The organism is Cryobacterium flavum (genome assembly GCF_900103805.1).
Classification (GTDB): Bacteria; Actinomycetota; Actinomycetes; order Actinomycetales; family Microbacteriaceae; genus Cryobacterium; species Cryobacterium flavum.
In genome coordinates this window covers 226,019-283,689 of the sequence record NZ_FNIB01000004.1, presented here as the reverse complement: position 1 = coordinate 283,689, position 57,671 = coordinate 226,019, and the positions used below count along the sequence as shown (strand labels likewise).

Annotated in this window: 41 protein-coding genes and 1 tRNA gene (1 of these 42 cut by a window edge); 13 read left to right on the top strand and 29 right to left on the bottom strand. The window is 64.3% G+C overall.

The window, feature by feature from the left end; translation table 11 throughout:
* Window positions 1-222: 222 nt before the first annotated feature.
* Together BLS91_RS07540 and BLS91_RS07535 are read left to right on the top strand one after the other, a co-directional pair.
* On the top strand, window positions 223-1,161 hold the full coding sequence (locus BLS91_RS07540; protein WP_241983132.1) for a COX15/CtaA family protein: 939 nt from the start codon (window positions 223-225) through the stop codon (window positions 1,159-1,161).
* 217 nt (window positions 1,162-1,378) lie between these two features.
* Complete coding sequence (locus tag BLS91_RS07535; protein ID WP_092340109.1) at window positions 1,379-1,966, top strand: hypothetical protein; 588 nt, start codon at window positions 1,379-1,381, stop codon at window positions 1,964-1,966.
* A gap of 6 nt (window positions 1,967-1,972) precedes the next feature.
* Here BLS91_RS07535 and BLS91_RS07530 read toward each other — a convergent pair whose 3' ends face one another.
* The gene (locus BLS91_RS07530) at window positions 1,973-2,893 is read right to left on the bottom strand and encodes a heme o synthase (RefSeq protein WP_092340108.1); all 921 of its coding nucleotides are present in this window, start codon (window positions 2,891-2,893) and stop codon (window positions 1,973-1,975) included.
* Between the two features lie 340 nt (window positions 2,894-3,233).
* Between BLS91_RS07530 and tkt the strand changes: the two genes are divergently transcribed.
* From tkt to pgl, 6 genes are all read left to right on the top strand, one after another.
* Window positions 3,234-5,327 (top strand): transketolase, encoded by a 2,094-nt coding sequence (gene tkt / locus BLS91_RS07525; RefSeq protein ID WP_092340107.1) that lies wholly within the window; start codon window positions 3,234-3,236, stop codon window positions 5,325-5,327.
* Between the two features lie 74 nt (window positions 5,328-5,401).
* A complete protein-coding gene (tal, locus tag BLS91_RS07520; RefSeq protein ID WP_092340106.1) occupies window positions 5,402-6,532 on the top strand; it encodes a transaldolase in 1,131 nt (376 codons plus the stop codon).
* Entirely contained in the window at window positions 6,532-8,133 is a 1,602-nt protein-coding gene (locus tag BLS91_RS07515; protein WP_092340105.1) for a glucose-6-phosphate isomerase, read from the top strand. The genes tal and BLS91_RS07515 overlap by 1 nt, the downstream gene beginning before the upstream one ends.
* 109 nt (window positions 8,134-8,242) lie before the next feature.
* Complete coding sequence (zwf, locus tag BLS91_RS07510) at window positions 8,243-9,784, top strand: glucose-6-phosphate dehydrogenase (RefSeq protein WP_092340104.1); 1,542 nt, start codon at window positions 8,243-8,245, stop codon at window positions 9,782-9,784.
* A complete protein-coding gene (locus tag BLS91_RS07505) occupies window positions 9,781-10,743 on the top strand; it encodes a glucose-6-phosphate dehydrogenase assembly protein OpcA (protein WP_092340103.1) in 963 nt (320 codons plus the stop codon). The genes zwf and BLS91_RS07505 overlap by 4 nt, the downstream gene beginning before the upstream one ends.
* A gap of 2 nt (window positions 10,744-10,745) precedes the next feature.
* Window positions 10,746-11,537, top strand: coding sequence for a 6-phosphogluconolactonase (pgl, locus tag BLS91_RS07500; protein ID WP_092340213.1), 792 nt, complete (start codon window positions 10,746-10,748; stop codon window positions 11,535-11,537).
* A 63-nt stretch (window positions 11,538-11,600) separates the two neighbouring features.
* Here pgl and BLS91_RS07495 read toward each other — a convergent pair whose 3' ends face one another.
* The 10 genes from BLS91_RS07495 to uvrA form a co-directional block, all read right to left on the bottom strand.
* A complete protein-coding gene (locus tag BLS91_RS07495) occupies window positions 11,601-11,969 on the bottom strand; it encodes an RNA polymerase-binding protein RbpA (RefSeq protein ID WP_092107849.1) in 369 nt (122 codons plus the stop codon).
* A gap of 142 nt (window positions 11,970-12,111) precedes the next feature.
* Window positions 12,112-12,363, bottom strand: coding sequence for a preprotein translocase subunit SecG (secG, locus tag BLS91_RS07490; protein ID WP_092340102.1), 252 nt, complete (start codon window positions 12,361-12,363; stop codon window positions 12,112-12,114).
* Between the two features lie 127 nt (window positions 12,364-12,490).
* Window positions 12,491-13,291, bottom strand: a complete 801-nt coding sequence (gene tpiA / locus BLS91_RS07485; protein WP_174774984.1) for a triose-phosphate isomerase — start codon at window positions 13,289-13,291, stop codon at window positions 12,491-12,493.
* Complete coding sequence (locus BLS91_RS07480; RefSeq protein ID WP_092340101.1) at window positions 13,282-14,496, bottom strand: phosphoglycerate kinase; 1,215 nt, start codon at window positions 14,494-14,496, stop codon at window positions 13,282-13,284. Before BLS91_RS07480 ends, tpiA begins: the two co-directional genes overlap by 10 nt.
* 10 nt (window positions 14,497-14,506) lie before the next feature.
* Window positions 14,507-15,514, bottom strand: coding sequence for a type I glyceraldehyde-3-phosphate dehydrogenase (gap, locus tag BLS91_RS07475; protein WP_092340100.1), 1,008 nt, complete (start codon window positions 15,512-15,514; stop codon window positions 14,507-14,509).
* Between the two features lie 111 nt (window positions 15,515-15,625).
* Window positions 15,626-16,252, bottom strand: a complete 627-nt coding sequence (locus BLS91_RS07470; protein ID WP_092340099.1) for a superoxide dismutase — start codon at window positions 16,250-16,252, stop codon at window positions 15,626-15,628.
* Between the two features lie 124 nt (window positions 16,253-16,376).
* Complete coding sequence (whiA, locus tag BLS91_RS07465) at window positions 16,377-17,366, bottom strand: DNA-binding protein WhiA (RefSeq protein WP_092340211.1); 990 nt, start codon at window positions 17,364-17,366, stop codon at window positions 16,377-16,379.
* Window positions 17,367-17,447: 81 nt separating this feature from the next.
* On the bottom strand, window positions 17,448-18,323 hold the full coding sequence (gene rapZ / locus BLS91_RS07460; RefSeq protein WP_092340098.1) for an RNase adapter RapZ: 876 nt from the start codon (window positions 18,321-18,323) through the stop codon (window positions 17,448-17,450).
* Between the two features lie 88 nt (window positions 18,324-18,411).
* Window positions 18,412-20,304 carry an excinuclease ABC subunit UvrC gene (gene uvrC, locus BLS91_RS07455; protein ID WP_092340097.1) on the bottom strand — a complete coding sequence of 631 codons (1,893 nt, stop codon included), beginning with the start codon at window positions 20,302-20,304 and terminating at the stop codon, window positions 18,412-18,414.
* A gap of 14 nt (window positions 20,305-20,318) precedes the next feature.
* Entirely contained in the window at window positions 20,319-23,186 is a 2,868-nt protein-coding gene (gene uvrA / locus BLS91_RS07450) for an excinuclease ABC subunit UvrA (RefSeq protein ID WP_092340096.1), read from the bottom strand.
* 205 nt (window positions 23,187-23,391) lie between these two features.
* Between uvrA and BLS91_RS07445 the strand changes: the two genes are divergently transcribed.
* From BLS91_RS07445 to BLS91_RS07435, 3 genes are read left to right on the top strand one after another with little or no spacing between them, the layout of a single operon-like run.
* Complete coding sequence (locus BLS91_RS07445; protein WP_092340095.1) at window positions 23,392-24,000, top strand: PadR family transcriptional regulator; 609 nt, start codon at window positions 23,392-23,394, stop codon at window positions 23,998-24,000.
* Complete coding sequence (locus BLS91_RS07440) at window positions 23,997-24,743, top strand: ABC transporter ATP-binding protein (protein WP_092340094.1); 747 nt, start codon at window positions 23,997-23,999, stop codon at window positions 24,741-24,743. The genes BLS91_RS07445 and BLS91_RS07440 overlap by 4 nt, the downstream gene beginning before the upstream one ends.
* Window positions 24,740-27,583, top strand: coding sequence for an FtsX-like permease family protein (locus BLS91_RS07435; RefSeq protein ID WP_092340093.1), 2,844 nt, complete (start codon window positions 24,740-24,742; stop codon window positions 27,581-27,583). Before BLS91_RS07440 ends, BLS91_RS07435 begins: the two co-directional genes overlap by 4 nt.
* Before the next feature lie 107 nt (window positions 27,584-27,690).
* On the opposite strand, the gene uvrB is transcribed toward BLS91_RS07435, so the two are convergent.
* The 6 genes from uvrB to polA all read right to left on the bottom strand — a co-directional run bounded on the left by uvrB (window position 27,691) and on the right by polA (window position 39,189).
* The gene (uvrB, locus tag BLS91_RS07430; protein WP_092340092.1) at window positions 27,691-29,754 is read right to left on the bottom strand and encodes an excinuclease ABC subunit UvrB; all 2,064 of its coding nucleotides are present in this window, start codon (window positions 29,752-29,754) and stop codon (window positions 27,691-27,693) included.
* A gap of 29 nt (window positions 29,755-29,783) precedes the next feature.
* A complete protein-coding gene (gene coaE, locus BLS91_RS07425; protein WP_092340091.1) occupies window positions 29,784-30,449 on the bottom strand; it encodes a dephospho-CoA kinase in 666 nt (221 codons plus the stop codon).
* A gap of 48 nt (window positions 30,450-30,497) precedes the next feature.
* Window positions 30,498-32,795: a response regulator gene (locus BLS91_RS07420; protein WP_092340090.1), complete on the bottom strand. Its 2,298-nt coding sequence runs from the start codon at window positions 32,793-32,795 to the stop codon at window positions 30,498-30,500.
* A 309-nt stretch (window positions 32,796-33,104) separates the two neighbouring features.
* Entirely contained in the window at window positions 33,105-34,559 is a 1,455-nt protein-coding gene (rpsA, locus tag BLS91_RS07415) for a 30S ribosomal protein S1 (protein ID WP_092107815.1), read from the bottom strand.
* Between the two features lie 206 nt (window positions 34,560-34,765).
* On the bottom strand, window positions 34,766-36,442 hold the full coding sequence (locus tag BLS91_RS07410) for a DUF885 domain-containing protein (RefSeq protein ID WP_092340089.1): 1,677 nt from the start codon (window positions 36,440-36,442) through the stop codon (window positions 34,766-34,768).
* 74 nt (window positions 36,443-36,516) lie between these two features.
* On the bottom strand, window positions 36,517-39,189 hold the full coding sequence (gene polA / locus BLS91_RS07405; protein ID WP_092340088.1) for a DNA polymerase I: 2,673 nt from the start codon (window positions 39,187-39,189) through the stop codon (window positions 36,517-36,519).
* A 53-nt stretch (window positions 39,190-39,242) separates the two neighbouring features.
* On the opposite strand from polA, the gene BLS91_RS07400 reads away from it, so the two are divergent.
* A complete protein-coding gene (locus BLS91_RS07400) occupies window positions 39,243-39,668 on the top strand; it encodes a hotdog fold thioesterase (RefSeq protein WP_092340210.1) in 426 nt (141 codons plus the stop codon).
* Here the strand turns inward: BLS91_RS07400 and BLS91_RS07395 are convergent.
* Window positions 39,665-43,171 carry a TM0106 family RecB-like putative nuclease gene (locus BLS91_RS07395; RefSeq protein ID WP_092340087.1) on the bottom strand — a complete coding sequence of 1,169 codons (3,507 nt, stop codon included), beginning with the start codon at window positions 43,169-43,171 and terminating at the stop codon, window positions 39,665-39,667. The genes BLS91_RS07400 and BLS91_RS07395 overlap by 4 nt on opposite strands.
* A 116-nt stretch (window positions 43,172-43,287) precedes the next feature.
* Window positions 43,288-43,893 (bottom strand): ANTAR domain-containing response regulator, encoded by a 606-nt coding sequence (locus tag BLS91_RS07390; RefSeq protein WP_092340209.1) that lies wholly within the window; start codon window positions 43,891-43,893, stop codon window positions 43,288-43,290.
* Window positions 43,894-43,931: 38 nt separating this feature from the next.
* Between BLS91_RS07390 and BLS91_RS07385 the strand changes: the two genes are divergently transcribed.
* A tRNA-Leu gene (locus BLS91_RS07385) sits at window positions 43,932-44,017 on the top strand.
* Between the two features lie 169 nt (window positions 44,018-44,186).
* Here the strand turns inward: BLS91_RS07385 and pyk are convergent.
* The 10 genes from pyk to BLS91_RS07335 all read right to left on the bottom strand — a co-directional run.
* Window positions 44,187-45,632: a pyruvate kinase gene (pyk, locus tag BLS91_RS07380; RefSeq protein ID WP_092340086.1), complete on the bottom strand. Its 1,446-nt coding sequence runs from the start codon at window positions 45,630-45,632 to the stop codon at window positions 44,187-44,189.
* A gap of 66 nt (window positions 45,633-45,698) precedes the next feature.
* Complete coding sequence (locus tag BLS91_RS07375; RefSeq protein WP_092340085.1) at window positions 45,699-47,156, bottom strand: glutamate synthase subunit beta; 1,458 nt, start codon at window positions 47,154-47,156, stop codon at window positions 45,699-45,701.
* A complete protein-coding gene (gene gltB, locus BLS91_RS07370; protein WP_092340084.1) occupies window positions 47,149-51,726 on the bottom strand; it encodes a glutamate synthase large subunit in 4,578 nt (1,525 codons plus the stop codon). Before gltB ends, BLS91_RS07375 begins: the two co-directional genes overlap by 8 nt.
* A gap of 147 nt (window positions 51,727-51,873) precedes the next feature.
* The gene (gene lgt / locus BLS91_RS07365) at window positions 51,874-52,863 is read right to left on the bottom strand and encodes a prolipoprotein diacylglyceryl transferase (RefSeq protein ID WP_233197321.1); all 990 of its coding nucleotides are present in this window, start codon (window positions 52,861-52,863) and stop codon (window positions 51,874-51,876) included.
* Window positions 52,864-52,968: 105 nt separating this feature from the next.
* A complete protein-coding gene (gene trpA, locus BLS91_RS07360; protein WP_167552423.1) occupies window positions 52,969-53,778 on the bottom strand; it encodes a tryptophan synthase subunit alpha in 810 nt (269 codons plus the stop codon).
* Between the two features lie 35 nt (window positions 53,779-53,813).
* Window positions 53,814-55,040 carry a tryptophan synthase subunit beta gene (trpB, locus tag BLS91_RS07355; protein ID WP_092340081.1) on the bottom strand — a complete coding sequence of 409 codons (1,227 nt, stop codon included), beginning with the start codon at window positions 55,038-55,040 and terminating at the stop codon, window positions 53,814-53,816.
* A complete protein-coding gene (gene trpC / locus BLS91_RS07350) occupies window positions 55,041-55,811 on the bottom strand; it encodes an indole-3-glycerol phosphate synthase TrpC (protein ID WP_092340080.1) in 771 nt (256 codons plus the stop codon).
* A gap of 19 nt (window positions 55,812-55,830) precedes the next feature.
* Window positions 55,831-56,052 carry a DUF6704 family protein gene (locus BLS91_RS07345; RefSeq protein WP_092340079.1) on the bottom strand — a complete coding sequence of 74 codons (222 nt, stop codon included), beginning with the start codon at window positions 56,050-56,052 and terminating at the stop codon, window positions 55,831-55,833.
* Between the two features lie 74 nt (window positions 56,053-56,126).
* A complete protein-coding gene (locus BLS91_RS07340) occupies window positions 56,127-56,813 on the bottom strand; it encodes a Trp biosynthesis-associated membrane protein (protein WP_092340078.1) in 687 nt (228 codons plus the stop codon).
* Window positions 56,813-57,671 carry the 3' portion of an anthranilate synthase component I gene (locus BLS91_RS07335; protein WP_092340077.1) on the bottom strand. It continues 698 nt past the right edge of the window, so 859 of the gene's 1,557 nt are visible here — the last part of the coding sequence; its start codon lies off the right edge, out of view — the gene reads right to left on this strand; it ends in the stop codon at window positions 56,813-56,815. The genes BLS91_RS07340 and BLS91_RS07335 overlap by 1 nt, the downstream gene beginning before the upstream one ends.

Sequence of the window (57,671 nt, the reverse complement as noted above, 5' to 3'; positions counted from 1 at the left end):
TCAACTCGATGGAGCTGAATTCAGTGGAGACCACGAGGAACGGGTTGTGTGGACAGCTACGTTGCGTACCTAGAATATTCATGGAACTAAAGATGGATCTCCATGGAGTTCCCAATTCTACAGGTTGATCAGCAACATACGAGTTCTTGCGGTCGATTCACATTTGTACAGGGCACGATCAGAGGGTGCGCGTTCATAAGTTTGACAGAGAGAGCAGAACCGGTGAATCCGAAGTACCTACGGCTACCCAGTGTTATCGACGGACGGATTCGGGTGGTCGCCTGGCTGTCGCTCGTGACGGAGATTTTGATTGTGGGAACCGGCGGGGCCGTTCGTCTCACCGGCTCCGGGCTCGGCTGCCCCACCTGGCCGACCTGCGTAGCCCGCTCGATCGTGCCGACAGAGGAAATGGGGATACACGGGGTCATCGAGTTCGCTAACCGTTTGATGACCGGTCTGATCGGCATTATCGCCATCGCGGCCGTTATTCTGCTCTGGCGCTTGCGCACCCAGCGCAAGGATCTGTTCGCTCTCGCAGTGATTCTCGCCGCCGGCGTTCTCGCCCAGGCACTCGTCGGCGGGGTCACCGTGCTGACCGGGCTGAACCCGTTCATCGTCGGTTTCCACTTCACGGTGTCGCTGATCATGGTGTGTATTGCCACCGTTCTCGTGCACCGGGTCTACCTTGCTCCGGGGCCGCGTGCCCGTGTTGTTCCCGCTGGTTTTGCCAGGCTCGCCCACGCTACGAGTTTCGTCGTCGCACTCACCGTGCTGATGGGGGTACTGACCACAGCCTCCGGACCGCATTCCGGCGATGCGGACGCCGGACGTACCGGCTTCAACGCCGAGTTGCTCGAACACCTGCACGCCTGGCCGGGCTACGCGACGCTGGTTTTGACGGTCGTGCTGCTCGTGGCGTCCGTTCGCGGCAAGCTGCCGGTGCGCTCATTCGTCGTCACGCTCCTGATGATCGAGCTCGTGCAGATTGTGGTCGGGCTCCTGCAGGCCAACCTGGGACTACCGCCGCTGTTGGTCGGCCTGCACATGGTTCTGGCCTGCGTGCTCGCGGCCGCCATGACCCTGGTTGTGCTGAACCTCAAGGCTCCCAGAGAAGTCACGGCCGAGGTTCCGGAAACGGCACACGAGCAGGTTCGTAGCTAACAGATCATGACCCCGAAACGACAACTTCAGCCCCATGAATATGACTCTGCAGGGGTGAGAAGACAGCTTCGGCCCCTTCAACTGCTTTGATGGGGGCGAGCGTGTCGTCTCGCGCGGCTGATGGGGCCGAAGGTGGCAACTCGTAGGGCCTAGACCTCCAATTAGCAATTGCCGCGCGGCACTCCCCGGACGAGGGCCGCCGGTGTACTCTCCAGACATGCATGTCGCACCGGGAGCCAAATCGAAGCCGCCAGACGACGCGGCGCACCTTGCCCTGTACGGCCCTCCGGTATTCGGTTTTGTGCGTCAGCCGCGCCTGCAGGAACGCGGCTGGAGCTGGTACGGCAACCACGGCCGCACCCTCGAAGCGCAGGCACACTACTGGCTCGCTGACCCCTCTGGCAATTTCTGGTTCGAGGATTCCCCGGCCGGTCCGGTTGGCATCGCCGAACTGCGCGGCTTCGTCTTCACCGATGTGCCGGGCTCCACCAATCGCGGCGGCGACCCCATCCGAGACGCACTCAACCAGCACCTGCAGTACATTGTGATGAACTACGCCAAGAACCCGTACGAATTCGGGTCGCAGTTGTGGGCCGAACGGCACACGCATCAGCAGTCGGAGATTGAACTCGCGCTGGCACACCGGTCGAACCTGGTCATCGACGACACGGCGCTGGCAGCTATCACCGTGACGGCTTTCGACTTCACGGCAACGGCGATGGCCCTCACCGGACGGGTGGTCACGGTTGTGATCCATTCGGCCGACGTCGGCAAGATCGATACCCGACTCACCCGCAGGGTCTAGCGCCACCTAGAACGGAAGCAGCGGATCCACTCCGACGGCCACGAACAGCAGCGTCAGGTAGGCGATGGATCCGTGGAAGACACGCATCGGTGACACATGCTCGTGCCGAATCGCGAGGCTGTACAGGCGATGCGTCTCGTAGATGAACCAGCCACCCGTGACCAGGGCCGTAAAGCTGTAGAGCAGGCCCATGTCGCCGATCGGAATCAGCAGAAGCGAGCAGGCGACCGTGGCCCACGCGTACAGGATGACCTGCAGGCCCACCTGAGCCCGACCACGCACGACGGAGAGCATCGGAACGCCAGCGGCCTGGTAGTCGGCTCGGTATTTCATAGATAGCGGCCAGTAGTGCGGCGGTGTCCACAGGAAGATGATCATGAACAGAATGACCGGGGGCCAGGACAGTTCGCCGGTCACCGCCGCCCAGCCGATGAGCACGGGCATACAACCGGCCACACCGCCCCAGACGATGTTCTGCGGGGTACGACGCTTGAGAATGATCGTGTAGAACACGACATAGAGCAGAATCGCGCCGAACGACAGCGAAGCGGCCAGCCAGTTGGTCAGCAGACCCAGCCACAAAATGGATGCCGCGCCCAACGCCCACGCAAAGATCAACGCCTCGCGGTCGCTGAGTTCTCCAGTGACCAGGGGGCGATTCTTGGTGCGCTTCATGAGACGGTCGATATCGCGATCGAGGTAACAGTTGAAGGCACCAGCGGACCCAGCGCTGAGCGACCCACCGACGAGCGTCGCGAGAATCAGCCAGAGACTGGGGATACCGCGCTCGGCGAGCAGCATCGTGGGCGCCGTCACCACCAGAAGCAACTCGACCACTCGCGGTTTGGTGAGAGAGATGTAGGCCTTGAGGGTGCGGTTCAGTGTGCGCGGTCCGCTCCGGACCGGGGTCTTCAGGGCGACGTCCATTAATCCTCTAACGCTAGGCAAGTCTTCTTATTCTAGGACACGCCCTGAGCAACGCTCCACCGAGGACCAATCCGGAATGTGTCGTCATGTCACGTCATTTCGAGCGTCCCCTGACATTCGTCCGTATACTTGTAGTGCTCCCCACAGTGAATCAGTAGTTCGGCGAGCCCCCGGGTGGGAGATGGCTGCACCAGTAGGCCAACTCGCTGGGGGTGATGTTTCGCCTGCAGTCCGCTTCAGATGGCGCGACCGGCCGGTGACACGACTGCCGACACTTGCACAACTATCAAAGGATGGGTTGAGCTCAACCCGCCTTCGCTTCAATGAAGGGTTACGTGACGTGGCAGCTTTCCAATGGGATTCCGTTGACGATCAGGCGGTTAACACCGCACGCATTCTGGCGGCCGACGCCGTGGAGAAGGTTGGGAATGGGCATCCGGGCACCGCGATGAGTCTCGCTCCCGCTGCCTACCTTTTGTTTCAGAAGATCATGCGCCGCGACCCGGCCGACAACGAGTGGATCGGTCGTGACCGGTTCATTCTCTCGGTCGGCCACAGCTCGCTGACGCAGTACGTGCAGTTATACCTCGGCGGCTACGGCCTCGAGTTGGAGGACCTCAAAGCCCTGCGCACCTGGGGTTCGAAAACCCCCGGCCACCCGGAATACGGCCACACCGACGGTGTCGAGATCACGACCGGCCCGCTCGGCCAGGGGCTGGCATCCGCTGTCGGTTTCGCCTACGCGTCGCGATTCGAACGCGGTCTGTTCGACCCGGATGCCGCCACCGGCGCCAGCCCGTTCGACCACTTCGTCTACGTCATCGCCGGTGATGGCGACCTGCAGGAAGGCATCACGAGCGAGGCATCCTCTCTCGCCGGCCACCAGCAGCTCGGCAACCTGATTGCCATCTACGACAGCAACCAGATCTCGATCGAGGACGACACGAACATCGCTTTCACCGAGGATGTCGCCGCTCGTTACGCCGCCTACGACTGGCACGTGCAGACGGTGGACTGGAAGAAGACCGGCTCCTACGTCGAAGACGTTGCCGAGTTGAATGCGGCCATTGAAGCCGCCCAGAACGAAACGGGCAAGCCCAGCCTGATTATCCTCAAGACCATCATCGGCTGGCCGAGCCCGAAGAAGCAGAACACCGGCAAGATCCACGGTTCAGCCCTCGGCGCCGAAGAACTCGCCGGCGTCAAGGCCGTTCTCGGCTTCGACCCGGAAAAGACCTTCGACGTGGCCCCCGAGGTCATCGCCCACACTCGCCTGGCCCTGGAGCGCGGTATTGCTGCACACGCGGAGTGGACCGTGCAGTTCGACGCCTGGGCCGCCGCCAACCCGGAGCGCAAGGTTCTGCTCGACCGAGTACTCTCCGGCGACCTGCCCGATGGCGTCGACGACGCCCTCCCGGTCTTCCCCGGTGGCACCGCGGTCTCCACCCGCGCGGCGTCGGGCAAGGTGCTCACCGCCCTCGGCGGCGTCATCCCCGAGCTGTGGGGCGGCTCGGCCGACCTCGCCGAATCGAACAACACCACCATCGGCGGCGCAGCCTCGTTCATTCCGAGCGAGCACTCCACCGGTGAATGGACCGGAAACTCCTACGGTCGGGTGCTGCACTTCGGCATTCGCGAGCACGCCATGGCCGCGATTCTCAACGGCATCGTGCTGCACGGAAACACCCGCCCGTTCGGCGGCACGTTCCTCATCTTCAGCGACTATATGCGCCCGGCCGTTCGTCTGGCCGCTCTCATGAAGGCGCCGTCGATCTTCGTCTGGACCCACGACTCCGTCGCGCTCGGCGAGGACGGCCCCACCCACCAGCCGATCGAACAGCTCGCGACCCTGCGTGCTATTCCGGGACTCGACGTGGTGCGCCCCGGCGACGCCAACGAGACCGCCTGGGCCTGGAAGACCATCCTGGAACGCCGGGGCGGCCCGGCCGGCATCGCCCTGACCCGCCAGAACATTCCCGTCTACGAGCGTGGTGAGGGCGATGCATCCGCTGAAATCTTCGCCTCCGCGAAGAACGTCGCCCGGGGCGCGTACGTGCTGGCCGAAGCGGCCGGCGGCAGCCCCGACGTGATCCTGATCGGTACCGGGTCCGAGGTGCAGCTCGCGGTGGACGCCCGGGCCCAGCTCGCCGCCGAGGGCATCAACGCCCGCGTCGTCAGCGCCCCGTGCCTGGAATGGTTCGAAGAGCAGAGCAGCGAATACCGCGAATCGGTACTGCCCGCCGCGATCACCGCCCGCGTGTCGGTCGAAGCCGGCCTCGCGCTGACCTGGCGTGGCTATGTCGGCGACGCCGGTCGCAGCATCTCGATCGAGCACTTTGGGGCATCCGCTGACTACCAGACGCTGTTCCGCGAATTCGGCATCACTACCGAAGCCGTCGTCGCCGCCGCCAAGGAATCAATCAGCGCGGCCTGATGTTGCCCCTTACGTCTCCACTAAACCGCTACAGCATCGCTGCCTAAAAGCAGCAGTATTAGGAGAATTTGACAATGACTAACCCCTCCCCCCTCGCCCAGTTGTCCGCCGCCGGCGTCAGCATCTGGCTCGACGACCTCTCCCGTGAGCGCATCAACTCCGGCGGGCTGCAGGACCTGATCAAGAACAGCAACGTCGTCGGTGTCACCACGAACCCGACTATCTTTGCCGGCGCCCTCGCCAAGGGTGAGGCGTACACGGAGCAGGTTGCGACCCTGGCCGCTGCCGGGACGAACGTGACCGACGCGGTCTTCGCCATCACCACGGACGACGTTGCCGCCGCGTGCGACATCTTCCGCCCGGTCTACGACTCGACCAACGGCCAGGATGGCCGCGTCTCGATCGAGGTCGAGCCAAGCCTCGCCCGGGACGCTACCGGCACGGTTGCTGAAGCCCAACAGCTTTGGAAGAAGGTCAACCGCCCCAACGCGATGATCAAGATCCCCGCGACGGTTGAAGGACTGGAAGCCATCACGGCGACCATCGCTCTCGGCATCAGCGTCAACGTCACCCTGATCTTCAGCCTGGAGCGTCACCGCCAGGTCATCAACGCCTATCTGGCCGGACTCGAGCAGGCCAAGGCGGCCGGCATCGACCTCTCCACGATTCACTCGGTTGCGTCGTTCTTCGTGTCGCGCGTCGACTCCGAGATCAACGCCCGCCTGGAGGCGATCGGCACCCCCGAAGCCCTCGCCCTGAAGAGCAAGGCCGGCGTCGCCAACGCCCAGCTCGCCTACCAGGTCTACGAGCAGGCATTCTGCAGCGAGCGTGCGCTGGGCCTGATCAAGGCCGGCGCCACCAAGCAGCGCCCGCTCTGGGCGTCGACCGGCGTCAAGGATGCCAGCCTGCCCGACACCCTCTACGTGACCGAGCTGGTCGCCCCCGAGGTTGTCAACACCATGCCGGAGAAGACCATGCAGGCCGCCGCCGACCACGGCGTCATCCCGGCCGACTCGGTCACCGGCTCCTACGCCGCCGCGAACGCCGTCCTCGACGCGCTGGCGGCCCAGGGCGTCTCCTACGACGACGTCACCCGTCTGCTCGAAGAAGAAGGCCTGTCCAAGTTCGAGGTGTCCTGGAACGAACTGCTGGACACCGTGCAGACCGCCCTCACCGCCGCGGTCCCGACCAGCTCGGCAGTCTAATGAGCTTTCGCATCTCGGTGAGTGGCGCTGCAGCTGACGCCGTTCGCGTCACCGTGCCCACCCTGGTCACAGACCTGGTTGCCTCCGGCATCACCGCACTCGACCCCGCCCTCTGGGGACCGGAAGCCGAAGCTGAGGCCGCGTTGCGTCTCGGCTGGACGGAGTCCGTCGCGGTGTCCCGCCCCCTCGTGGCCGAGATCGTGGAGCTGCGGGCAACTCTGCAGGCTCGCGGCGTCACCCAGATTGCCCTCGCCGGCATGGGGGGCTCGTCGCTCGCGCCCGAGGTCATCACCCGCACGGCCGGCGTGAACCTCACCGTGCTCGACGCGACTGACCCCGGTCAGGTGTTGTCCGCGCTGAACGACAACCTGGCCGAAACGGCCCTGGTCGTCTCGTCCAAGAGTGGTTCGACCGTCGAGACCGACAGCCAGCGCCGCGTGTTCGAGCGTGCGTTCCGCGCCATCGGCATCGACCCGGCTGAACGCATCATCGTGGTGACCGATCCGGGGTCGCCGCTCGAGGCATCCGCTCGTGAAGCCGGCTACCGCGTCTTCAACGCCGACCCCACCGTCGGCGGACGTTACTCCGCGCTGACCGCCTTCGGCCTGGTGCCATCGGGCCTGGCCGGTGTTGACGTCGGTGCGCTTCTCGACGAGGCCGAGTCCGTCGCGCTGGCTCTGGCCGTTGACTCGCCGGAGAACCCGGGACTCGTGCTCGGGGCGGCGATCGCCGCCACCATTCCGCGCCGCGACAAGCTCGCGATCGTCTCGGACGGCACGCACATTGTGGGCTTCGCTGATTGGGTCGAACAGCTGATCGCGGAATCCACCGGCAAGCTCGGCACCGGCATCCTGCCGGTGGTGCTGGAGCTGGGTGCTCCGGAACTGACCGAAGCGCTGCCCGACCTGCAGCTCGTGCGGGTTGTGGCTGACGCCGGCACCGAGCTGTTTAGCGAAACGGGCGACGAGATTCGCGTCAGCGGAACCCTCGGCGCGCAATTTCTGGTCTGGGAATACGCCACGGTCGTTGCCGGCCGTCTGCTGGGGATCAACCCGTTCGACCAGCCCGACGTGGAGTCGGCGAAGATCGCCACGCGTGGTCTGCTCAACGCTCGCCCCGCACCGGAGCCGGCCGCGTTCATCGCGGACGGCATCGAAGTGCGCGGCACGCCGCACGTCATCGGAGCGGCAAGCGACCTCGCCTCGGCGATAGACGCCCTGCTCGAAGAGCTCGGCCCCGACGGCTACGTCGCCGTCCAGGCTTACGTCGACCGTCTCGCGCTGCCGGAACTGGCCGAGATTCGCACCAAGCTCGCCACCCTGTCGAAGCGTCCGGTCACCTTCGGTTGGGGACCGCGCTTTCTGCACTCCACCGGGCAGTTCCACAAGGGCGGACCGGCAACGGCCGTCTACCTGCAAATTCTGGCCACGCCGGCCGAGGATCTCGACATTCCCGAGCGCCCGTTCACCTTCGGCGAACTCATCCAGGCGCAGGCCAGTGGCGACGCGAGCGTGCTCGCCGAGCACGGGCGTCCGGTGCTGGCGTTGACCCTGACCCAGCCCAAGCAGAACATCAGCACGCTGTTCGACGCCCTAGGCTAACCAACCGGGGTTCCTCTCGGCCACCGGCCGCGAGGAACCCCACCCGCTTCTGCACCACCTGCGTTTTTCGTGTCCTCAATTTTCTGCACTGTCCCGTCAAAGGAGCTGCATGTCCCCGGTGGAAATTACCCCGGAGTTTAATCCGCTCAGGTCGCCGTCCGATTATCGTCTGAATCGAATCGCCGGGCCGTCCAGCCTCGTGATCTTCGGCGTCACCGGTGACCTGGCGCGCAAGAAACTCATGCCCGCGGTTTACGACCTCGCTAACCGAGGGCTGCTGCCCCCCGGTTTCGCCCTCGTCGGCTTCGCTCGCCGAGACTGGGACAACGAGGACTTCATGCAGGTTGTGCATGACGCCGTCAAGGAACACGCCCGCACCGAGTTCAACGAGGACGTTTGGGCGCAGCTGGCTGAGGGCATCCGCTTCGTGTCGGGCACCTTTGACGACGATGAGGCGTTCACCCGCCTCACCCAGACGATCGACGAGCTTGACCGGGAACGCGGAACGATGGGCAACCATGCGTTCTACCTGGCGATTCCGCCGAAGGCCTTCCCCCAGGTCACCGAGCAGCTGCGCCGATCCGGCTTGGCCGAGCAAAAAAACGGTCAATGGCGTCGCGTGGTCATCGAGAAGCCGTTCGGCAGCGACCTGAAGACAGCGCGGCAGCTCAACGACGTCGTCGAGTCGGTCTTTCCGCCCGACTCCGTCTTTCGGATCGACCACTACCTCGGCAAAGAGACGGTGCAGAATATTCTGGCGCTGCGCTTCGCCAACGAAATGTTCGAACCGCTGTGGAACGCCAACCACGTCGAGCACGTGCAGATCACCATGGCCGAGGACATCGGTGTTGGCGGCCGCGCCGGCTACTACGACGGCATCGGTGCCGCGCGCGACGTTATTCAGAACCACCTTCTGCAGCTTCTAGCCCTGACGGCAATGGAAGAACCGATCTCGTTCGACGCCGCCGACCTGCGCGCCGAGAAGGAAAAGGTGCTCGCTTCGGTTCGGCTGCCCGCCGACCTCGGTCTGGGAACCGCGCGCGGCCAGTACGCCGGCGGTTGGCAGGGCGGTGAAAAGGTTGCCGGTTTTCTCGAAGAAGACGGCATGAACCCGGAATCGGTCACCGAGACCTACGCCGCGATGCGCCTGACCATCGACACGCGCCGCTGGGCGGGCGTGCCGTTCTACCTGCGCGCCGGCAAGCGTCTCGGCCGTCGCGTCACCGAAATCGCCGTGGTGTTCAAACGCGCCCCGCAGTACCTCTTTGCCCCCGGCCAGACGGCCGAACTGGGCCACAATGCCCTGGTGATTCGGGTGCAGCCCGACGAGGGTGTTACGATCCGGTTCGGATCGAAAGTGCCCGGCGTGGTTATGCAAGTACGGGATGTGACCATGGACTTCGGTTACGGCCACGCATTCACCGAGGCCAGCCCTGAGGCATATGAGCGGCTCATCCTCGACGTGCTGCTCGGCGACCCGCCGCTGTTCCCCCGTCACGAAGAAGTCGAACTGTCCTGGAAGATTCTCGACCCGATCGAGGAGTACTGGGCCACGCAGGGGCAGCCGGAGCAATACCGCCCTGGAACGTGGGGCCCCACATCCGCTGATGATCTACTGGCCCGCGATGGCCGCACCTGGAGGCGTCCATGATCGTCGATCTGCCCAACACCACGACCGCGAAGATCTCGAAGGCGCTCGTGCGTATTCGGGAAGAGGGTGGCGCTGTCGCCCTCGGCCGTGTGCTCACCCTGATCATTGCCTCGACTCTCGGGCACGAGGAGGAGGCCATCGAGGCCGCCAACGATGCCTCCCGCGAGCATCCGATGCGCGTCATCGTCGTGTCGACCCAGGAGCCCGGCTCCACCGCGGCCACACCCGACGCACGCGTGGACGCAGAAATTCGCGTGGGCGGTGATGCCGGTGCGAGCGAGGTCATCGTTCTGCGTGTGTACGGCGCTGCTGCCAACGACCCGGAGAGCCTGGTCACCGGCCTGCTGCTCTCCGATGCTCCCGTCGTCGCCTGGTGGCCGGGTACCGCTCCGGCCGTTCCCGGCGACTCACCGCTCGGACGCATCGCCTACCGCAGAATAACGGATGCGTCGGCGCAGCCGGATCCGCAGGCAGCCCTGCATCACCTGTGCGGAAGCTACCGCCCCGGCGACACCGACTTCGCCTGGACCCGTCTGACCCTTTGGCGCGCCCAGCTGGCGGCCGTGCTGGACCAGCCCCCCTTTGAACCGATCGTCGGGATTCGGGTCGCCGGTGCTGCCGCTTCGCCGTCGACCACGCTGTTGGCTGCCTGGCTGCAGATGCAGCTCCAGGTGCCCGTGGACTGCGAGCTGACCACCGGACCTCTCGCCCATGGTGTGCACGGGGTTCATCTCACCCGCGCATCGGGAACGATCTCGCTCGAGCGTGAAGTGCCCGACATCGCCACGCTCAGCCAGCCGGGGCAACCGGTGCAGGATCTGACGCTCAAGCGTCGCAGCCTGCGCGACTGTCTGGCCGACGAACTGCGCCGGCTGGATCCCGACGACCTGTATGGTGAGGTCATCACGCGCGGACTGCCGCAACTCGATGACGTGGTGTCCCAAGGAACCGGAGTGTGACCGTGACAAATGATCGACGCGTGCTGGTGCACCAGAACAAGCAGGCGCTGGCCGGGTCGGTCGCTGCACGTTTCCTGACGAACATGGTCGATGTTCTGCAGGAGCAGGACGAGGCCAATGTTGTTCTGACCGGTGGTTCCGTTGGTATTGCCGTGTTGGCCGCCATCAATGAGTCGGCCGCACGCGACACCATTGACTGGTCCCGGGTTAATTTTTGGTGGGGAGATGAACGGTGGGTGCCCCGCGCCGATCCCGAGCGTAACGAATTGCAGGCCCGGGATGCTCTCCTTGACCATATCGACGTTCCGAAGGAAAACATCCACGCGTTCGGTGCTTCGGACGACCCGATCGATGTCGGTGCCGGTAACGACGCCCTGGAAGCAGCGGCGGCCCGGTACACGGCAGAATTACTCTCCCACGCACCGGAGGGTGCCCATTATCCGCGTTTCGACGTGACGTTTCTCGGGGTTGGCCCGGATGGCCACATTGCGTCGCTGTTCCCCCACCGCTCAGGTATTCGGGAGCGTGAGGCGAGTGTCATCACCGTGCACGACTCCCCCAAGCCGCCCGCTGACCGCTTGTCGCTCACGAGACCGGTACTCAACTCCTCTGACCGGGTTTGGCTTGTTCTGGCCGGCTCAGACAAAGCCTCAGCGCTCGGGCTGGCGCTGGCGGGCGCGAGCCGTGACGAGGTCCCCGCTGCCGGCATCAAGGGTCGGTACCGAACGATGTTCTTCGTCGACAGTGACGCTGCCGCCCAGGTTCCTGAAAACCTCATCGCGCCCACGTACTAGGCGACCCGACGAAAAAGGACCGGCCCTCGATCTCTCGAGGGCTGGTCCTTGCTGTGTTACACGTCAGTTCGTGGGTGACAACTTGCCACGACGAACGCGCAGCTGGTTGAGGGCCTCTTCGAGGAGCGACTCTGCTTCCTCCTCGGTTCGACGTTCCTTGACATAGGCCAAGTGCGTCTTGTAGGGCTCAAGCTTCACCACGGACGGAGGATTCTCCTTATCGCGGCCGGCGGGAAGCCCGGACGATGGGCAATCGATGGTGACCGGGATTTCCTCGTCGGGAAGGCTCGCGGCAAAGTACCGTACGGTCTCATTGCCGAGTGCGTCCCAGTAGGAAACCTTGATGCGATCCGCGTGAAAACCGCGGTCCTGCTCGCCCATGGGGCCTGCGCCGACACGCGAGCCACGAATTGCGCTTCCGCCTGATGCCATCTTGTTCCTCCGTATATCCGTGCAGTTGTGTGCTGCAGTCGAGCTCTTATTGCTGCTGCTGGTGCTGAGATGTGCTGGTGAATAACTGTGCCCAGAATTCTGGTTGGCTTCGCTTCAGGGTAACTCCGCACAGGGCGGAAAGTTAAGCCCCTGTATCAAACTTGGTGATCAATCCAAGAACGACAATGCAGGAGATCCACAGCAGTCCCAGAATGACAGTGATGCGGTTGAGGTTGCGCTCGGCAACTCCCGATGCGCCGAGGTTGGAGGTTACGCCGCCACCGAACATGTCCGACAACCCACCGCCCCGCCCCTTGTGCAGCAAAATGAGCATGGTGAGCAGGAGGCTCGTTATACCGACGAGCACCTGCATGACGACCTGGAGAATCTCCACACGAAACCTTTCAAAACACGGTGGGCGCAACTCTGGCGCCTAGACAACGTAATTATACCTTCACGCCGGAGCGAGGCGGTTGCCAGCGGCAACCACCTCGCTCCGGCGATGTCAGGAACGCGTCGGTTTAGACGCCGACGTGCTTGTGATACCGAATGATGCTGGAGAACTCCGGAATATCCAAACTGGCACCGCCAACCAGGGCACCGTCCACGTTGGGTTCCCGCATGAACGCGGCAATGTTACCGCTCTTGACCGAACCGCCATAGAGGATGCGGGTCTTGTCGGCTACGTCCTGGCCGAGAGTCTCGGTGAGAACGCCACGCAGCGCCGCGGCGACCTGTTCGGCCTGCTCCGGCGTGGCGGCCTGCCCAGACCCGATGGCCCACACCGGCTCATACGCGACGACGATGTCCGCCGCGTTGGTGACACCCGCGAGGGCGGCCCGCAGCTGGGCGACCGGAACGGCGCTCGGACCGTGCGTCGCGAGGTCTTCGGCACTCTCGCCAACGCAGATCAGCGGCACAAGGTTGTGCTTGAGCGCGGCGGTCACCTTTGCGGCGACCTGCTCATCGGTCTCATTGTGCAGGGTACGGCGTTCGGAATGCCCGATGATGACGTACTGGCATTCCAGCTGGGCCAGGAAAGCACCCGAGATCTCGCCGGTATACGCACCGGAATCCTGGGCGGACACGTCCTGCGCGCCAAAGGCCAGCGGAAGTTTGTCGGCCGATACCAGAGTCTGCACGCTGCGCAGATCGGTGAACGGGGGAAAAACTGCCACCTCGACCGCGGCAAAGTCGTGGTTGGCGTCTTTGAGGTTCCAGGCGAGTTTCTGCACGAAAGCGATGGCCTGAAGGTGGTCCAGATTCATCTTCCAGTTGCCCGCAATCAGCGGAGTACGCCGAGGGTTAATGTTCACTGCCATCCGAGGACCTCCAGTCCTGGTAGACGCTTGCCCTCGAGGAACTCGAGGCTCGCGCCACCGCCGGTAGAAATATGACCGAATTGGTCGTCGTTGAAACCGAGGATACGCACGGCAGCAGCCGAGTCGCCGCCACCAACCACGCTGAGGCCGGTGACCTCGGTGAGAGCGGCGGCTACCGTGCGGGTGCCCTCCGCGAACGGTGCGAGTTCAAATACGCCCATTGGGCCGTTCCAGAACACGGTGTGGGACGCACGAATGATTTCAGCAAAAGCCGCCGCCGTGTCTGGCCCGATATCCAGGCCGAGACCGGAAGCACCGAACGGGGTGTTCTCGATGCCGTCGGCCGGGGTGATCACGTGTTCGGCATCTGCACCGAACTTCGAGGCCACGACGACGTCCGTGGGGAGCACGATCTTGACGCCGAGGCGATCGGCCTCGGCCAGATATCCGCGCACCGTCTCGATCTGATCGCTTTCCAGCAGGCTTGCGCCAACCTTGTGGCCCTGGGCGGCGAGGAAGGTGAAAAGCATGCCGCCGCCGACCAGCAGAGAATTCACGCGCGGAAGCAGGTGTCCGATGACGCCGAGCTTGTCGCTGACCTTGGAACCGCCGAGGATGACGGTGTACGGCGCTTCCGGCTTCTCGGTAAGACGATCAAGCACGTCGAGCTCGGCCGCCATGAGGAGGCCAGCCGCGCTCGGCAGCAGCGAGGCCAGATCGAAGACGCTGGCCTGCTTGCGGTGGACTACGCCGAAGCCATCCGAAACAAGGGCGTCACCGAGCAGCGCGAGCTGCTGGGCGAACGCGACGCGGTCGGCATCCACTTTGCTGGTTTCACCGGCGTTGAAGCGCAGGTTTTCCAGCACGACGATTTCGCCGTTTTCCAGTGCTGCGACAGCCGCGGTGGCTGAGGCGCCAACGGTGTCGGTGGCGAAGGCAACCGGGAGGTTGACCAGTTCGCTCAGCCGGGAGGCCACCGGCCCGAGGCTGTACTGAGGATCAACGGTCCCGTCGGGGCGCCCGAGGTGAGAGACAATCACCACGCGGGCGCCCTGAGCGACGAGGGCGTTGAGGGTGGGCAGTGACGCCCGCACTCGTCCGTCGTCGGTGATCTGCCCGCTTTTTAGCGGGACATTCAGGTCGAAGCGGACAATAACCCGCTTGCCGGTAAGCGAACCTAGCGAGTCAATCGTGCGTAACGTCACCGCGCGGCCGTTAGAGTCGCTCGGCGACGAACTCGGTGAGGTCGACGAGGCGGTTGGAGTAACCCCACTCGTTGTCGTACCAGGAAGCGACCTTGACCTGGTCGCCGATCACCTTGGTGAGGCCGGCGTCGAAGATCGAGGAGTGTGGGTCGCCGACGATGTCGCTCGACACGATCGGGTCCTCGGTGTAGCTGAGGATGCCCTTGAGGGGGCCCTCTGCTGCAGCCTTGTAGGCAGCGTTCACTTCTTCGACCGTGACCGGGCGTGATGCGGTGAGCGTGAGGTCGGTGATCGAGCCGGTCGGAACCGGAACGCGCAGCGCGTAACCGTCAAGCTTGCCGATACTCTCCGGGATGACCAGGCCGAGGGCCTTGGCGGCACCGGTCGAGGTCGGGATGATGTTCAGCGCAGCTGCACGGGCACGGCGGAGGTCGCTGTGCGGGCCATCCTGCAGGTTCTGGTCCGCGGTATAGGCGTGGATCGTGGTCATGAGGCCACGCTCGATGCCAAAGTTGTCGAGGAAGACCTTGACGAGCGGCGCGAGGCAGTTCGTCGTGCAGGACGCGTTCGAGATGATGTTGTGGATCGCGGCGTCGTAGGTGTTTTCGTTCACACCGAGCACGAGCGTTGCAACGTCGGCACCGGTCGCCGGGGCGGACACGATGACCTTCTTGGCGCCGGCCTCGATGTGCTTCTGAGCATCGACGGCCTTGGTGAAGCGTCCGGTGGACTCGATGACGATCTCTACGCCCAGGGCGGCCCAAGGCAGGTTGGCCGGGTCGCGCTCGGCGAGAACCTTGATGGGCTTGCCGTTGACGACGATGTTGTCACCGTCGACCTCGACAGTCGCGTTCAAGCGGCCGGCGACGGAGTCGTACTTAAGCAGGTGAGCGAGCGACGCGGGGTCGCTGAGGTCGTTGACGGCGACGATTTCGATGTCGCTGCCCTTGGCGAGGGCTGCGCGGAAGTAATTACGGCCAATACGGCCGAATCCGTTGATGCCGATCTTTACGGACACAAATAACTCCTGTTAGAAAAGGGCGCCGAGTGGCGCGATGAAAAATAGTACTGGAGGAAAACAGCAGTGCCCCGCCCGCGCACCGAAATGCGGGGGTGGGGCACCGGCAGGCTATGAGAGTAGCAGCAGGCCGTTGGTCTTCTCGCGTGCCACGGTGAAACGCTCCTGAACGTTCGCCCAGTTGGCGATGTTCCAGAATGCCTTGACGTAGTCCGCCCGCACATTGCGGTAGTCGAGGTAGTAGGCGTGCTCCCAGACATCGAGCATGAGTACCGGAACGGTACCAGCAGCGAAGTTGGACTGCTGGTCGAAGAACTGCTGGATGATGAGGCGCTGGCCGATGGAGTCCCAGGCCAGAACTGCCCAGCCGGAACCCTGCACGCCCAGGGCGGCAGCGGTGAAGTGCGCCTGGAACTTGTCGAAGGAACCGAAGTTGTCATCGATAGCTGCGGCGAGCTCGCCAACCGGCTTGTCTCCGCCGTTCGGGGAGAGGTTGGTCCAGAAGATGGAGTGGTTGACGTGGCCGCCGAGGTTGAAGGCGAGGTCCTTCTCCAGCTTGTTCACGTTGGCGAGGCTGCCGCTGTCGCGGGCCTCGGCGAGCTGGGTCAGCGCGGTGTTTGCGCCGGTGACATACGCCTGGTGGTGCTTGCCGTGGTGAAGTTCCATGATGATGCCGCTGATGCTGGGCTCGAGAGCCGCATAGTCATAGTCAAGGGTGGGCAGGGTGTATTCGGCCATTACTTATCTCCTTGTGAGTTGTGCCACCGCACCGGGTGCGGCAGCGTTGTAAGCGACGATTCAGTCTACCCGCGAGGCCTGCGCGGCACAGAATTCGTCACCTCGCGCGTCGGGATCGCACGATTTACCGGGGCGAAACGTCATCGGGGTGAACCGGGTAGTCAACGTCGGTTCCTTCGACGCCGAGCTCGACCGCTTTCTTGTCGGCCATGGCCAGCAGGCGACGAATTCGACCGGCGACGGCATCTTTGGTCATGGGCGGGTCGGCGTGATGGCCGAGCTCGTCGAGGCTGGAGTCGCGAAAGTTGAGGCGCAGGTCTCCGGCGTAGCGCAGGTGCTTGGGAATATCTTCGCCGAGAATGTCCATGGCACGCTGCACCCGAGCGCAGGCGGCGACGGCCGCCTCGGCGGAACGACGCAGGTTGGCGTCGTCGAAGTTGACCAGGCGGTTGGCGGTGGCGCGCACTTCGCGACGCTGACGCAGGGTTTCCCAGTTGAGTACCGTGTTGGTGGCGCCCATGTGCACGAGCATGGCGCCAATGGCGTCACCGTCGCGGATCACGACGCGGTGCACTCCGCGCACTTCCCGTGCCTTGGCCGCGACACCCAGCCGGCCGGCCGCTCCAACCAGTGCCATGGCCGCCTCGTTGCCAGGGCAGATCACCTCGAGGGCCGCAGAGCGCCCCGGGTCGGTCAAGGTGCCGTGGGCGAGAAAGGCTCCGCGCCAGACGGCTGCGATCTCTTCTCGCGAGCCCGTGGTCAGCCGGTTCGGCAGACCGCGAATCGGTCGGCGACGGGCATCCAGCAGGCCGGTCTGGCGTGCGAGCGTCTCCCCGCCCTCGATCACCTGCACGAGGTAGTGGCTGGAATGACGGATGCCGGTGGCGGCAATGACCTGCAGGGCGCTGCGCACCCCGTACAACTCGGCAAGATCTTTGCGAACCCGGCGAGCCAGAATGGCGGTATCGAGTTCGGACTCGATCGCGATGCGGCTGCTGATCATGTGCAATCCGCCGGAGAATCGGAGAATCGTGGCCAATTCGGCCGCGCGCACGGTGGTCTTGGAGACCTCCACGCGCGAAAGTTCTTCTTTAACGTCGGCGGTGAGTGCCAATCGCTTTTCCATTCTGTTGATCAGTTGCGTTACGTCTGAGTGATAAAAGCCCGGGGAGCCGGATGCTGCGCCCGGGCTCGCTTATTCGCGTCCGAGGTCGCGGTGCTTGATATTGACCGCGACTCCGGGAAGTTGTTCGAGTCGAGAAGCCAGTTCTCTAGCCATGGCAACGGAGCGGTGCTTGCCCCCTGTGCAGCCGATGCCGATAGTGGCGTGACGTTTATTTTCCCGCTGGTATCCCGCCAGCACCGGCGCCATGGCGGCGGCGTAGTGGTCGATGAAATCGAGGGCACCAATTTGGGCAAGTACAAAGTCTCTCACCTCCGGGTCAATGCCGGTGTGCGCGCGCAACTCGGGGATCCAGAAGGGGTTCGGCAGGAATCGGGCATCCGCCACCAGATCGACGTCGGTCGGCAGCCCGTACTTGAAGCCGAAGCTCAAAATGGTCAGCTGCACACCCGCTCGCCCCTCGGCCGCAAACCGTTCGGTGATCGTCGTCGCGAGCTGGTGCACGTTGAGATCGGAGGTGTCAATGACGAGGTCACTCGACTCCCGAACGGCGAGCAGCCGGGAGCGCTCGGCAGCAATGCCGTCGAGCAGGGTGCCATCGCCCTGCAGCGGATGCGGGCGGCGCACGGATTCAAACCGGCGCACCAGCGCGTCGTCCCTGGCTTCCAGAAAGATGACCTGGACCTGGGTGTTGCTGCGGAGTTGTTGCACGGTTTCGAGGAAATCGCCGAACAAATCGCGGCCGCGGATGTCGACGACTGCGGCGATTTTGGGCAGATTCGTACCAGCCCGTTCGACCAGATCAACCAGGGGCCGCAGCATTTGCGGCGGAAGATTGTCGACGACGTACCAGTCCAGGTCTTCCAACGCGTTGGCTACGGTGGAGCGTCCCGCCCCGGACATTCCCGTGACGATCAGCACTTCCTGCTTGTCGGGGTCCGTAGTCATTCGTGGAAATCGCCTTAATGAGAAGTTGGTGGATAGTCAAGCCTACCCAGCGCCGGACGGTTTCGGTTGCGTTCAGGCGTTCAGGTGTTTAGGAGCGCAGGTGCGCGTGGATGGACTCGGCCAGCACGCGGCCGATGCCGCGGACATCCGCTATTTCGGCCGCCGAAGCGACCTTGAGGCGCGCCACCGAGCCGAAATGTTGCAACAGAACTTTCACCCGGGCCGGCCCGAGCCCCGCGATTTCGCCGAGAATCGAGCTGATGTCTTTCTTGCGCCGAATGCGCTGGTGGGTGATTGCGAACCGGTGGGCTTCATCACGAATGCGCTGGATCAGAAACAGCGCGTCGCTGTTGCGCGGCAGGATTACCGGGTAGTCGGAATCGGGGAGCCAGATTTCTTCAAGCCGTTTGGCGATTCCGCACAGTTGAATTCCGGTGACGCCCGATTCGGCGAGGGCCCGTTTGGCGGCGGCAACCTGCGGCTGGCCTCCGTCGACGATGAGCAGGTTTGGCTGGTATTTGAATTTGGCACGCTTCTGTTCGACCTGAATGATGTCGGTCGTAGTGGCGTCAACGACCACGGCATCCGCTGCCAATGTTTCGGGCTTCAGGTAGGCCAGTCTTCTGGTGAGGATCTGGTAGATCGAGTCGGTGTCGTCGGTTGATTCGGGAATGTTGAAGCGGCGGTATTCGTCTTTGCGGGGAAGCCCGTCTTCGAAGACGACCATGGACGCGACGATGTTGGTGCCGCTGAGGTGCGATACGTCGTAGCATTCCATTCGCAGCGGGGCGGCTGGCATTTCGAGAGCGTCCTGGATGTCTTCGAGCGCTTTGGAGCGTGCCACGAAGTCCGAGCTGCGACGGGTTTTGTAGAGCATGAGCGCCTGCTTGGCGTTGTTGCCGGCTGTGACCAGCAGGGCAGCCTTCTCCCCGCGCTGCGCTGCCACGAGGCGCACCTTGCGACCGGCGAGGTCGGCCAGCCAGGTTTCGAGGGCTTCGGCATCGTCGGGCAGTTCGGGGAGTACGATTTCGCGCGGCGGCAGGGCGTCGTGGTTGTAGGCGGTCTGCATCATGGAATCGATGAGTTCGCTCCTGGTGACGTCGAGTTCTTTGTCGACCATCCAGCCGCGCACACCACGGATGCGCCCGCCGCGCACGATGAACAGCTGCACGGCGGCTGCGAGTTCGTCCTGCTCGACCGCGAACAGGTCGATGTCGACGTTGTCGCGCAGCACGACGGCGCTCTTCTCGAGCACGGCGTTGAGCGCTCGCACCTGGTCGCGTCGTTTCGCAGCGATCTCATACTTCTGCGCCAAGGCGGCGTCCTTCATCTGCTGGGTGAGTTCGTTGATGAGCTTCTTGTCGTGGCTGCCCATGAAGCTGACGAACTCGTTGACGATCGTGCGGTGGTCCTCGATCGATACCAGTCCGGAGCAGGGGCCAAAGCACCGCCCGATCTGGCCGGCGAAGCACGGCTTGCCGCTCTGCATGGCCCGCTTGTAATTGGCGTTGTTGCAGGTACGGATGGGGAAGGCCTTGAGCATGAGCTCGATGGTCTCGTGAACGGCCCAGACCTTGGGGTACGGCCCGAAATAGCGGGCACCCTTGATGCCCTCGGTGCGGGTGACCAAGGCCCGCGGCGCCTCGTCGGCGAGGGTGACCGCGAGGTACGGGTAGGACTTGTCGTCCTTGAACTGCACGTTAAACGGCGGATCGAACTCGTTGATCCACATCCATTCGAGTTGCAGGGCCTCGACCTCGGTGCCGACGACAGTCCACTCGACGCCGGTGGCCGTGGTGACCATGCGGCGGGTGCGTTCGTGCAGGCTGTGGAGGGGGGCGAAATAGTTGCTCAGCCGAGCCCGCAGGTTCTTGGCCTTACCGACATAAAGGATACGCCCGGTCGCGTCGCGAAAACGGTAGACCCCGGGGGTCGTGGGAATCTCGCCCGTTTTCGGGCGATAGCTCAGGGCATCAGACATGGCCGTGAGGCCGCCTAGCCGGCAGCCAGGACCTCCTTCAGGAAGGAACCGGTGAAGCTCGTCTTGACCGTGGCGAGGTGCTCCGGCGTACCGATGGCGAGTACCTTACCGCCGCCGGAACCGCCCTCCGGGCCGAGGTCGATGACCCAGTCGGCAGACTTGATGACGTCGAGGTTGTGTTCGATGACAATGACGGTGTTGCCCTTGTCGACGAGGCTGTTGAGCACGAGCAGCAGTTTGCGCACGTCTTCGAAGTGCAGCCCGGTGGTGGGCTCATCGAGCACGTAGACGCTGCGGCCGTTGGAACGCCGCTGCAGCTCGGTCGCGAGCTTCACCCGCTGAGCTTCGCCGCCGGACAGGGTGGTGGCGCTCTGACCGAGGCGTACGTAGCCGAGTCCGACCTCCACCAGGGTCTTGAGGAAGCGATGGATCGACGAGATCGGTTCGAAGAAGTCGGCCGCCTCGCTGATCGGCATATCGAGTACCTCCGCGATGTTCTTGCCCTTGTAGTGCACGGTGAGGGTGTCGCGGTTGTAACGGTCTCCCCCGCACACCTCGCACGCGACGTAAACGTCGGGCAGAAAGTTCATCTCGATCTTGATGGTGCCGTCCCCCGAGCAGGCTTCGCAGCGCCCGCCCTTGACGTTGAAGCTGAACCGGCCGGGGAGGTAACCGCGGGTCTTCGATTCGATGGTTTCCGAGAACAGGGTGCGGATCTTGTCGAACACACCGGTGTAGGTGGCTGGGTTGGAGCGTGGCGTGCGGCCGATGGGCGCCTGGTCGACGTGGATGACCTTGTCGAGCTGCTCGAGGCCTGTGACCCTGGTGTGCTTGCCCGGCAGCTTGCGGGCGCCGTTGAGCCGGTTGGCGAGCACCCGGTAGAGGATGTCATTGACGAGCGAAGATTTGCCGGAGCCACTCACCCCGGTGACCGCGGTGAAGGTGCCGAGCGGGAAGGTCACCGACACTTTCTGCAGATTGTTGGCCTCGGCGCCGGTGACGCCGATCAGGCGCTCAGGGTCGATCGGGCGTCGGGTTTTCGGGATGGCGATGGACTTGCGCCCGGCCAGGTAGTCGCCGGTAAGGGACTTGGTGTTGGCGAGCAGGCCTTCGTAGGAGCCGGAGTGCACGACGTGCCCGCCATTAACGCCGGCGCCAGGGCCGATGTCAACGATCCAGTCGGCGGTCTTAATGGTGTCTTCGTCGTGCTCGACCACGATGAGCGTGTTGCCGAGGTCGCGCAGGGTCACGAGGGTCTCGATCAGGCGCCGGTTGTCGCGCTGGTGCAGGCCGATGCTGGGTTCATCGAGCACGTAGAGCACGCCGGTGAGCCCTGAGCCGATCTGCGTCGCCAAGCGGATGCGCTGCGCCTCACCGCCCGAGAGGGTCGCCGCGGCCCGGGACAGGTTGAGGTAGTTCAGGCCCACCCGAATCAGAAAGTCGAGGCGTGCCCGAATCTCGCGCAGCACCTGGGCGGCGATGGCGGCCTCCCGGTCGGTGAGGGTGAGCTTGTCCATGAACGCGCGAGCGTCGGCCAAACTGAGTGCACAGACATCCGCGATGCTCGCTTCGTGAACGAGCACGGCGAGCACCTCGGGCTTGAGCCTGGTGCCGTTGCAGACGTGGCAGTCGACCTCACGCAGGTATTCGGACCAGCGCTGACGCTGGGTGTCGCTGTCGGCCTGCAGGTACTGGCGTTCAATGTAGGGCACAACACCCTCGAACCCGGAGGTGTAGCTCATCTCCCGGCCGTAGCGGTTTTTCCACTTGACCCGCACCTCAAAGTTGTCGCCGCGCATGACGGCGTTCTGTACCTCGGTGGTGAGCTCACCCCAGGGCGTGTCCAGCGAGAAGTCGAGGTCGCGGGCGAGGCCGTCGAGCAGCTTCTCGTAGTACTGGAACAGGCCCTTGCCCTGGGTGGTCCAGGGCAGCACGACACCCTCGGCGATGCTCAGATCGGGGTCACCGAGCAACAGGTCTTCATCGACGGACATGCGGGTTCCGAGCCCTGAACACTCCGGGCAGGCGCCGAACGGCGCGTTGAAGGAGAAGGTGCGCGGTTCAATTTCGGTGAGCTGAACCGGGTGGTTATTCGGGCAGGACAGCTTCTCGGAGTAGTTCTGCCAGGCCTTGTCGCCCTCTTCGTCGAGAAAATTGATCTGCACGAGCCCGTCGGTGAGTTTGAGGGCTGTTTCAAGCGAGTCGGTGAGGCGGGAAAGCAGCTCAGGGCCGGCGACGAGCCGGTCGACGATGACCGCGATATCGTGCTTCTGTTGCTTCTTGAGAATCGGCGGTTCGCTCAGCTGAATCTGAGTGCCATCGACAATCGCGCGGGAGTAGCCGCCGCCAGCCAGTTCCTGGAACAGGTCGACGAACTCGCCCTTCTTCTGCGAGACGACCGGGCTGACCACCTGGTAGCGAATGCCAGCCTTCAGTTCCATGAGCTGGTCGGCGATCTGCTGCACGGTCTGAGACTGGATGATCTCGCCGCAGATGGCGCAGTGGGGCACGCCAATGCGGGCCCAGAGCAGGCGCATGTAATCATAGATTTCGGTGATGGTACCGACCGTGGACCGCGGGTTACGGTTGGTGGATTTCTGGTCGATCGACACGGCCGGGCTCAGGCCCTCGATGAAGTCGACGTCGGGCCGGTCGACCTGGCCGAGGAACTGCCGGGCGTAGGCCGAGAGTGACTCGACGTAGCGGCGCTGGCCCTCGGCGAAGATGGTGTCGAAGGCGAGCGACGACTTTCCCGACCCCGACAGTCCGGTGAAGACCACGAGCGAGTCGCGTGGAATCTCCAGATCCACGTTGTGGAGATTGTGCACGCGGGCTCCGCGCACACTGAGTTTCGGACCTGTTTCTACCTTGGTAATCGACACACATCGAGTCTATGCAACGCCGCTGACAGTCTTGTACCGGCGACGCCTTTCACCTGCGGATTGCGCTCATGGCATGTGTTGTGCCGCCGCGAGGCCGTTGCACAGAGTCGTGACTTCGGCGACACCCGCAACGATTTCTTACGTCGGATTGCCGGGTATGTATATACTCGGTAATTATTAGCAGCGTCGAATTATCGGAGGTCGTATGTCCGTTCGCCAGAGTCTTCTCGCCATCCTGAACCAGGGGCCGTGCTACGGCTACCAGTTGCGGGCCGAGTTCGACCGTCGGACCGGGTCGACCTGGCCGCTGAACGTCGGCCAGATCTACAACACCCTCGACCGGCTCGAGCGGGACGGCCTGGTGCAGAAGGCCGACATTGACGCCGATGGTCAGAACTACGTTGAGATAACGGATGCCGGCCGCGCGGAGGTCGCCGAGTGGCTCGGCTCCCCCGTGGTGCGCACCATGGCGACCCGCGACGAGCTCGCGATCAAGCTTGCGATTGCGGTCACGCTGCCCGGCGTGGATATTGCCCAGGTGATTCAGGTGCAGCGCACCGCGACAATGCGCACCCTGCAGGAACTGACGCGCACCAAGAACGCTACCGCTGACCCGGAATCGTCGGAGCAGCTGGCCTGGCTGCTCGTGATCGATTCTCTCATCTTCGCGGCCGAGGCCGAGGTGCGCTGGCTCGATCACTCCGAAAGCCGGCTCACCCGGGCGCGAGCCGCCGGTCTCGCCGATCCCCTGCCGCTCAACACAGACGTTCCCAAGCGCGGACGACCGGCCAAGACGGTGCAGGCCAACGCATGACCGGCCACGCCGCTGACAGCGACATTCTGCTGCAGCTCGACGGTGTCTCGATGCAGTACGGCCGGGGCGAGACCGCGATCACGGCCCTGGCTGGCGTCGACCTGTCGGTGAGCCGCGGCGAGCTTGTGGCGGTGATGGGGGCATCCGGTTCGGGAAAGTCGACGCTGCTCACCGTGGCCGGCGGACTCACCCCTCCGACGTCGGGCGAGGTCGTCGTGGAAGGGCACTGGCTCAGCCAGCTCTCGGCCCGCGAGCTCGCGACGCTGCGTCGCCGCAGCCTCGGCTTCGTCTTTCAGGACTTCAACCTGATTCCCTCGTTGACCGCGCTCGAAAACGTGAGCCTGCCGCTCGAACTCGACGGCTGGACTTCGAAGAAGGCGCACCGCCCGGCCCTCGACGCCCTCACTATCGTCGAGCTCGGTGACCGGGCCGGGCATTTTCCCTCTGACCTGTCCGGTGGCCAGCAGCAGCGCGTCGCCATTGCCCGCGCGGTCGTCGGCGGTCGGTCGTTGATTCTCGCCGATGAGCCCACCGGCGCCCTCGACAGCACGACCGGTGAACTCGTCTTGCGGATGCTGCGCTCCCGAGTCGACGCCGGTGCCGGTGCCGGCGGCATTCTGGTCACCCACGATGCCCGCCACGCGGCGTGGGCGGACCGGATCGTCTTTCTACGCGACGGGCGCATCGTGGACGAGTCGCGGGCATCCGCTGTATCGAGCCTGTTGGCCGGACTACAGGCATGAGTGGTGACGGGGGGTCGCTTGCGGGCAAACGCTCGGGTGGAACGCTCATTGCGTTTCGGATTGCTCGCCGTATGGCCGGGCAATCACGCGGTCGCAGCGCGTTGATCGCTCTGCTCGTCGCGATTCCGGTGCTCGGGATGGTCGGAATCACCACGGTAACCGCGAGCAATGTCGCGACCCCCGCCGAACGTGTCAAGCTCGAGCTCGGGTCGACCGAGGCGCGGGTCAGAATCGTCGCAGCGCCGGACGCGAAATTCACCCAAGACCCGCTGAACGACGGGCACTGGGGCTACCGCGACGAGGCGGCGCGTGCCGATGCCGCGCAGTCCATCGAGCCGCAGCCCGTCACGGTTGCTTCGCTGTTTACCGCCGACACCCGTTTGCTCTCCATTCGATCGACCGCCGTCGTGGTGGAGACGAAAGACGGGCTCGGGTCGTTTCCGGCCGTGCAGGGACAGCCGTGGGACCCGTCCTTCGTCGGAAAATGGGATGTGACGGCGGGAACACGACCGACCGCTGACGACGAGATCATGGTGACCGCTGCCGCCCTCGAACGGCTCGGAGCAAAGATCGGGTCGAAGGCCGTGATCACGGCGCCTATCGCCGAATCATTCACCATTGTTGGCACGATTCACACCGCGAGTCTCGACGACGCTGCGGTATCGTTCTACGGCATGCCCGCAGTCTTCGACGGCGTAATGCCCGACGATGACGACCTGCTAACTGAGTGGTACTTGCCCGACACCCCGCTCACCTGGAGCCAGATCGGCGAGCTCAACCCGCGCGGTGCCACCGTGCTGTCGCGCACCGTTCTGCTCGACCCGCCGCCGGTGGGCAGCTACAGCTATAGCTATGGCGATACCTCGAACACCTCCATGAACTTGTTCATCGCCCTGCTCGGCGGATTCGCCCTGTTCGAGGTGGCCCTGCTCGCGGGCGCCGCCTTTACCGTCGGCGCCCGCACCCAGCAGCGCACTCTCGCGACCCTCGCGAGCGTCGGCGGCGACAAGCGGATGCTGTTTCGCGTCATGTCCTTCGGCGGCGTCATCCTCGGCGCCCTCGGAGCGGCACTGGGAACCGTACTCGGCCTCGCCGGCGCCTGGATCTTCATGCAGATTTCGGCGAACGGCAGCGCGGCCCGGTATCCGGGGTTTCACCTCGATCTGGTGTCGCTGCTCGTCATCGCGGTCTTCGCTGTGCTCGCCGGCTGGTGCGCTGCCGCGGTTCCGGCCCGGGCTGCCGGCCGGATCGACGTTTTGGCCGCCCTGCGTGGTGCCCAGCGCCCGCCGCGGGTCACGCGCCGCCGCCCGGTTGCTGGACTCGTTCTACTGGCCCTCGGTGCGGTCATCGCCGTCACCGGCGGAGTGGTCGAGCTCGCCGCCTACGCACCCGTTTACCAGATAGCACTGGCCAACTTCGGGATCGCCCTCATTGTCGCCGGCCCTGTGATCATGCAGATCGGGGCGGTCTTCATCGCTCCCCTGATTCTGCGGTGGGCTGCCCGCGTGGCATCCCGGTTCGGACCAGGCGCACGGCTTGCGACCCGCGATGTGGCGCGAAACCCCGGGCGGAGCGTACCGGCACTCGCGGCCATCATGAGCTGCGTCTTCGTGGCGACCTTTGCGATGAGTCTCATTTCAACGATGCAGGTGAATTCGACCAGTGGCTACACCTACAGCGCCCCGCTGAACACAGCATCGGTGAGTCTCATGACTACACAGAATGAGCCGCCCTACGGCCGAGTGTTGCAAACCACGGGGCCCGACGTCGTTGCCGCCGTTGAGAGCAGTTTTCCGAGCGCTCAGGCCAGACTGCTAAGAAGTACAGAGGACCCGCCGATGGGCTTCGGCGACGCGGCTGCCGACGGGACAACCGCGGATGCGTCCACCTTCGCCTACCCACGGATCGACGCCGACACGGTGTGCCCGAGTGATGCAACTCGAATGGATGCCAGTCATGAGGACACGCCTACCGACATCCGCTGCCCTACTCCGTACTTTCTCGACACGATGATGAACTCGAGTATCAACGACCACATCTGGGTGGGCGATCTGGCGGACTTCGCCGCGATTCTTGGCGGACCCGTGTCGGCGGAGTCCCGAGCAACGCTCACCGCTGGTGGAGGTGTCGCTACCTATGAGCAGTACGTCGTTGACGGAGAAATCCGTATCGACTGGGTCACGGAGCTCAACTCCGTTCTGGAGCCAGCTCGCAGCGTGTCACTGGCCGGGAGCGTGCAGGAGCCCGAGAATCCGCTGCCTTACGCCGTTTTCATGCTGACGTCCACGGCCGACGCGTCAAACCTGAACTACCGGCCGTCAATGGTCGTCAGCAGCATCGGCGCGAGCCCGACCCAGGCAGAAGATGACCATGCCCAAGGTGCACTCGCCGCCATTTCGCCGGGGTTCAACCTGCAAACGGAGACGGGCCCGGAGGCGTATGGAGCGACCTGGACCTGGGCCCTGCTCGCCTTGACGGCGATCATCGCCCTGGTCACGGCGTCGATCACCATCGGACTCGCCCGCGCCGATGGGCACCGAGACAATGCCGTGCTCACCTCCCTTGGGGCATCACCGCGGGTGCGCCAGGCCTTCGGGTTCTGGCAGGCCGTGGTGATCGTGGGCCTCGGCAGCGTCATTGGGGTGCTGCTCGGTTTGGTGCCGACACTCGCGCTGTCGCTGACCCGGGACACGGCGGGGCTCTCGCTGCTGCCGTTCACTCCCCCGTGGCTGCAACTTGCCCTGATCGTGGTGGCGCTCCCGGCGCTCGTGGCGGTCGGCGGTGCACTCACGGCCGGCAGTAACCGCACCCGCTTCAGCAACCGGGCCGCGTTCGACTGACCCGGCCGGCGGCATCCGCTCTCGTGGCACTCGCTTGAGACGTTGGCACGTGTTTGAACCAGTGCCAGCTTCCCAAACACGTGCCACGAGGGGTGTGCGACCGGCGGCTACTGCAGGTGGCCGGCCTTCTCCATCTGGCGGAGTTCGCGCTTGAGTTCAGAGAGCTCATCGCGCAGACGGGCGGCGAGCTCGAACTTGAGCTCTCCGGCGGCCTCGAGCATCTGTCTGTTAAGGTCGGCGATGATCGACTCCAGATCGTTGGCACCGTTGGCGGCTAGGCCGACCCGACGGTTGGGCGTCGACGTCTTGCGCCGGGCATCGCGGCCGGCCAGGAGCTCGGCGGTGTCGGCCTCCTCGCGAGCGAGCGCTTCGGTGATGTCGCCAATGCGTTTGCGCAGCGGGGTCGGGTCGATGCCGTGCAGGGTGTTGTACGCAACCTGCTTCTCTCGCCGACGGTCGGTCTCGTCGATCGCCTTCTCCATCGAGGCGGTGAGCCGGTCGGCGTACATGTGCACCTCGCCGGACACGTTACGGGCGGCACGCCCGATCGTCTGAATAAGGGACGTCGCCGAGCGCAGGAAACCCTCCTTGTCGGCGTCGAGAATGGCGACGAGCGACACCTCGGGCAGGTCGAGGCCCTCACGCAGCAGGTTGATGCCGACGAGTACGTCGTAAATGCCGGCGCGCAGTTCGGTGAGCAACTCGACCCGGCGCAAGGTGTCGACATCGGAGTGCAGGTAACGTACCCGCACGCCGGCCTCAGTGAGAAAGTCGGTAAGGTTCTCGGCCATCTTCTTGGTGAGCGTTGTGACCAGCACCCGCTCGTTGCGTTCGGTGCGCTTCTTGATCTCTTCGAGCAGGTCGTCGATCTGGCCCTTGCTCGGCTTCACGATGATCTGCGGGTCGATCAGGCCGGTCGGGCGGATGATCTGCTCGACAATGCCATCCGCAATGCCCATCTCGTACTTGCCGGGCGTCGCCGACAGGTACACCGTCTGGCCGACCCGATTCTTGAACTCGTTGAACTTGAGCGGACGGTTATCGAGCGCGCTCGGCAGGCGAAAGCCGTGGTCGACCAGGGTGCGCTTGCGCGAGGAGTCGCCCTCATACATGGCACCGATCTGCGGCACGGTCACGTGCGACTCGTCGATGACCATGAGAAAGTCGTCGGGAAAATAGTCCAGCAGGCAGTGCGGGGCCTCCCCCGGTTCGCGCGCATCGATGTGGCGGGAGTAGTTCTCAATGCCGGAGCAGAATCCGATCTGCTCCATCATCTCGAGGTCGAAGGTGGTGCGCATACGCAGTCGCTGGGCTTCGAGCAGCTTGCCTTCACGTTCGAGCACTTCGAGGCGTTCGGCCAGTTCGATCTCGATGGTACCGATCGCCCGACGCATAACGTCATCGCTCGCAACGTAGTGCGAGCCAGGAAACACCGAGACCGAGTCGAGCTTCTTGACGATATCGCCGGTGAGCGGATGCAGGCTGTACAGGCCTTCGATCTCGTCGCCGAACATCTCGATGCGAATAGCGAGCTCTTCGTACATCGGGATGATCTCGATGGTGTCGCCGCGCACCCGGAAATTGCCCCGCGAGAAATCGACATCGTTGCGCTTGTACTGCATGGCCACAAATTTGCGCACCAACCAGTCGCGGCTGACCTTCTGACCGACCTGCAGGGCGATCATGGCATCGAGATAGCCCTGCGGCGTACCGAGACCGTAGATGCACGACACCGTCGACACCACGATCACGTCCCGGCGGCTCAGCAACGAGTTGGTGGTGGAATGCCGCAATCGTTCGACTTCCTCGTTGATCGAAGAGTCCTTCTCGATAAAAGTGTCGGTCTGCGGAACGTAGGCCTCGGGCTGATAGTAGTCGTAATACGAAACGAAGTACTCGACCGCGTTGTTGGGCATGAGGTCGCGGAACTCATTGACCAGCTGCGCCGCGAGGGTCTTGTTGTGGGCCAGAACGAGCGTCGGGCGTTGCACCTGCTCGATCAGCCAGGCCGTCGTGGCGGACTTACCGGTACCGGTAGCACCAAGCAGCACGATGTCGGTTTCGCCGGCATTGATTCGGGCAGCCAGGTCGGCGATCGCCGCCGGCTGGTCGCCGCTCGGCGTGTACTCACTGACCACTTCAAACGGATTCACAGAGCGCGTGGGTTCCATGCTTCCATTCTACAAAGGGGGTCTGACACTCAGCTTTGCGCGCTCGACCCCTGCGAGCGAATGCCGGCGCTCGCCGCACTCTTGTCGGCCTCGGCAGTGAGCACGCCCTCCCAGAGCGCGTCAACCTGAATCAGTGTCGCGTCGAGGCCACCCGTGTTGTCGATCACGACGTCGGCCAGAGCCAGACGTTCTGCGTCACTGGCCTGCGCCGAGATGCGATGGGTCGCGTCCTCGCGGGTCAGGCCGCGCAGGTCCACCATGCGCTGGATTCTGGTGGCAGCATCCGCGTGCACGACGACGATCACGTCAAACGTGACCAGGCCGCCGGCCTTGGCTTCGGCCAGCAGCGGAACGTCGTAGACGACGATGGCGTGCGGGTCAGCCGCAGCGGCTTCGGCCACCCGGTCGCGGGTGAGCTGTCGCACCGCCGGATGCGTGATGGCATTCAGCCGTTCTCGCCGCACCGGGTCGGTAAAGATGATGGCGCCAAGCGCCCGCCGGTTCAGGCTGCCGTCGGGCAGCAACAGGTCGGAGCCGAACTCTTCAGCAATCGCCGCCAGTGCCGGGGTGCCGCGTTCAACAACTTCGCGGGCGAGACGGTCGGCGTCGATCCCGACGGCGCCCAGCTCACTGAGACGCTGTGCTACGGTGCTCTTGCCCGAGGCGATTCCGCCGGTCAGCCCAATCAGATACATCCCGTCAGACTATCTGTTTCGCCCGCGGACGGCACAGGGAGCATCCACTCAGTCGAGAGCCCGTTTGATCTCTGCCAGGAGCGCGTCCCGATTGAAGTCGGGTTTGTTCATTGTCACGACGGGCTGGGCCGGGTCGCTGTCGATCGTGTCCTGTTCATCGTCGGTGATCTTTCCCGCCGACAGGACCAGCACCGGAATGTACTGAGTACTGGCATGGTCCTGCAGCGCCCGCACAATCTTGAACCCGCCGAGGTGCTCCATCATGAGATTGATCAGAATCAGGTCGGGCGTCAACTTGAGCGCATCAGAGATGGCGGCCTCGCCCGACGACGAGGATTCGACGCGGTAGGCCGGCTCTTCCAAATACGAAGTGACCTGGTCGACGGTTTGGCGGTCTTCATCGACAATGAGGATGCACCGTGTATGTGCCCGGTCAGGGCGTAACCCAAGCAGGGTGAGCGAGTTCTGCAATTCGACCCGCTGCAGCGGCTTTTCGAGCACAGCCGCGGCACCGCGACTTAATGCCATACTCATGTCGGCCAATCCGGCAATGACCACGACGGGGATGGAGGCCAGTTCCGGAGAATCGTGGAGCTTCAGTAGAAACTTCCAGCCGTCCATTCCCGGCAGCTGCACGTCGAGGGTGATCAGGCTTAGCGGCACTCCCTGTGCGAGATCGAGCGCTTCCTCGCCGCTTGCCGCTGCAATCACCTGGAAGCCTTCTGCTTCCAGGAGCAACCGAACGAGCTTGGCGGATTTGGCGTCGTCCTCAACCACCAAAGCCGTCGGGCTTCCGCTCGGGACAGTCGAACCCGCGACTGTCTGCGAGAAACCCTGACGGTCGACATTCGAGTCAGCATTGGCCGCCGCGATCAGATCCTGCGTGGCGTGTTGAAGCAGCGCGTCGCCATTGTCGTTCTCGGGCTCGCGGCCGGCGTCGGACTCTGCCCGTTCTGGTTCGAATGATGCATCGGAGTTCTCCGCGCGGATCTCTGCTCGCTCAGTATTGCTTTCCGCGGTCAGTGACGGTTGGGCCGTCGCTGCGGACAGATCATGGCGCGGCAACCAGACGCCGAAGGTTGCGCCTTCGTTCAGAGATCCCTCCACACCGACCCTGCCCTCTTGCAGCTCGGCCAGCAATTTCACCATGGCCAGGCCTACGCCGTTGCCGCTTGACTTCCACGCGGCGTCGAATTCCCCGTGTCGCAGGGGAAGGAACAAGGCAGGCAGATCCGCCTCGGAGATTCCGACCCCGGAGTCCGTCACTCGAATTTCCAGAAACTCCGCAAAACCGAACTCTGGTAAAGGTGACGACCAGTGTGGGCGATGTCCGTCGAGGAAGCCGACGGAACTGCGCGGCACAATCCGCGCCTGCACGGATACGTCCTCGCCCTTGCTGGCAATAACGGCATTGCCCAGCAGGACCGCCAGAATCTGTCCGGTGGTGTCGGTGTCGAGCGGAAAGTCCCCCACCTGCTCAGTACCGTTGACAGCGACCGAAACTGCGGGGTCTCCGCTCTGATCGACCAACGCGGCGCTGGCGACCAGCAGGCCGTGCACGGCGACGAGTTCATAGTAGAAGTCGACGTTGCCGGTTTCAACCGTGGACATGCTGATGAGTTCTTTGAGCAAGGACAGCAGGTGGGCGGTGTCAGCGCAGATGCCGTCGACTCTGCGTTGCTGCACCTCGTTCAACGTACCGTCAACCCCACTGCTCAGCGCCTTGGCCGAAGAAACGATCGCCTGCAGCGGTGTCAGCACCTCGACCTTGGCGCGAGTCAGATACTCGGCCCGAGCAACATTCGCCTGCTCCATGGCGAAATTCTTCTCGAGGAGGGCGCGCTCGAACTTTTTGCTCTCGGTCACGTCTCTGGCTGCCGCGAAAACGCCCTGGACTCTGCGCTCACGATCCCGCAGAGTGGCCGCGTTGTACGAGACGACGGTTTCCGTGCCGTCAAAGGATCGCACCGTCAGCTCGTAATCAGTGATCCGGTCCTCCTTCAACACTCGGGCGATGGCGGTGTCGGCGCGCGTCGGATTGGTGAAGAAGTTGCGGCACGGAGCACCGATGAGTTCGTCCCGGGTGCGCCCGGTCAGGGCCACCATCTGGTGATTGACGTCGGTGATGACGCCCTTGGTATCGGTGGTCATGAGCGCATCAATGTTTGATTCGATCAGCGATCGAGTGTAAAACTGCTGGTCACGTAACCTTTCGTTGAGCACTTCAACCGACAACGATGCACCAGAACCGTCGGTGAAGCTCTGACTTCCCGACGGTGCCACAGGGGTTTGAAAATCGTCTTCGCCCCTGTTGTCAGCGCTGTCTGCAGGGTGAAAGGTGTTCATGGGGCTCTCCGATGGGACTGTGAAGCTGTCGTGCACGTTCCCACCAGAAACAGGTTGTAACTAGGGAAATCCACATCCGTTCGACAATTTTGTTACTGTCGTGATGCCGACAAAAAAGAGGACGTTTCCTCACTATCAGGTATAGCACGAAGAGTTCCGTGAGTCGTGATCCTGACCAATTACCATCGGATATTGCGCGCGGTCGCGAGACCGCCATCCGCTTGCGAACGTCGTACGAAAAAACGGACCGCACCCCGAAGGATGCGGCCCGCCCTGCGCCGTTTACTGCGCAACTGTGAAGCTGTGCTGCTAGTTGCCGCCGGAGAGCTTCTCGCGGAGGGCCGCGAGTGCTTCGTCGTCGGCGAGCGTGCCGGCGCCAGCCGACTCGCTCGAGAAGGCAGAGCCGGCCGGTGCGACGTCGCTGGGGGCAGCGATTTCGTCGTTCGCGGTCGAAACCTGCTTCTTGTGGGCTTCCCAGCGAGCCTGGGCTGCAGCGTAGTCCTGCTCCCACTTTTCGCGCTGCTCGTCAAAGCCTTCGCGCCACTCGTTGGTCTCGGAGTCGAAGCCTTCGGGGTACTTGTACTGGCCCTTATCGTCGTACTCGGTGAGCATTCCGTAGAGCGCCGGGTCGAACTCGGTGCCGTCGGGGTCGACGCCATCGTTGGCCTGCTTGAGGCTGAGCGAGATGCGGCGACGCTCGAGGTCGATGTCGATGACCTTGACGAAGACCTCGTCGCCGACCGAGACAACCTGCTCGGCGAGCTCAACGTGCTTGCCGGACAGCTCGCTGATGTGCACGAGTCCCTCGATGCCCTCGGCAACGCGAACGAACGCGCCGAACGGAACGAGCTTGGTGACCTTACCCGGTGCAACCTGGCCGATGGCGTGGGTGCGGGCGAATACCTGCCACGGGTCTTCCTGCGTTGCCTTGAGCGACAGGGAGACACGCTCGCGGTCGAGGTCAACTTCGAGGATCTCGACGGTGACTTCCTGGCCAACTTCGACGACCTCGCTGGCGTGCTCAATGTGCTTCCAGCTGAGCTCGGAAACGTGGACCAGACCATCAACGCCGCCGAGGTCGACGAACGCACCGAAGTTGACGATTGAGGAGACAACGCCCTTGCGGACCTGTCCCTTCTGGAGGTTGTTGAGGAACGTGGTGCGACTTTCGCTTTGCGTCTGCTCGAGCAGGGCGCGACGCGACAGCACAACGTTGTTGCGGTTCTTGTCGAGCTCGAGGATCTTCGCTTCGATTTCCTGGCCCAGGTACGGGGTCAGGTCGCGAACGCGACGAAGTTCGATGAGCGATGCCGGAAGGAAGCCGCGCAGGCCGATGTCGACGATGAGTCCACCCTTGACGACCTCGATGACCGAACCGGTGACAACACCGTCGGACTCCTTGATCTTCTCAACGTCGCCCCATGCACGCTCGTACTGAGCGCGCTTCTTGGACAGGATGAGGCGGCCTTCTTTGTCTTCCTTCTGAAGAACGAGGGCCTCGACCAGGTCGCCGACCTTGACGACCTCGGAGGGGTCAACGTCGTGCTTGATGGAAAGTTCGCGGGAGGGAATGACACCCTCGGTCTTGTACCCAACGTCGAGGAGAACCTCGTCGCGGTCGATCTTCACGACGGTGCCCTCGATGAGGTCTCCGTCGTTGAAGAATTTCAGAGTCTTTTCGACCGCGGCAAGAAAGTCCTCAGCAGATCCAATGTCGTTGATGGCGACCTGCTTGGGTGCCCGTTCGGTCGTTGCGATTGTCATGTAGTAGTTGCTCCAGGATGGACATAATCGGGCCACACGCAAAAATTCGTTCAGGTGTTTTAGTTGTTCCGCGGTACAAAAACCCGGGGAACGCTCCGCGCATGGCAGCGGATAGGGCGCCACAAATGTGACACTCTATCCTAGCTACCAGACTCCCCCGCAGGCAACTTGACCAGACTTCTCGCCTGACTACTCCAGCGGATGCCCTACTTCAGCAAGGCCGACCGCAGGGTGTCGAGACCCACGCCGCCCAAATCCAGGGCAGTGCGGTGGAATTCCTTGATCGAGAAGGCATCACCTTGGCGCGCTTTCGCGGCATCGCGGAGTTGCTCCCAGATGCGCTGTCCGACTTTGTAGGACGGCGCCTGGCCCGGCCAGCCGAGGTAGCGGTTGACCTCGAATTTGACGAAGCTCTCGTTCATATTGACGTTCTGACCGAGAAATTCGAAGGCGTAGTCCGCGGTCCACGGGCCGGAACCGTCGGGCCGGGTCTTGCCCAGGTGCACACCGATGTCGAGCACGACGCGAGCGGCGCGCATCCGCTGGCCGTCGAGCATGCCGAGACGGTCGGCCGGGTCGTCGAGGTAACCGAGCTGTTCCATGAGGCGTTCCGCGTAGAGGGCCCAGCCCTCGGCGTGGCCGCTGGTGCCGGCGAGCTGCCGACGCCAGGTGTTGAGCTTGGCCCGGTTATAGACGGCCTGGCCGATCTGCAGGTGGTGACCGGGGACACCCTCGTGGTACACCGTGGTGAGCTCGCGCCAGGTGTCGAATTCCGTCACACCGACGGGCACCGACCACCACATTCGTCCGGGCCGGGAGAAGTCGTCGGTGGGTCCGGTGTAGTAGATGCCGCCTTCCTGGGTGGGGGCGATCATGCACTCGATGGTCTTGATTTCGTCGGGGATGTCGAACTGGGTCTCGGCGAGGTCCGCGACGGCCTTGTCGCTGGTGCGCTGCATCCACTCTTGCAGGGCCTGGGTGCCGTGCAGTTTGCGGCTCGGGTCGGTGTCGAGGTAGGCGATGGCTTCGAGTACGCTCGCGCCGGGTTTGATCTCACCGGCGACCTTCTCTTGCTCGTCGACCATGCGGGCGAGTTCTTCGATGCCCCACTCGTAGGTTTCGTCGAGGTCGATCGTGGCGCCGAGAAAACGGCGGGAGGCGAGGGTGTATAGCTCGCGGCCGATCGCGTCGTCGTCGGTTGCCTTACTGTCGAGTTCGTCGCGGAAGAAGGTTGCCAGTTTGTCGTAGGCGGTGGCCGAGCGGCGAGCGCCGAGGCCGAGGTCTTTGGCGAGGGAAGCGGGCAGGGTGCCGCTATCGAGCGACGCGTTCGCTGAGAATTCGGCGAAGAAACCGTCATTGGCGGCATGGCGCTGGGCTTGGGCGAGCACCTCCCGTACCTGGCGGCGTGCCGGGGTCACCCCACGCTCGATGCCGAGCCGGAGCGTCTCGATGTACCCGTCGATGGCGGCCGGAAGGTTGCCCAACCTGCTTGAGATATTGGCCCAGTCGTCGACGGTCTTGGTGGGCATGAGGTCGAAGATGTCGCGAATCTCCTGGGCCGGCGAGGCGATCACGTTGAGGTCGCGCAGTTGCAGCTGCGCGTCTGAACTCTCGACGCCCAGCGACAACTCGCTCCGCAGGTCGGTCTTGGTAACCTCGTCGATGCTGTCAACCGGGCGGGCGGCATCCAGTTGGGCGATTGTCTTCTTTGCCTCGGCGACGAAGCGTTCATGGCCCGCCGGGGAGTAATCGCCGTAGCGGCCATCACCCTCGGTACGGCCGATGTAGGTACCCACCGTTGGGTCAAGGTCGACGAGGGTGTCCACCCACTCTTCAGCGATCTGGTCGATGGCCGTGGGAGTGCGCAGAGTGTCATGTGTCATGCGTCGAGCCTAGAACACGACTGCTCGCCGCGAACCCCCCAATTGGGGAAACTGGCCGGTCACACCGCAGTGATTTAGTGGGCGGCGGCGTCCCAGTTGGGTCCACGGCCGACCTGAACCGTCAGCGGAACGAGCAGATCTGCGGCAGATTCCATGTTGTGGGTGACCACCTGGCTCAGGGAATCCCATTCGCCCGGGGCGACGTCGAAGATCAACTCGTCGTGAACCTGCAACAGCATCCGGGAGTCCATTGACGCATCCGTCAGGTCAGCGGCGATACCGTTCATGGCGATCTTCATGATGTCGGCCGCGGAACCCTGGATCGGAGCGTTGAGCGCCGCTCGTTCAGCGTTGTCGCGCAGTACCCGTTTGGGGCTGGCCAGGTCGGGGAACGGGCGGCGACGCCCGAAGATGGTCTCGGTGTAACCGTCGACCTTGGCCTGCTCGACCACGTTGCGAAGGTAGTCGCGCACCGCGCCGAACCGCTCGAAGTAGTCGGTCATGAGCTGCTTGGCCTCTTTGGTGTCGATGCGAAGCTGCTTGGACAGGCCGAAGGCGCTGAGCCCGTAGGCGAGCCCGTAGCTCATGGCCTTGACCTTGCTGCGCATTTCGGCGGACACGTCGGCGGGGTCCACGCCGAAGATTCGGGAACCCACGAACCGGTGCAGGTCTTCGCCAGCGTTGAAGGCTTCGATCAGCCCGGCATCTTCGGAGAGATGCGCCATGATGCGCATTTCGATTTGCGAGTAGTCGGCGGTCAGCAGGCTCTCGCTGCCTTGGCCGGCCTGGAAGGCGGCGCGGATGCGTCGACCCTCTTCGGTGCGCACCGGAATGTTCTGCAGGTTCGGGTCGTTCGACGAGATCCGGCCGGTGGTGGTGCCGATCTGCACGTAGGTCGTGTGGATGCGGCCGGTCGTGTCGATAGCTTTGTCGAGGGTTTCCACGATCTGGCGCAGTTTGGTGGCGTCGCGGTGCTTGAGCAGCAGATCGAGGAACGGATGCGGGTTGCTGGCCTGCAGATCCGCGAGGGCGCCGGCATCCGTTGAATACCCGGTCTTGTTCGCGCGTGTCTTGGGCATCTCCAGCTGCTCGAACAGCACGTCCTGCAGCTGCTTGGGCGACCCGAGGTTGACCTCCCGGCCGATCTCGGCGTAGGCGGCGGCGGCGAGGCTCGCCGTGCTGGCACCCAGCTCTGCGGACAGCTCGGCGAGTTGCTCATGCGAGACGCTGACGCCGGCGAGCTCCATGTCGGCGAGGGCGAGCAGGGTGGGCAGTTCGATATCGATCAGCAGTTTCAGCGAACCGGGGTCGAGGGCCTTCTCGACGGCGGCGAAGACACGGAGGGTAAACCACGCCTGGGCAGGGGCACCGGCCTGTTGGGCCTCGTCGGGAACGAGCTGATTGGGGTCGGCGACGGGCAACGTTTCGTCGAGGTAGCGCGACACGAGGTCGGCCAGGGTCTTATCGGGGCCGCCTGGGCGAATGAGCCAGGCGCCGACCAGGGCATCGAAGGCCAGACCGTTGAAGGGCAGACCGCTGCGGCGCAGCGCCTTCATCTGGTGTTTGGCGTCGTTCATGACCTTCGGAGCCGCACTGGCAAGCCACGCTTCGAGAGGGGCATAATCCTTGCGGCCCGGCTGCCACGGCAGGTTGACGGTCTCGGTCGGGCTGGCAAGGCCGAAGCCGATGGCCTTACCGTCCTGCACCTCAACGGTGAGACCGAGGCCCGCCGGGTGGGCCACGGTGGCACGGTCGAGCCACGACTGCAGCTCTTCGTCGAGGAGGTCCTGCGCGATGGGGGCCTGAACGGCGGGCACCTCGTCGACGACAGCAACGGTTGCTTCAACGGCCGGGTCTTCCCCGGCGAGCTTGAGTACCCGGTCGAGGAGGGACTTGAATTCGAGGCGGGTGAAGATGTCCCGCACCGCGTCGGTGTCCATGGCGCCGCGTTCCAGCGCGGCAACGGCCATCGGAAGGTCCAGGTCGGTGACCAGGCGGTTGAGTCGGCGGTTGCGAATCGCGTTCTCTTTCTGCTCACGCAGGTTGTTGCCGACGACGCCCTTGATCTCCTCGGCGTGTTCCAGGATGCCGTCGAGGCTGCCGTACAGGCCAAGCCACTTCACCGCGGTTTTCTCGCCGACCTTACTGATGCCGATCAGATTGTCGCTGGTTTCGCCGACGAGAGCGGCCACATCGGGGTATTGCTCGGGTTCGATGCCATAGCGTTCGCGCACCCGAGCCGGGTCGTAGCGCGTGAGGGCTGACACGCCTTGGCTGGCTGGATAGAGGAGGGTGACGGTCTCGTTGACCAGCTGAATGGCATCCCGGTCGCCGGAGACGACGAGCACGTTGTAGCCGGCGGCGGTGCCTTCGACCGAGAGGGTGGCGAGAATATCGTCGGCCTCGAAGTCTTCCTTGGTGATGGTGGTGATGTTCATCGCGGCGAGGGCTTCCTGCAACAGCGGGATCTGCCCAAGGAATTCCGGCGGGGTCGCATTGCGCGTGCCCTTGTACTCGGGGTATTCCCTGGTACGAAAGGAGGCGCGGGAGATGTCGAACGCGACCGCGAGGTGGGTCGGCTTCTCGTTGCGCAGCAGGCTGAGCAGCATCGACAGAAAGCCGTGGATGGCGTTCGTATGCTGACCGGCGTGGGTCTGGAAGCTATCCACCGGCAGGGCGAAGAACGCCCGGAATGCCAGGGAATGGCCGTCGATGATCATCAGGGTAGGCTTTTCGGAGTCCAACACTCCCCTAGCCTACAAGCGTCTTCCCGCGCGGGCTCCCCCGACCAAAGGTGATCATGTTCAATACAACTGACGATGCACTCGCCTGGGTTCAGCAGCGCGGCGGCGGAGATCTGGCCGACAAGATGGGGCTGGAGTTCACCGAGTTCACCATAGACCGGGCCGTGGCGCGGATGCCGGTGGCCGGAAACACGCAGCCGGCCATGCTTATGCACGGCGGCGCCTACGTCGTGCTCGGCGAGTCCCTCGGGTCGATGGCAGCAAATCTGCACGCCGGACCGGGAAAGCTCGCCGTGGGAATTGAGATCAACGCCTCACACAACCGTTCAGCGACGTCAGGGTACGTCACCGGGGTGTGCACCCCGATTCATCTGGGCCGCACCCTCACCACCCACGAAATCGTCGTCACCGACGATGCCGGCCGGCGCTGCTCGACGATTCGCATCACGAACATCATCAAGGACCTTCCGCCGCAGGGTTAGCCCGCGTCGGGCTCGACCAGACTGATGAACGCGCTGAGCTCGGCGACGCCGGTTGGTGTTACGGGCAGGTAGTCGGTGAGCGCCGGCGAATAGACCAGGTAGGCGGCCCATTTCGCGCGCGAAATGGCAACGTTCAGCCGGTTCTTCAAAATGAGAAATCCCAGGCCGCGCGGTACGTCATCGGCCGAACTGGCCGCGAGGGTGACAATCGCAATGACGGCCTCCTGACCCTGGAACTTGTCGACCGTTCCCACCCTCACCGTGGAGTAGCCGGCAGCCGCCAGTGCCTCACGTACGAGAGCCAACTGGGCGTTGTACGGCGTCACGACGATCACGTCGGCTTCGGTCAGGGGGTCATCGACCCGATCCATGGTCGGGTCTGTCCACAGCCGGCCGAGTACGCCGCGCACGAGTGCCACGACGGCCTCCACTTCTTCGGCTGATGAAATGGAATTGCCGGTGTGCACGACCGGCACGGCGTGCACACCGGGCCGAATGCCTACAAGAAAGCGGGTCGACGTAGTCGGATCGGCGTGCAGCAGGCCGCCGTAGGACAGTCGGGAGACGGGCTCGGTGACCGCCGGGTGCATGCGGCGGCTCTCGGCGAGAAAGTAGCCCCGGTCGGCGGGAAGCACGTCGTGGCCGGCGGCGACCCAGCCCAGGGCAGACTGGTCGATCGGCTCGGGATGCAGGCCTTGGCTGACCTGCGGCAATTGCTGCGGGTCGCCGAGCAGCAACAGACTGCGGGCGCCGACACTGGCCGCGATGGTGGAGGCGAGCGAGAATTGGCCGGCCTCGTCGACGACGAGTAGATCAAGGCTGTGTCGTGGCACGCGGGCCGGATTGCTGAAGTCCCACGCGGTGCCGCCGACGACGAATCCCGTCGCGGTGTGATCCAGTGCGAACAGAAGTTGCCCGTCTTTCGGCAGCACGGTGTAGGCGGGTTCCGCCGCATCGGCGCCGGTCTTGGCGACTTTGCCGACGAGAGCCGGCTCGAGCCCGGCACTGACGACGGCGTCGAGCAGGTTCTCCACCACCGCGTGGGACTGGGCGACAACGCCGATCTTCCAGCCGTGCCGCTGCACAAGTGCGGTGATGACGTGTGCGCCGAGGTAGGTCTTGCCGGTGCCGGGTGGCCCCTGGATCGCTAGGTAGGAGTGATCCAGGTCGAGCAGGGTCGCGATGACGGCATCGATGGTGCTGCCGCCGGCCCGGGCGAGTGCCAGGTGCCCGCTTTCGGTGCGCGGCGGGGTGCGACGCAGAATATCGACCATCGAGTCGCGCGGCCAGCCGGGCTGGGCATCGACGATAGCTTTGGCCCACTCGTCGATAGCGGGTTTCTGCTGCAGGGGCCGTGGCGGTGCGGCCGGTGCCAGGGCACTCGGCCGGTCGCTATAGCGAGCCGTGTCCTTGAGCAGTGTCTCTTCAATCAGGATGCCGTCATCGCTGACGTCCAGCACTTTGACGGTGCGGTGGGCGCGTGCGCCGTCCGAACTGTCGGGGTTGACGAACGGTCCGGGGTATTCGTAGAGCAGGTACGGGCCAGCCTGGTCGCCCGGTTTAATGCTGCTGCCCGGTGCCAGGCGACCGCGCAACCAGAGGTGGCGACGGTCGACGCGCTGCATACCTTCTCGGAACCAGTCGCGCTCTACGTCGACGCCTTCGACGACGAGGACGTCGCGGGTGTCCTGCCATTCATCGATCGGGTACTCGAGCCGAAAATAGTGCGCCCACCAGAAGCTCTTCTGCTCTCGCCGGTGGTAGTCCATTGCGGCGGCGGCAAAGGCGGCCGCGGTCTGGTCGATGCTGCGCGGGGTGTGCGGTGTCGTTGGCGCAGCGCGGGCGAGCAGGGCGTCGCGCACCGGTGACGGCTCCAGCGGGACGGCATCCGCTTCGGCCGTGCCACCGGCCGAGCGGATGCCCGGTCCGCGCGCCAGCGTGAGCAACCAGTCGCGCAAGCGCAGCGTTGAGACGCAGTCGTAGCGGTTGTAGTCGGCGATGGAGGCGAGCATGCGTTGCGCCTCGACCTGGTCGCCGTGAGCGTGCAGGTCGCGGGCTGCGGCGTATTCAGTGATGGAGTCCGCCGCGTTGGTGACCTCGCCGCCGCGCAGTTCCGCGCCCATGTAGAGCGGTTCGAGCTTTTTGATCGAGTACGAGCGCGACCCGACGCGCATGGTTTTGCGCACGAGCGGGTACAGATCGACGAGCACATTCTCGCGCAGCAGCCGGTCGATCTGGTCTTCGCCGACGCTGTGCCGGGCGGCGAGGCTGAGCAGGTGGGTGCGCTCGTAGGCGGCGTAGTGGTACACGTGGAGGCCAGGAAACTGGGCTCGACGCCTCCCGAGGTAGGCCAGAAAGTCGGTGAGCGCGACCTTCTCCTCGGCCCAGGTGTGCGCCCAGAAAGCGTGAAAGGATTCGTCGGTCTGCACCAGGCCGAACAGGTAGTCCAGGCCCCACTGCGTGGTCGAGCCGTCAGGGGCGTCGCCTTCGGTCGCGTTTCCCTCTGAATAGAGCGGGTCGCCCTCGAAGTCGAAGAAGATGTCGCCCGGGTTCGGTTCGGGCAGCACTGACAGCGCCCCTGGGTTGTACAGATCGACCGGCGGAGCTGTACCGGGGACCGCCTGAAGCTGTAGCCGCGCCTGTGTACGCAGGGCGGTGAGCGTCGAGTCCAACACGCCGTCGATGTCTTGGGTAAACGCCGCGAGATCGTCGATTGTGCCAATGCCGCCGGCCGCAAGCCGCGCCCGCTGCGACAGGCGCAGCCCGGCGACCAGCAAGGGATCGCGGTGCGCCTGCACCTCGGCCTCACAGGTGGTGCAGCGTCCGCAGACCGTGTATCGCGGGTCTCCCCACGCTACCGGCTGGGTGTCGGTGAGTCGTTCCGTGATGATCTGCAGCAGGCGCTGCCTGCGTTTACGGTACACCGGGCGAATATCAGCGAGCGGATGCCCGCTCACGGACCCGTCACCGAGCAACAGTTCGACAGAGTCGGCCGTTGGTACGCCAATGCGGTCGAGCTGGTCGGCGTAGGCGGCGAGCTGCAGCAGCGCGGTCACTCGGGCGTGCCGGGCCAGTTTGGTGTCTTGTAGCAGCCAGGTGCCGTCATCCTGGCGCACGATGAAGTCAGCGAATCCGAGAAAGGCGATGTCTGCGGTAGGTGAGCCGAAGTGTGGATCGAAGAACGTGGCCTGAAAGATGACCTCGGCGGTCGTGCCGAAAGCCAGCCGCGTTTGGTCGGCGGCAATCTCCAGAGCGGGGCGAGCCATCCGCTCTGGACGGCAAATTTCGACCACAGACTGGCCCAGCCGGTACCGCTCGAGCACCCGGTGCTCATGCTCGTCGCCCAGCCGCGAGGTGCGGTCCAACATCGCGTCGACCGGGTCGACCACAGCGTCGATGCGGCCGAGCTTCGCGTCGATGCGGCGCAGAAACGCAAACTCGCAGACGGATGCCGCGCTCAGGTCACTCGCGCTCGTCACCACGCTGCCGTCCAATAGGAACATGCGCCCGTCCTCCGTCTGTTCGAGCGTATCGGACACCTCCGACACGCCAGCCGATCAGATGCCCGGGTACAAAAAACGGCCCGGCAGGTTCTGCCGCGCCGTTCTCTGAGACGTTTCTACTTCTTGACGCTGAGCTGCTCGATAATCGCCTGCGACACGTCGTGCATGGTGAGTCGACGATCCATCGAGGCCTTCTGGATCCAACGGAAGGCTTCGGGCTCGGTCAGGCCCATCTTCTCGTTGAGCAGGCCCTTGGCCCGGTCGACGAGCTTGCGGGTCTCGAACCGTTCGACCAGGTCGGCGACCTCGGCTTCGAGGGTGATGATCTGGCTGTAGCGCGAGAGGGCGATCTCGATCGCGGGAAGCAGGTCGTTCGGGGTGAACGGCTTGACGACGTAGGCCAGTGCGCCGGCTTCGGTGGCACGCTCGACCAGTTCCTTCTGGCTGAACGCGGTCAGCAGCACGACCGGTGCGATGTGCTCTTTGGACAAGCGTTCAGCAGCGCTGATGCCGTCGAGCTGGGGCATCTTGACGTCCATGATGACCAGGTCGGGGCGAAGCTCCCGTGCCAAGGCGACCGCTGTTTCTCCGTCACCGGCTTCGCCGACGACTTCAAAGCCGTTGTCGCGCAGAATCTCGACGATGTCGAGGCGGATGAGGGATTCATCCTCAGCGACGACAACGCGGCGCGGAGGGGTGGGGGTGCTGTCTTGGTCGGTCACGACCAAAAGCCTACGGTATTCTGAACGAGTAGTTGTAAGCCGGTGTGGCGGAATGGCAGACGCGGAGCACTCAAAATGCTTTGTTCGCAAGGACGTGTGGGTTCGAGTCCCACCACCGGTACCAAATTCTCACAGCAAAATGCCCGATCAGCGGGGGTTTTTTGCTGTGTTGAAGCGTGCCCTGCACGTTCGTGCAGAATTAGGTCGATGCGCGGGCAGATGACACCGGCCAGTTTGTCTAGACACAAGAAGCCCCGCCCGAAACGTACGGGCGGGGCTTCTCGTGTTAACCGCTACTTCTTGACGTACGCCGGTGCGACCTCGTTGTGGGCGTCGCCCACGCGGTGCACGCGAATGTCGTTCGTCGAGCCGACGATTCCGGGAGGGGAACCGGAGATGACGACGACCTTGTCACCGATTTCGGCGAGACCCTGACCGATGAGAATATCATCGACCTGACCGAACATCGCGTCGGTGTGGGTCACCGGCTCCACCAGGTACGTCTGAACGCCCCAGGTGAGGGCCAGACGCCGACGGATGCCCGGCTCCGGCGTGAAGGCCAGCATCGGGATCTTCGACCGCAGGCGGGACATGCGGCGGGCCGAGTCGCCGGACTCGGTGAAGATGCAGAGGAACTTGGCATCGACGAACTCGGCCACCTCGATGGCGGCGAGGGTGATCGCACCGCCCTGGGTGCGCGGACGGTTGGTCAGCTTGCCGATGCGCTCGAGGCCGTGCACCTCGGTGGATTCCACGATGCGGGCCATGGTCTGCACCGTGACAACGGGGTATTCTCCGACGCTGGTCTCACCGCTGAGCATGACGGCATCAGCACCGTCGAGCACGGCGTTGGCGACGTCGCTGGTCTCGGCGCGGGTGGGCACCGGGCTCAGGATCATGGATTCGAGCATCTGCGTGGCGACGATGACCGGCTTGGCCATGCGGCGAGCGATCTCCACGGCCTGCTTCTGCACGATCGGCACGGCCTCGAGCGGAAGCTCGACGCCGAGGTCGCCGCGGGCGACCATGATCGCGTCGAAGGCGTCGACGATCTCTTCGAGGTTGTCGACGGCCTGCGGCTTCTCGATCTTGGCGATCACCGGAACGCGGCGGCCCTCTTCGGCCATGATCTCGTGCACGCGGGTGATGTCATCGGCGCTGCGCACAAAAGAAAGGGCGATGAGGTCGGCTCCGAGACGGAGGCCCCAGCGCAGGTCGGCTTCGTCCTTCTCCGACAGGGCCGGCACGTTCACTGCTACGCCGGGCAGGTTGATGCCCTTGTTGTTGGAGACCGGGCCGGCGACGATCACGCGGGTGGTGACGACGACGCCATCCGTTTCGACGACCTGCACCTTCACCTTGCCATCGTCGATGAGCAGAAAGTCGCCGGGGTGCACGTCGTGCGGCAGACCCTTGAAGGTGGTGCCGGAGAGCTCTTTGGTGCCGAGCACGTCTTCGGTGGTGATCTTGAAAATGTCACCGACGGCGAGCTCGTACGGGCCGCCCTCGAACTTGCCGAGGCGAATCTTGGGGCCCTGCAGGTCGACCATGACGGCGACGGCACGCCCGGAGTCGTTGGCAGCCTTACGCACGTTGGCGTAGACGCTCTCGTGCACCTGGTAGTTGCCGTGGCTCAGGTTCATGCGGCAGACGTCAACGCCCGCGTCGATGAGCGCTCTGATCTGCTCGTAGCTGGCAGCCGCCGGCCCGAGGGTGGCGACAATTTTTGCGCGTCTCATTCTGGTGAATCTCCGATTTCCGCGCTTTGTGAGCGCATTACGACGTGGTGCAGGAAGAGTAAGGGTTTAGAGGGCGAAGGAGCGGTCCGTGGGCTTAACGGGAGATGGCAGTTGGGTCAGGCCTTCCAGGAACTGGTCGACCGCAGCGGCCGCAGCGCGTCCTTCGGCGATAGCCCAGACGATGAGTGACTGGCCGCGACCGGCATCGCCGGCGACGAAGACGCCCTCGTGGCTGGTCTGGTAGTTGCCGTCGCGTTCGACGTTGCCGCGACCGTCGAACGGAAGCTTTAGCTGGTGGCTGAGGTCGTCCGGCTCCGGGCCAGTGAAGCCCATCGCGAGCAGCACGAGATCGGCCGGAATCTCCATCTCGGTGCCGGCCTTGGGAACGCGGCGTCCGTCGAGGTATTCGGTCTCGGCGATGCGAATGGCACGTACCTCACCGAATTCGTTGGCCAGAAATTCAACCGTCGACGCGAGGTACTGGCGGGTGCCACCCTCTTCGTGGGCGCTGGAGACCTCGAACAGGGTCGGGGACATCGGCCACGGCTGGTTTTCCGGCCGAGTGGTGCCCGGCTGCTTGCCGATCGCCAAGTTGGTGACGGATGCTGCCAGCTGACGGTGTGCGGTCCCGATGCAGTCGGCCCCGGTGTCACCACCACCGAGCACGACGACGTGCTTACCCTCGGCGGTGATCTGCGCTTCGATGGCTCCGCCGGCGCCGATCTTGTTCTGCTGCACCAGGTATTCCATGGCGAAGTGCACGCCGGGCAGGTCGCGCCCCGGAATGGGCAGGTCGCGGGGAACCATGGCACCGGTCGCCACCACGACGGCGTCGTAGCGGGCGCGCAGGTCATCCCAGGTGATGTCCACGCCGATGTTGACGTTGGCGCGGAACCGGGTTCCCTCCGCCGTCATCTGCGCCAGACGCAGTTCGAGGTGCTTCTTCTCCATCTTGAAGTCGGGGATGCCGTAGCGGAGCAGGCCGCCGATGCGGTCGTCGCGTTCGAACACGGCAACGGTGTGGCCGGCGCGGGTCAGCTGCTGGGCTGCGGCCAGTCCGGCAGGACCGGATCCGACGACGGCGACGGTCTTGCCGGTCAGGCGTCCGGGCGGCTGCGGTTGCACCCAGCCCTTGGCGAAGGCCTGGTCGATGATCGACACCTCGACCTGCTTGATGGTGACGGCGGGCTGGTTGATGCCGAGCACGCACGACGACTCACACGGGGCCGGGCAGAGCCGACCAGTGAACTCGGGAAAGTTGTTCGTGGCGTGCAGGCGCTCGATGGCCGCACGGCCCTCATCGCGCCAGACCAGGTCGTTCCACTCCGGAATGAGGTTGCCGAGCGGGCAGCCCTGGTGACAGAACGGCACTCCGCAGTCCATGCAGCGGCCGGCCTGACGTTTGAGTACAGCGGCGTCACCCTGCTCGTAGACCTCTTTCCAGTCCATCAAACGGATTGCCACCGGACGGCGGGCAGGCAGCTCGCGGTCGGTGGTCTTCAGGAATCCCTTCGGATCAGCCATTGGTTACCTCCAGAATTCGATTCCAGACAACGAGTCCGTCGGGATCGAGTCCCTCGTCGACGGCCGTCTGCCTGGTCTCCAGTACGGCCGCGTAGTCGCGCGGCAGTACCTTGACAAATGCGTTCATGGTTTCTTCCAACTTCGACAGCATGCGCTTGGCGAGTGCTGAATCGGTCTGGTCCCGGTGTTGTTCGAGCAGGTCGCGCACGATCTCGCGGTCGACGCTCTCGAGGGCGAGCAACCTGAGCTCCCCCGAGGTCAGCGCGTCACGGTTGACCCGTTCGGCGGTCAACCCGTAGACGTAAGCCGTGCCGCCACTCATGCCGGCGCCGAGGTTGCGTCCGGTCTCGCCGAGGATGAGGGCGAGGCCGCCGGTCATGTATTCGAGCGCGTGGTCACCCACGCCCTCGACGACGGCGATCGCTCCGGAGTTGCGCACGAGGAATCGTTCGCCGACAATGCCGCGAATGAACATGCTGCCCTGCGTGGCGCCGTAGCCGATGACGTTTCCGGCGATGACGTTGTCTTCGGCCGGGAACTGGCTGGCCCGGTCGGGGCGCACGATGATCTGCCCGCCCGACAGGCCCTTGCCGACGTAGTCGTTGGATTCGCCCTCGAGGCGCAGGGTGATTCCGCTCGGCAGGAATGCCCCGAAGGACTGTCCGGCTGAGCCGGTTAGAGTGACCTCGATCGAGCCGGCCGGCAGACCATTCTCGCCGTGGCGCAGGGTAACCTGGTTGCCGAGCATGGTACCAACGGCGCGTTCGGTGTTGCGAATCGGCAGGTCGATCCTGATCGTCCCGCCGTGTTCGAGCACGCTCTGGCTGCGCCGAATCAGTTCGTTGTCGAAGTGCTTGTCAAGTTCGTGCTCCTGAGCGCGCGCCCACTTGCGCGGTTCTGCCTCCGAGAAGTCCGGGCCGCTCAGGATGGGAGAGAGGTCAAGCCCCTGCGCCTTCCAGTGAGTGAGTGCACGGTTCACGTTCAGCACCTCGCGGTGGCCGATGGCCTCATCGAGGCTGCGGAAGCCGAGCTCGGCGAGGTACTCACGCACCTCCTGGGCGATGAACTCGAAGAAGTTCACGACGTGGTCGGCCTGGCCGGCGAAACGTTTGCGCAGTTCCGGGTTCTGAGTGGCAACGCCGACCGGGCAGGTGTCGAGGTGGCAGACGCGCATCATGATGCAGCCCGACACAACAAGCGGAGCGGAGGCGAAGCCGAATTCCTCAGCACCGAGCAGGGCACCGATGAGTACGTCACGGCCGGTCTTCAGCTGGCCATCCACCTGCACCACCACGCGGTCACGCATGCCGTTGAGCATGAGCGTCTGCTGGGTTTCGGCGAGGCCGAGTTCCCACGGGGTTCCGGCGTGCTTGAGCGAGTTGACCGGGCTGGCACCCGTTCCGCCGTCGTGGCCGCTGATCAAGATCACGTCGGAGAGGGCTTTGGCAACACCGGCCGCGACGGCACCGATACCGGACTGGCTGACCAGTTTGGTGTGGATGCGTGCCTTGGGGTTGGCGCGTTTCAGGTCGAAGATGAGCTGCTTCAAGTCTTCGATCGAGTAGATGTCGTGGTGCGGCGGCGGCGAGATGAGGCCGACGCCGGCCGTGGCGTGCCGGGTGCGGGCGATCCACGGGTACACCTTGGTGGGAGGCAGCTGACCGCCCTCGCCGGGCTTGGCACCCTGGGCAAGTTTGATCTGGATGTCGTCGGCGTGGGTCAGGTACATGCTCGTCACACCGAACCGGCCCGAGGCGACCTGCTTGACGGCGCTGCGCCGGGCCGGGTCGAGCAGCCGGTCGAGGTCTTCGCCGCCCTCACCGGTATTGGACTTGCCGCCCAGACGGTTCATGGCGATCGCGAGAGTCTCGTGCGCCTCCTGCGAAATGGAACCATAGCTCATCGCGCCGGTCGAGAACCGTTTGACGATCTGCGACACCGATTCGACCTCGTCGAGCGGCACCGGAGTGCGCTGGCCCGGGCTGAGCGTGAACATGCCGCGCAGGGTCATGAGCGATTCGGCCTGGTCGTCGACCATTTTCGTGTACTCGCGGAAGATGTCGTAGCGCTTGGTGCGAGTGGCGTGCTGCAGCCGGAAGATGGTCTCCGGGTTGAACAGGTGCGGGGCACCATCGCGGCGCCATTGGTATTCGCCGCCGGTCGCGAGGCGCTCGTGTGCGGTCACCGCAGCATCCATTGGGTACGCGGAGGCGTGACGCGACAGGTTTTCGACACCGATCACGTCGATGCCGACGCCGCCGAGCTTGCTCGTGGTACCGGTGAAGTACTGGTCGACGAAGGACTGGGCCAGGCCGACGGCTTCGAAGGTCTGGGCGCCGGCGTAGGAGGACACGGTGGAGATGCCCATCTTGGACATGATCTTGAGCACGCCCTTGCCGAGCGCCTTGATCACGTTGCGGACCGCCTTCTCGGGCGTGACGTTGGTGATGATGCCGCTGCGCACGAGGTCTTCGCAGGTTTCCATGGCGAGGTAGGGGTTGACGGCGGAGGCGCCATAGCCCATGAGCAGGGCCACATGGTGCACCTCGCGCACGTCGCCAGCCTCGACCACGATGCCGACCTTCATGCGGTTCTCGGTGCGGATCAGGTGGTGGTGCACGGCAGCGATCATGAGCAGCGACGGGATCGGTGCAAGGTCCTTGTTGGAATCCCGATCGCTCAGCACGATGAACAGGGCGCCGGCCTCGATGGCTTCGTCGACCAGGGCGCAGATGGCGGCGAGGCGCTTGGATAGCGCCTCGGGACCCTCTTCGAAGCGGTACAGGCCGCGAATGGTCGTGGTGGTGCGGCTGCCGACGACGGGGTCGATGTGCTGGATCTTGGCCAGTTCGTCGTTGTCAATGACCGGGAAGTCCAAAATGACCTGGCGGGCATGCTCTGGGCCTGCGGTCAGCAGGTTGCGTTCCGGGCCGAGGCCGAGCTTGAGGCTCGTGACGACTTCTTCACGGATGGAGTCGAGCGGCGGGTTGGTGACCTGCGCGAACTGCTGGGTGAAGTAGTCGAACATGAGCCGCGGGCGGTCGCTGAGCACGGCGATGGGTGTGTCGCTGCCCATAGCGCCGAGCGGTTCGGCGCCGGTGCGGGCCATCGGGGCGAGCAGGATGCGCACTTCTTCTTCGGTGTAGCCGAAGGTGCGCTGGCGACGCACAACGGATGCCGGCGGGTGCACGATGTGCTCCCGTTCCGGAAGGTCCTTGAGGTTGATGCGGCCCTTTTGCAGCCACTGGCCCCACGGCTCGCTCGCCGACAGCTCCGCCTTGATCTCACGGTCGTCGATGATGCGGCCGGCCTTGGTGTCCACCAGGAACATCTGGCCGGGGCGCAGGCGGCCCTTACGCACGACGCGGGCCGGGTCGATGCCGAGCACGCCGATCTCGCTCGCGAGCACGACGAGACCGTCGTCGGTAATGAGATAGCGGCCGGGGCGCAGGCCGTTGCGGTCGAGCGTTGCTCCGACGAGGGATCCGTCGGTGAAGACGATCGCGGCGGGGCCGTCCCACGGTTCCATGAGCATAGAGTGGTACTCGTAGAAGTCGCGACGTTCGTCGTCGAGGTCGGTCTGGTTTTCCCAGGCCTCCGGCACCATCATCATGATGGCGTGGGGCAGCGACCGCCCGGACAGGCTGAGCAGTTCGACGACCTCATCGAACGAGGCAGAGTCGCTGGCTCCAGGGGTGACAATCGGCAGCAGGGGGGCGAGGTCGCCGAGCAGCTCGGACTCGAGCTGGGACTGACGCGCGCGCATCCAGTTGCGGTTTCCCTGCACCGTGTTGATCTCACCGTTGTGGGCGATCATGCGGAACGGCTGGGCGAGCGGCCAGGACGGGAACGTGTTCGTGGAGTAACGCGAGTGCACGAGGGCGAGCGTTGAGACGAAACGTTCGTCGGACAGATCGGGGTAGAACGGTTCGAGCTGCAGGGTCGTGACCATGCCTTTGTAGACCAGGGTGCGGCAGGACAGCGACACGAAGTAGATCTCGAGCTCGCGTTCGGCGCGCTTGCGCAGCCGAAAGGTCTGCCGATCCAGCGCGATGTCGGAGAACGGAGCGCCGGCTTCGGTGGTGCGAGTGCTCTGCACGAACAGCTGTTGGATGGCGGGCATGTTCGCGCGGGCCTGGCTGCCGAGGTCTTCCGGGTGTACCGGAACCTCACGCCACCCGAGGATGCTGAGGCTTTCCTCGTCCGCGATCACGCTGATGGCGCGCTTGATGGCGGTGCGAGCGGTCGGATCGGTTGGCAGAAAAACGTTGCCGACGGCGTACTGCCCCACCGGGGGAAGCGCTATATCCGTGACGGCGCGCAGGAAGGCATCCGGTATCTGGGTGATGATTCCGGCACCGTCACCGGTTCCGGCGTCGGAGCCGACGGCCCCGCGGTGTTCCAGGTTACGCAGGGCGTCGAGGGCCTGCGTGATGATGTCGTGCCCGGCGGTTCCTCGCAGGGTCGCCACCATGGCCAGGCCGCACGCGTCGCGTTCGGCCGCCGGATCGTACAAACCGGATGCTTCGGGCATGCTGCTGAAGCGGGAGTAGAGAGGTTTCTGCGCCATTGAGACCGTCCTCACGAAATGACTGGCAGTAAGGGACGACGCTGGCCCGAAGGAGATGTGTGCGGAATATAACGCTTGCCCGGTTCGGGTCAGGCCCGCATTCGGGCGGCGCTACGTGTGTGTTGGCTGGATGTCAGCGAACGAACTCTACAGACGCGAAGCGCTCGTGCTTGTGGCTGGAGCCTCGGGTGATTCGGTGCGTTCATCGGCATCATCGCTCTGATCCGCGGAGCTTTGATCAAGATCATCCGAATCGCTGTCCTCAAATTCTACCCCAGCGTCCGGACCAATCCATTCCCGACCGGGCACATAGGCGCTGGGCTCGAGGCCGGGGTGACGGTGACGCTGCACCAGAATAATGATCAGACCGACGGCAATGGCCGCCATGGCCGCCCAGACGTTAGTGCGGATTCCGAAGTAAATCTCGCTCGGGTCAATGCGAATCGATTCAAAAAAGCTGCGACCCAGTCCGTACCAGATGAGGTAGGCGCCCAGGGTTTGCCCGAAACGCAGGCGAAACTTGCGTTCCAGATAGAGGATGACGGCAACACCAAGCAGGTTCCAGATGATTTCGTAGAGAAAAGTCGGGTGGAACAGCGTGCCGTCCGGCAGCCCCACCGGGAATGCCGGGTTGCTTGGGTCAATTTCCAGGCCCCACGGCAGGCTCGTCGGCAGCCCGAAAAGTTCGTGGTTGAACCAGTTGCCGAGCCGGCCGGTCGCCTGGGCGACGAGCAGCGCGGGTGCGACGGCGTCGGCGAAGGTCCAAAAGCGGATACCGGCCAGGCGGCAGCCGATCCAGGCACCGACGGCACCACCGATCAGGGAGCCGAAGATCGCGTTGCCGCCCTCCCAGATATACAGGGTGCGGAGCAGATCGGCTCCCTCGAAGAAGTAGTCGCCCGGGTGGGTGAGCACGTGGTAGATACGCGCACCGACGATGCCGAGCGGCACGGCCCAGAGGATGATGTCGAGTACGACTCCCGGCTCGGCGCCGCGCTTGGTGAGGCGGCGCGACGTGATGATCGTCGCGAGGATGATTCCGGCAAGGATGCACAGCGCGTAGGCGTGAATGCGGAACGGACCGAGGTCAAAGAAGCTCCACGCGGGGCTCGGGATGCTCGTGCTCAGAAGACTCAAAGACACCTGGGTACTACCTTTCATCGTGACTCACGCCACCTGGGGCGAATCGATCGCCTCGAACAATTTAGCGTAGAACGCGCCTGGATCTACCGAAGTGACAATTTACCGGGGCGGCGACGGCGGGCGAATATCGTTCGCGCCGGCGGCAAGTTCGAGCGCCAGGCGGGCAACGGCGGGTACTCCCCCGTCGGTGAGCGCTTTCACGAGCGCAGAGCCGACGATGGCGCCGTCGGCGTAGCCGAGAATCTCACGGACCTGCTCGGGGGTGGAGATGCCGAGGCCGACGCAGGCGCTCGTGCAGCCGGCGGCGCGCAGGCGTTCCACCAGGATACGAGCGGCGGCATCGACGCCCGCGCGAGCACCGGTGGTACCCATCGTTGAGACGGTATAGACAAATCCGCGGCTGGCTTCGATCGCCTGCACCAGGCGGGCATCGGACGAGGACGGCGCGGCCAGGAACACCCGGTCGAGTCCGGTGCGCTCGCTCGCGGCCATCCAGTCGGCGGCTTCATCGGGAATGAGGTCGGGGGTGATCAGACCCGCGCCCCCGGCGGCCCGGAGGTCATCGGCGAAACGCTCAGCTCCGTACTGAACGACCGGGTTCCAGTAGGTCATCACCAGAACGGGCGCGTCGACCTGCTCGGTGATGGCCCTGATCGCTTCAAAACCGTGGCGGAGTTTGAACCCGTTGGCCAGTGCCTGCTGGGTTGCCGCCTGAATGACCGGGCCATCCATCACGGGGTCGGAGTAGGGCAGGCCGAGTTCGATGATGTCGACGCCGTTGGCGACGAGGGCCACCGCCGCGTCGATGCTCTCGTTCAGGGTGGGGAAACCAACCGGCAGGTAGCCGATGAGGGCTCCCCCGCCCTCGGTCCGGCGGCGGGCAATGGTCTGTTCGACCGAGCTCACCATGCCGCTCGTCGTTCCATGTCGAAAAACGGGGGTGGTCATGACTGGTCAGCGCCTTCGTCGAGGAGGTCGAAGTACCGGCCCGCTGTTTCCATGTCTTTGTCGCCGCGACCGCTGAGGTTGACCAGGATGGTCGCTTCAGGGCCGAGCGCACGGCCGAGTTCGAGGGTGCCGGCGAGGGCGTGCGACGACTCGATCGCGGGGATGATGCCCTCGGTGCGGCTGAGCAGGCGCAGGGCGCTCATCGCCTCGTCGTCGCTGATCGGCAGGTAGGTGGCCCGGCCGATGCTCGCGAGCCAGGCGTGCTCCGGTCCGACCCCCGGATAGTCGAGGCCGGCCGAGATAGAGTGGGAATCGATGGTTTGGCCGTCTTCGTCCTGCAGCAGCATGCTGCGGGCGCCGTGCAGTACTCCGGGACGCCCCTTGGTGATGGTGGCAGCGTGCCGCGGCGTGTCAATGCCGTCGCCGGCCGCCTCATAGCCGAACAGGGCGACATCCGGGTCGTCGAGGAAGGCATGAAAGATGCCCATGGCGTTGGAGCCGCCGCCGACACAGGCTGTGACAGCATCCGGCAGGCTGCCGGTCAGGTCGAGCACCTGCTGACGGGCTTCTTCACCGATGATCTTCTGAAAGTCACGCACCATGGCGGGGAACGGATGCGGGCCGGCCACGGTTCCGAAAATATAGTTGGTGGTCTCAACGTTGGTGACCCAGTCGCGCATGGCGTCGTTGATGGCATCCTTCAGGGTGCGCGAGCCGGTCTTGACCGGAACGACCTCGGCACCGAGCAGGCGCATCCGGGCCACGTTGAGGGCCTGGCGTTCGGTGTCGACCTCGCCCATGTAGACGACGCACTCCAGCCCGAAGAGGGCGGCGACGGTGGCCGTGGCCACGCCGTGCTGGCCGGCTCCGGTTTCCGCGATGACGCGGGTCTTGCCGATGCGCTTGGTGAGCAGGGCCTGGCCCAGGGCGTTGTTGATCTTGTGCGAGCCGGTGTGATTGAGATCTTCGCGTTTGAGGATGATGCGGCCGCCGCCGGCGTACTCGGCGAAGCGCGGAACCTCGGTGATGATCGAGGGGCGACCGGCGTAGTTGACGTTCAACTCCATCAGGGCCGCGGCGAAGGCGGGATCGTTCTTGGCGAGTTCGTATTCCGCCGTGAGTTCATCGAGCGCCGCCACGAGGGATTCGGGCACGAACCGGCCGCCGAAGCCGCCGAAATACGGGCCGGACTGCGCACGCAAGGATTCTTTTCGCAAAGACATTTAAACCGCCAAAAACTCGGAGAGGGTTCGGATGGGGTCGCTCGTGACGAGCGCTTCGCCGACCAAGACGACGTCGGCGCCGGCTGCACGGTAGTGCGCGACGTCGGCGGCAGTCTTGACGGCGGATTCGGCGACTCGGATGACGCCGGACGGAATTTTGTCGGCCAGAGTCTCGAAGAGGTTCTGGTCGAGTTCAAAAGTGGACAGGTTGCGGGCGTTGACCCCGACCAGGCTCGCACCGATGTCGAGTGCGCGGCTCACTTCGTCGCCGCTGTGCGTTTCGACCAGGGCGGTCATGCCGAGCTCACGAATGAGATCGTGGAGGGAGACGAGGGTGGCCTGATCGAGCGCGGCCACGATCAGCAGCACGAGGTCGGCGCCGGCTGCGCGCGCTTCGAACACCTGATACGGGGTTCCGATGAAGTCCTTGCGGAGGATAGGAATGCCCACCGCAGCCCGCACCTGTTCGAGGTCGGTCAGTGAGCCGTGAAAGCGGCGACCCTCGGTTAGCACGCTGATAGCGCTCGCCCCGCCGGTCTCATAGGAGACAGCAAGTGCTGCCGGGTCGGTGATGGCCGCCAGGGAACCGCGGCTGGGGCTGGCCCGCTTGATTTCCGCGAGAATCTTGACGCGATCAGCCGGGGCCAAGGCCGCCAGCGCGTCGAGTGCGGGCGCGTGGGCGCGCGCCGCCGTCTCGACGGTCGCCAGCGGGCGAGTCAGGAGGCGTTGTTCGGCATCGGATACCGAGCCGGCGAGAAGTTCTTGAAGCACAAGGTCTCTTTGCAGCCGGTCAGTGGCCGGGCGACGTGGCATTGACGCCGTAGCCGACCTTGCTGAGTACGTAGCCGACGATGACGCCGGCGATGAGCAGTCCGAAGGACGCCCAGACGAGCCAGACCAGCTCGAAGAAGAAGGCTGTGGTGCCGATGGTGAAAGCGGCCAGCATGATGATGACCGCGGTCCAGGCCGCCGGGGAGTGGCCGTGTCCGGGATCTGACAGATCGATGCTCATGGTTCTCCTCGTAAATACGTTAACACTGCGTGCGTTGACCAGCGGGTCAAGTCTAGCGGAGCGACGGCCCGCCTTCAGCGAGCGGTCGGGTCTTCACCGCGACTGAGATCGTCCCAGTCGCCGACCGAGTCGCTCGCGGCGGTCGGTGCGGGCGGCGAGTCGCCGACGAAGGGCGCAGCCGGCACGGAACCGTCGGCTGAGGCGACCGATTCAAAACGCACGGCCTGGTACTTGCGGGTCGGGCCAGGCCAGCGCGCGCTGGTCAGGATCACCATCACCCCGGTGGCGGCCATGAGTACCGCCGCCGCCATGGCGACGTATGGCCACGGCGTGACAACTGTGCCGAGCACGCTCAGCTGAATGGATTCATGTCCGGCGATGCCCGTCGCTGCGGTGACCGCAGCGGCACTGGCTCGCGATGGGTCGTCGACCGCGAGGAACGCGGCGAGAAACACCGACACCCCGAGCAATACCTCGAGGGCGCCGAGCACGATGCGAATGAGCCGACCGGCAATGGTGAGGGCACCGGCCAGGGCGAAACCGCAGAGCGCGAGTGCCGTCAGCGCCGGCGCGGCGATGGCTCCGTCGATCTGCAGCACCTGGGTGCCAGCGTCGGGAAGTCCCACTTCCGCGTGGACCCAGACCTGGGTCCAGGCCAGCAATGCCAGTGCGCTCGCACCCAGAATGGTGAGGATGAGAATGAGTTTGAGCCGACGGGGCGACATCCGTTTGGCTGTTTCTGTCGGGGTATCGGGCACCATTAGAAAACCCTCCGCATCGCGTTGGCCACGGCGACCGCACGCAATGGTGCGGCGGCCTTGTTCTGGGATTCCTGGTACTCGGAGGCCGGGTCGGAATCGGTGACGACGCCGCCACCCGCCTGCACGCGGGCGATGCCGTCCTTGATCGTCGCGGTGCGAATGGCGATGGCGAGGTCGGCGTCACCAGCAAAGCCGAAGTAGCCGACCACTCCCCCATACACGCCGCGCTGGGCCGGTTCGAGGGCGTCGATGATCTCCAGAGCCCGCGGTTTCGGAGCGCCCGACAAGGTTCCAGCCGGGAACGTGGCGCGGAAGACGTCGATCGCGGTTTTGCCGGGCACCAGGTTGCCCTCGACCGAGGAGACCAGGTGCATGATGTGACTGAAGCGTTCGATGCGCATGAACTCGGTCACTTCAACGGATCCGGCCGTGCAGACCTTGAGCAGGTCGTTGCGGGCCAGGTCGACGAGCATGAGGTGCTCTGCACGTTCCTTGGGGTCACCGGCTAGTTCGATCGCGTAGTCGGCGTCGGCATCCGGTGTGGTGCCGCGCGGCTTCGAGCCGGCGATCGGATGGGTGAAGACACGTTGGTCTTGAACCTTGACGAGGGCTTCGGGTGAGGACCCGACGATCCAGTACGGGTCTCCGCTCGGTGTTTCCAGGCTCAGCAGGTACATGTACGGGCTCGGATTGAGGCTGCGCAGCACCCGGTAGACGTCGATTGGGTGCGCGGTGCAGACCTGGTCGAAGCGCTGGGAGATGACGACCTGAAAAACATCGCCATCGACGATGTGCTGCTTGCCGATGTTGACGGCGGCGAGAAAGTCTTCGCGCGTGGTGCGATTGCTCGGCGCGCTC

Coding starts and splice junctions, on each gene's coding strand:
- BLS91_RS07345 (WP_092340079.1), bottom strand. CDS start 56,052: ATGAGCATCGATCTGTCAGATCCCGGACACGGCCACTCCCCGGCGGCC.
- uvrB (WP_092340092.1), bottom strand. CDS start 29,754: ATGGAACCCACGCGCTCTGTGAATCCGTTTGAAGTGGTCAGTGAGTAC.
- uvrC (WP_092340097.1), bottom strand. CDS start 20,304: ATGTCTGATGCCCTGAGCTATCGCCCGAAAACGGGCGAGATTCCCACG.
- coaE (WP_092340091.1), bottom strand. CDS start 30,449: ATGTATCTGATTGGGCTGACCGGCGGAATCGCCTCGGGCAAGAGCACC.
- BLS91_RS07420 (WP_092340090.1), bottom strand. CDS start 32,795: ATGAACACCTTTCACCCTGCAGACAGCGCTGACAACAGGGGCGAAGAC.
- trpB (WP_092340081.1), bottom strand. CDS start 55,040: ATGTCTTTGCGAAAAGAATCCTTGCGTGCGCAGTCCGGCCCGTATTTC.
- BLS91_RS07530 (WP_092340108.1), bottom strand. CDS start 2,893: ATGGACGTCGCCCTGAAGACCCCGGTCCGGAGCGGACCGCGCACACTG.
- tal (WP_092340106.1), top strand. CDS start 5,402: ATGACTAACCCCTCCCCCCTCGCCCAGTTGTCCGCCGCCGGCGTCAGC.
- BLS91_RS07395 (WP_092340087.1), bottom strand. CDS start 43,171: ATGTTCCTATTGGACGGCAGCGTGGTGACGAGCGCGAGTGACCTGAGC.
- BLS91_RS07435 (WP_092340093.1), top strand. CDS start 24,740: ATGAGTGGTGACGGGGGGTCGCTTGCGGGCAAACGCTCGGGTGGAACG.
- BLS91_RS07400 (WP_092340210.1), top strand. CDS start 39,243: ATGTTCAATACAACTGACGATGCACTCGCCTGGGTTCAGCAGCGCGGC.
- BLS91_RS07375 (WP_092340085.1), bottom strand. CDS start 47,156: ATGGCTGATCCGAAGGGATTCCTGAAGACCACCGACCGCGAGCTGCCT.
- BLS91_RS07470 (WP_092340099.1), bottom strand. CDS start 16,252: ATGGCCGAATACACCCTGCCCACCCTTGACTATGACTATGCGGCTCTC.
- BLS91_RS07505 (WP_092340103.1), top strand. CDS start 9,781: ATGATCGTCGATCTGCCCAACACCACGACCGCGAAGATCTCGAAGGCG.
- gltB (WP_092340084.1), bottom strand. CDS start 51,726: ATGGCGCAGAAACCTCTCTACTCCCGCTTCAGCAGCATGCCCGAAGCA.
- BLS91_RS07440 (WP_092340094.1), top strand. CDS start 23,997: ATGACCGGCCACGCCGCTGACAGCGACATTCTGCTGCAGCTCGACGGT.
- rpsA (WP_092107815.1), bottom strand. CDS start 34,559: ATGACAATCGCAACGACCGAACGGGCACCCAAGCAGGTCGCCATCAAC.
- BLS91_RS07445 (WP_092340095.1), top strand. CDS start 23,392: ATGTCCGTTCGCCAGAGTCTTCTCGCCATCCTGAACCAGGGGCCGTGC.
- BLS91_RS07340 (WP_092340078.1), bottom strand. CDS start 56,813: ATGGTGCCCGATACCCCGACAGAAACAGCCAAACGGATGTCGCCCCGT.
- trpA (WP_167552423.1), bottom strand. CDS start 53,778: ATGGTGAGCTCGGTCGAACAGACCATTGCCCGCCGCCGGACCGAGGGC.
- BLS91_RS07515 (WP_092340105.1), top strand. CDS start 6,532: ATGAGCTTTCGCATCTCGGTGAGTGGCGCTGCAGCTGACGCCGTTCGC.
- rapZ (WP_092340098.1), bottom strand. CDS start 18,323: ATGACTACGGACCCCGACAAGCAGGAAGTGCTGATCGTCACGGGAATG.
- BLS91_RS07410 (WP_092340089.1), bottom strand. CDS start 36,442: ATGACACATGACACTCTGCGCACTCCCACGGCCATCGACCAGATCGCT.
- BLS91_RS07495 (WP_092107849.1), bottom strand. CDS start 11,969: ATGGCATCAGGCGGAAGCGCAATTCGTGGCTCGCGTGTCGGCGCAGGC.
- pyk (WP_092340086.1), bottom strand. CDS start 45,632: ATGAGACGCGCAAAAATTGTCGCCACCCTCGGGCCGGCGGCTGCCAGC.
- BLS91_RS07535 (WP_092340109.1), top strand. CDS start 1,379: ATGCATGTCGCACCGGGAGCCAAATCGAAGCCGCCAGACGACGCGGCG.
- tpiA (WP_174774984.1), bottom strand. CDS start 13,291: ATGGCAGTGAACATTAACCCTCGGCGTACTCCGCTGATTGCGGGCAAC.
- zwf (WP_092340104.1), top strand. CDS start 8,243: ATGTCCCCGGTGGAAATTACCCCGGAGTTTAATCCGCTCAGGTCGCCG.